The organism is Streptococcus sp. 2022WUSS135 (genome assembly GCF_044427045.1).
GTDB classification, from domain to species: domain Bacteria; phylum Bacillota; class Bacilli; order Lactobacillales; family Streptococcaceae; genus Streptococcus; species Streptococcus hashimotonensis.
The window spans coordinates 1-57,671 of record NZ_JAOTGL010000008.1 but is presented as its reverse complement, the minus strand read 5'-3'; the positions used below and the strand labels follow the sequence as shown (position 1 = coordinate 57,671).

Annotated in this window: 49 protein-coding genes and 1 riboswitch (2 of these 50 only partly in view); of the genes, 41 read left to right on the top strand and 8 right to left on the bottom strand. The window is 43.1% G+C overall.

The window, feature by feature from the left end; genetic code table 11:
* Positions 1–7, top strand: partial view of a competence type IV pilus ATPase ComGA gene (gene comGA / locus ODU45_RS04170; protein WP_398580828.1) — the final stretch only. It extends 944 nt beyond the left edge of the window; 7 of the gene's 951 nt are visible here — the last part of the coding sequence; its start codon lies off the left edge, out of view; the stop codon is at positions 5–7.
* On the top strand, positions 1–956 hold the 3' portion of the coding sequence (gene comGB, locus ODU45_RS04165) for a competence type IV pilus assembly protein ComGB (protein ID WP_398580827.1). Its footprint begins 82 nt before the window's first position; the window shows 956 of its 1,038 coding nt (coding positions 83–1,038); its start codon lies beyond the left edge, outside the window; it ends in the stop codon at positions 954–956. Before comGA ends, comGB begins: the two co-directional genes overlap by 89 nt.
* Before the next feature lies 1 nt (position 957).
* On the top strand, positions 958–1,239 hold the full coding sequence (comGC, locus tag ODU45_RS04160) for a competence type IV pilus major pilin ComGC (protein WP_024385124.1): 282 nt from the start codon (positions 958–960) through the stop codon (positions 1,237–1,239).
* Positions 1,220–1,627 (top strand): competence type IV pilus minor pilin ComGD, encoded by a 408-nt coding sequence (gene comGD / locus ODU45_RS04155; protein ID WP_044759016.1) that lies wholly within the window; start codon positions 1,220–1,222, stop codon positions 1,625–1,627. The genes comGC and comGD overlap by 20 nt, the downstream gene beginning before the upstream one ends.
* Positions 1,599–1,892 carry a competence type IV pilus minor pilin ComGE gene (comGE, locus tag ODU45_RS04150; RefSeq protein ID WP_044759014.1) on the top strand — a complete coding sequence of 98 codons (294 nt, stop codon included), beginning with the start codon at positions 1,599–1,601 and terminating at the stop codon, positions 1,890–1,892. Before comGD ends, comGE begins: the two co-directional genes overlap by 29 nt.
* Positions 1,879–2,313, top strand: coding sequence for a competence type IV pilus minor pilin ComGF (gene comGF / locus ODU45_RS04145; RefSeq protein ID WP_052506926.1), 435 nt, complete (start codon positions 1,879–1,881; stop codon positions 2,311–2,313). Before comGE ends, comGF begins: the two co-directional genes overlap by 14 nt.
* Positions 2,291–2,701 carry a competence type IV pilus minor pilin ComGG gene (gene comGG / locus ODU45_RS04140; RefSeq protein ID WP_398580826.1) on the top strand — a complete coding sequence of 137 codons (411 nt, stop codon included), beginning with the start codon at positions 2,291–2,293 and terminating at the stop codon, positions 2,699–2,701. Before comGF ends, comGG begins: the two co-directional genes overlap by 23 nt.
* Positions 2,702–2,757: 56 nt before the next feature.
* Complete coding sequence (locus ODU45_RS04135) at positions 2,758–3,711, top strand: class I SAM-dependent methyltransferase (RefSeq protein ID WP_398580825.1); 954 nt, start codon at positions 2,758–2,760, stop codon at positions 3,709–3,711.
* Positions 3,712–3,760: 49 nt separating this feature from the next.
* Positions 3,761–4,948, top strand: coding sequence for an acetate kinase (locus tag ODU45_RS04130; RefSeq protein WP_024399995.1), 1,188 nt, complete (start codon positions 3,761–3,763; stop codon positions 4,946–4,948).
* Between the two features lie 123 nt (positions 4,949–5,071).
* Positions 5,072–5,217, top strand: a riboswitch (THF riboswitch).
* A 45-nt stretch (positions 5,218–5,262) separates the two neighbouring features.
* Positions 5,263–5,814 carry a folate family ECF transporter S component gene (locus tag ODU45_RS04125; RefSeq protein ID WP_074391332.1) on the top strand — a complete coding sequence of 184 codons (552 nt, stop codon included), beginning with the start codon at positions 5,263–5,265 and terminating at the stop codon, positions 5,812–5,814.
* 55 nt (positions 5,815–5,869) lie between these two features.
* Positions 5,870–7,126: a bifunctional folylpolyglutamate synthase/dihydrofolate synthase gene (locus ODU45_RS04120; protein WP_398580824.1), complete on the top strand. Its 1,257-nt coding sequence runs from the start codon at positions 5,870–5,872 to the stop codon at positions 7,124–7,126.
* Between the two features lie 43 nt (positions 7,127–7,169).
* Here ODU45_RS04120 and pepA read toward each other — a convergent pair whose 3' ends face one another.
* A complete protein-coding gene (pepA, locus tag ODU45_RS04115) occupies positions 7,170–8,231 on the bottom strand; it encodes a glutamyl aminopeptidase (protein ID WP_398579825.1) in 1,062 nt (353 codons plus the stop codon).
* A gap of 212 nt (positions 8,232–8,443) precedes the next feature.
* On the opposite strand from pepA, the gene ODU45_RS04110 reads away from it, so the two are divergent.
* The 4 genes from ODU45_RS04110 to ytpR are packed head-to-tail and all read left to right on the top strand — an operon-like array spanning position 8,444 to position 10,687.
* A complete protein-coding gene (locus ODU45_RS04110; protein WP_024404085.1) occupies positions 8,444–8,728 on the top strand; it encodes a DUF4651 domain-containing protein in 285 nt (94 codons plus the stop codon).
* Positions 8,725–9,045, top strand: coding sequence for a thioredoxin family protein (locus ODU45_RS04105; protein ID WP_114866121.1), 321 nt, complete (start codon positions 8,725–8,727; stop codon positions 9,043–9,045). Before ODU45_RS04110 ends, ODU45_RS04105 begins: the two co-directional genes overlap by 4 nt.
* Before the next feature lie 43 nt (positions 9,046–9,088).
* Positions 9,089–10,045 carry a DUF1002 domain-containing protein gene (locus ODU45_RS04100; protein ID WP_398580823.1) on the top strand — a complete coding sequence of 319 codons (957 nt, stop codon included), beginning with the start codon at positions 9,089–9,091 and terminating at the stop codon, positions 10,043–10,045.
* 18 nt (positions 10,046–10,063) lie between these two features.
* The gene (gene ytpR, locus ODU45_RS04095) at positions 10,064–10,687 is read left to right on the top strand and encodes a YtpR family tRNA-binding protein (RefSeq protein ID WP_105182168.1); all 624 of its coding nucleotides are present in this window, start codon (positions 10,064–10,066) and stop codon (positions 10,685–10,687) included.
* Between the two features lie 30 nt (positions 10,688–10,717).
* Here the strand turns inward: ytpR and ODU45_RS04090 are convergent, their stop codons facing one another.
* On the bottom strand, positions 10,718–11,494 hold the full coding sequence (locus ODU45_RS04090) for a DUF2785 domain-containing protein (RefSeq protein ID WP_052506925.1): 777 nt from the start codon (positions 11,492–11,494) through the stop codon (positions 10,718–10,720).
* 54 nt (positions 11,495–11,548) lie between these two features.
* Here ODU45_RS04090 and ODU45_RS04085 point away from each other — a divergent pair, with 54 nt between their 5' ends.
* The 12 genes from ODU45_RS04085 (at position 11,549) to glnA (ending at position 27,392) form a co-directional block, all read left to right on the top strand.
* Positions 11,549–11,944, top strand: coding sequence for a single-stranded DNA-binding protein (locus ODU45_RS04085; protein ID WP_398580822.1), 396 nt, complete (start codon positions 11,549–11,551; stop codon positions 11,942–11,944).
* Between the two features lie 761 nt (positions 11,945–12,705).
* Entirely contained in the window at positions 12,706–12,987 is a 282-nt protein-coding gene (gene groES, locus ODU45_RS04080) for a co-chaperone GroES (RefSeq protein ID WP_125175874.1), read from the top strand.
* Between the two features lie 12 nt (positions 12,988–12,999).
* Positions 13,000–14,622 carry a chaperonin GroEL gene (gene groL, locus ODU45_RS04075; protein ID WP_105178931.1) on the top strand — a complete coding sequence of 541 codons (1,623 nt, stop codon included), beginning with the start codon at positions 13,000–13,002 and terminating at the stop codon, positions 14,620–14,622.
* Positions 14,623–14,853: 231 nt separating this feature from the next.
* On the top strand, positions 14,854–15,267 hold the full coding sequence (gene rpsL, locus ODU45_RS04070) for a 30S ribosomal protein S12 (protein WP_002940030.1): 414 nt from the start codon (positions 14,854–14,856) through the stop codon (positions 15,265–15,267).
* Positions 15,268–15,283: 16 nt separating this feature from the next.
* Positions 15,284–15,754, top strand: a complete 471-nt coding sequence (rpsG, locus tag ODU45_RS04065; RefSeq protein WP_002940031.1) for a 30S ribosomal protein S7 — start codon at positions 15,284–15,286, stop codon at positions 15,752–15,754.
* A 430-nt stretch (positions 15,755–16,184) separates the two neighbouring features.
* Positions 16,185–18,266 (top strand): elongation factor G, encoded by a 2,082-nt coding sequence (fusA, locus tag ODU45_RS04060; RefSeq protein WP_002938501.1) that lies wholly within the window; start codon positions 16,185–16,187, stop codon positions 18,264–18,266.
* Positions 18,267–19,247: 981 nt separating this feature from the next.
* Positions 19,248–21,239 (top strand): M13 family metallopeptidase, encoded by a 1,992-nt coding sequence (locus tag ODU45_RS04055; RefSeq protein ID WP_024417078.1) that lies wholly within the window; start codon positions 19,248–19,250, stop codon positions 21,237–21,239.
* 366 nt (positions 21,240–21,605) lie between these two features.
* A complete protein-coding gene (gap, locus tag ODU45_RS04050; protein WP_012775479.1) occupies positions 21,606–22,616 on the top strand; it encodes a type I glyceraldehyde-3-phosphate dehydrogenase in 1,011 nt (336 codons plus the stop codon).
* Between the two features lie 257 nt (positions 22,617–22,873).
* Positions 22,874–24,073, top strand: a complete 1,200-nt coding sequence (locus tag ODU45_RS04045) for a phosphoglycerate kinase (protein WP_014637337.1) — start codon at positions 22,874–22,876, stop codon at positions 24,071–24,073.
* A 981-nt stretch (positions 24,074–25,054) separates the two neighbouring features.
* A complete protein-coding gene (locus tag ODU45_RS04040; RefSeq protein WP_024414154.1) occupies positions 25,055–25,570 on the top strand; it encodes an aromatic acid exporter family protein in 516 nt (171 codons plus the stop codon).
* A 75-nt stretch (positions 25,571–25,645) separates the two neighbouring features.
* Positions 25,646–26,017: a MerR family transcriptional regulator gene (locus ODU45_RS04035; protein ID WP_002940041.1), complete on the top strand. Its 372-nt coding sequence runs from the start codon at positions 25,646–25,648 to the stop codon at positions 26,015–26,017.
* 28 nt (positions 26,018–26,045) lie between these two features.
* Entirely contained in the window at positions 26,046–27,392 is a 1,347-nt protein-coding gene (gene glnA / locus ODU45_RS04030) for a type I glutamate--ammonia ligase (protein ID WP_398580821.1), read from the top strand.
* Between the two features lie 427 nt (positions 27,393–27,819).
* Here glnA and rnjA read toward each other — a convergent pair whose 3' ends face one another.
* Together rnjA and ODU45_RS04020 are read right to left on the bottom strand one after the other, a co-directional pair.
* The gene (gene rnjA / locus ODU45_RS04025) at positions 27,820–29,499 is read right to left on the bottom strand and encodes a ribonuclease J1 (protein WP_002938522.1); all 1,680 of its coding nucleotides are present in this window, start codon (positions 29,497–29,499) and stop codon (positions 27,820–27,822) included.
* Between the two features lie 3 nt (positions 29,500–29,502).
* Positions 29,503–29,733: a DNA-dependent RNA polymerase subunit epsilon gene (locus ODU45_RS04020; protein ID WP_002938523.1), complete on the bottom strand. Its 231-nt coding sequence runs from the start codon at positions 29,731–29,733 to the stop codon at positions 29,503–29,505.
* Between the two features lie 710 nt (positions 29,734–30,443).
* Between ODU45_RS04020 and tsaB the strand changes: the two genes are divergently transcribed.
* From tsaB to tsaD, 3 genes are read left to right on the top strand one after another with little or no spacing between them, the layout of a single operon-like run.
* Positions 30,444–31,127: a tRNA (adenosine(37)-N6)-threonylcarbamoyltransferase complex dimerization subunit type 1 TsaB gene (gene tsaB, locus ODU45_RS04015; protein ID WP_398580820.1), complete on the top strand. Its 684-nt coding sequence runs from the start codon at positions 30,444–30,446 to the stop codon at positions 31,125–31,127.
* Positions 31,124–31,564, top strand: a complete 441-nt coding sequence (gene rimI / locus ODU45_RS04010; protein ID WP_398580819.1) for a ribosomal protein S18-alanine N-acetyltransferase — start codon at positions 31,124–31,126, stop codon at positions 31,562–31,564. Before tsaB ends, rimI begins: the two co-directional genes overlap by 4 nt.
* Positions 31,554–32,561 (top strand): tRNA (adenosine(37)-N6)-threonylcarbamoyltransferase complex transferase subunit TsaD, encoded by a 1,008-nt coding sequence (tsaD, locus tag ODU45_RS04005; protein WP_136671574.1) that lies wholly within the window; start codon positions 31,554–31,556, stop codon positions 32,559–32,561. The genes rimI and tsaD overlap by 11 nt, the downstream gene beginning before the upstream one ends.
* Before the next feature lie 36 nt (positions 32,562–32,597).
* On the opposite strand, the gene ODU45_RS04000 is transcribed toward tsaD, so the two are convergent.
* A complete protein-coding gene (locus ODU45_RS04000; RefSeq protein ID WP_024382108.1) occupies positions 32,598–33,434 on the bottom strand; it encodes an AraC family transcriptional regulator in 837 nt (278 codons plus the stop codon).
* A gap of 214 nt (positions 33,435–33,648) precedes the next feature.
* Here ODU45_RS04000 and ODU45_RS03995 point away from each other — a divergent pair, with 214 nt between their 5' ends.
* The 8 genes from ODU45_RS03995 (at position 33,649) to ODU45_RS03960 (ending at position 49,408) form a co-directional block, all read left to right on the top strand.
* Positions 33,649–34,923 (top strand): sugar ABC transporter substrate-binding protein, encoded by a 1,275-nt coding sequence (locus tag ODU45_RS03995; protein WP_105139166.1) that lies wholly within the window; start codon positions 33,649–33,651, stop codon positions 34,921–34,923.
* Positions 34,924–34,990: 67 nt separating this feature from the next.
* Positions 34,991–35,884 carry a carbohydrate ABC transporter permease gene (locus ODU45_RS03990; protein WP_002939305.1) on the top strand — a complete coding sequence of 298 codons (894 nt, stop codon included), beginning with the start codon at positions 34,991–34,993 and terminating at the stop codon, positions 35,882–35,884.
* A 10-nt stretch (positions 35,885–35,894) separates the two neighbouring features.
* Complete coding sequence (locus ODU45_RS03985) at positions 35,895–36,725, top strand: carbohydrate ABC transporter permease (RefSeq protein ID WP_024403304.1); 831 nt, start codon at positions 35,895–35,897, stop codon at positions 36,723–36,725.
* 9 nt (positions 36,726–36,734) lie between these two features.
* Positions 36,735–38,936: an alpha-galactosidase gene (locus ODU45_RS03980; RefSeq protein ID WP_398580818.1), complete on the top strand. Its 2,202-nt coding sequence runs from the start codon at positions 36,735–36,737 to the stop codon at positions 38,934–38,936.
* 274 nt (positions 38,937–39,210) lie between these two features.
* Positions 39,211–39,912 (top strand): AzlC family ABC transporter permease, encoded by a 702-nt coding sequence (locus tag ODU45_RS03975; protein WP_044759131.1) that lies wholly within the window; start codon positions 39,211–39,213, stop codon positions 39,910–39,912.
* Positions 39,899–40,222: an AzlD domain-containing protein gene (locus tag ODU45_RS03970; RefSeq protein ID WP_053866964.1), complete on the top strand. Its 324-nt coding sequence runs from the start codon at positions 39,899–39,901 to the stop codon at positions 40,220–40,222. The genes ODU45_RS03975 and ODU45_RS03970 overlap by 14 nt, the downstream gene beginning before the upstream one ends.
* Positions 40,223–40,231: 9 nt before the next feature.
* Positions 40,232–41,254, top strand: a complete 1,023-nt coding sequence (locus tag ODU45_RS03965) for a YeiH family protein (RefSeq protein ID WP_398580817.1) — start codon at positions 40,232–40,234, stop codon at positions 41,252–41,254.
* A 462-nt stretch (positions 41,255–41,716) separates the two neighbouring features.
* Positions 41,717–49,408: a DUF1542 domain-containing protein gene (locus ODU45_RS03960; protein WP_398580816.1), complete on the top strand. Its 7,692-nt coding sequence runs from the start codon at positions 41,717–41,719 to the stop codon at positions 49,406–49,408.
* Between the two features lie 218 nt (positions 49,409–49,626).
* Here the strand turns inward: ODU45_RS03960 and ODU45_RS03955 are convergent, their stop codons facing one another.
* The 3 genes from ODU45_RS03955 to ODU45_RS03945 all read right to left on the bottom strand — a co-directional run bounded on the left by ODU45_RS03955 (position 49,627) and on the right by ODU45_RS03945 (position 53,223).
* Positions 49,627–51,249: a hypothetical protein gene (locus ODU45_RS03955; RefSeq protein WP_398580815.1), complete on the bottom strand. Its 1,623-nt coding sequence runs from the start codon at positions 51,247–51,249 to the stop codon at positions 49,627–49,629.
* Between the two features lie 9 nt (positions 51,250–51,258).
* On the bottom strand, positions 51,259–51,957 hold the full coding sequence (locus ODU45_RS03950) for an ATP-binding cassette domain-containing protein (protein ID WP_398580814.1): 699 nt from the start codon (positions 51,955–51,957) through the stop codon (positions 51,259–51,261).
* A 93-nt stretch (positions 51,958–52,050) separates the two neighbouring features.
* Positions 52,051–53,223 (bottom strand): NAD(P)/FAD-dependent oxidoreductase, encoded by a 1,173-nt coding sequence (locus ODU45_RS03945; protein WP_029171643.1) that lies wholly within the window; start codon positions 53,221–53,223, stop codon positions 52,051–52,053.
* Positions 53,224–53,461: 238 nt separating this feature from the next.
* On the opposite strand from ODU45_RS03945, the gene ODU45_RS03940 reads away from it, so the two are divergent.
* From ODU45_RS03940 to ODU45_RS03930, 3 genes are all read left to right on the top strand, one after another.
* Positions 53,462–54,862 carry a glycoside hydrolase family 1 protein gene (locus tag ODU45_RS03940; protein WP_398580813.1) on the top strand — a complete coding sequence of 467 codons (1,401 nt, stop codon included), beginning with the start codon at positions 53,462–53,464 and terminating at the stop codon, positions 54,860–54,862.
* Positions 54,863–55,031: 169 nt separating this feature from the next.
* Positions 55,032–55,526 carry a DUF536 domain-containing protein gene (locus tag ODU45_RS03935; protein WP_012774919.1) on the top strand — a complete coding sequence of 165 codons (495 nt, stop codon included), beginning with the start codon at positions 55,032–55,034 and terminating at the stop codon, positions 55,524–55,526.
* 245 nt (positions 55,527–55,771) lie between these two features.
* Entirely contained in the window at positions 55,772–57,532 is a 1,761-nt protein-coding gene (locus tag ODU45_RS03930; protein ID WP_105153263.1) for a glycerophosphodiester phosphodiesterase, read from the top strand.
* Positions 57,533–57,671 lie beyond the last annotated feature (139 nt).

The following is a 57,671-nucleotide window of genomic DNA, read 5'->3' as shown; positions in this document are numbered from 1 at the left end:
AGCGTAAGGTCATTGAGCTTTTCAATAATCTTTTTGCTAGTGGTTTTCATCTGGGGGAGATTGTTGATTTTCTCAAACGCAGTCAGCTTCTGGCAGATCCCTATACCCAGGTCTTGTCAGACGGGCTGTTAGCAGGAAAACCCTTTTCAAGTTTGCTGGCGGATTTGCGGTTTTCAGATGCGGTGGTCACACAGGTGGCTCTGGCAGAAGTTCATGGCAATACCAGCCTGAGTTTGAGCCATATCCAGTCCTATCTGGAAAATGTCAGCAAGGTTCGTAAAAAATTGATTGAAGTGGCGACCTATCCGATTATATTACTTGGTTTTCTGCTCTTGATTATGCTGGGCTTGAAAAACTATCTTCTGCCCCAGTTGGAGGAAGGCAATGCAGCGACCATGCTAATTAATCATCTGCCGACTATCTTTTTATCCTTCTGTGGACTTGGTTTGGTAGCGGTCTTAGCTGGTATGGCTTGGTTTCGCAAAACTAACAAAATCAAGGTCTTTTCCTGCTTAGCAGCTCTGCCATTTTTCGGAAAACTCATCCAAACCTATCTGACGGCCTATTACGCCAGGGAGTGGGGGAATTTGATTGGGCAAGGCTTGGACCTGCCGCAGATTGTAGGCTTGATGCAGGAGCAGCAATCGCAGCTCTTTCGAGAGATTGGACAGGACCTGGAGCAGTCGCTTTCCAATGGTCAGAGTTTTCACGAACACATTAAGACCTATGCCTTTTTTAAGCGGGAGCTGAGTTTGATTGTCGAGTATGGTCAGGTCAAGTCCAAGTTGGGTGGCGAGTTGACAGTCTATGCAGCCGAGTGCTGGGAGGATTTTTTCTCTCGGGTTAATAGAGCCATGCAGCTGATTCAACCGCTGGTCTTTCTCTTTGTGGCCTTAATGGTCGTGCTTATCTACGCAGCCATGTTGCTGCCGATTTATCAAAATATGGAGTTGTAAAATGAAAAAATTAATTGAAATGAAGGTAAAAGGGTTCACTCTGGTGGAAATGTTAGTCGTTTTGGGGATCATTAGCCTGCTCTTGCTCCTTTTTGTGCCAAATTTGAGCCAGCAGAAGGATGCTATTCAGAAGAAGGGGGATGCGGCAGTTGTCAAAGTAGTGGAAAGCCAGATGGAGCTCTATGAATTGGAATATGATAAGGAAGCAACGGTGGAGGACTTGCAAAAGGCTGGTTATATTACACCAAAACAAGCGGAGCAGTATGCTACGGCGAAAAAATAAGGCTTTTACCCTGTTTGAAAGCCTGCTAACCTTATTTGTCATCAGCTTTCTGGCAATCAGCCTGTCGGGAACGGTGCAAACGGCCTTTCAGTCTGTCCAGGAAGAGATTTTTCTCTGGGAATTTGAGGGCATCTATAAAGACAGTCAGAAACTGGCAGCTAGTTCCCACCAAACAGTGAGTCTAGCTATCGGTGGACAGGAGGTTACAAATGGTCATCAGGCTGTAGAGGTACCCAGAAATGTAGAAGTATTGGAAGGGAAGACCATCACATTTGAAGAAAATGGTGGAAATTCTTCTCTGGCCAAGATTCGTTTTCGGCTTAGTCGAAAGACAGTCACGTATCAATTATATATAGGGAGTGGTCGCTATAAGAAAACAGAAGAATAAGGCTTATATTTTGCTAGAAAGTCTGGTTGCCCTTGCGACCCTAGTGACTATTTGCAGCTTGATTTTGTCAGCGGTGGATGCAGGTCGTAGGCGACAGGCTTGGGAATTGGAACAACAGGAGGTTCTCAATCTAGCACAGATGGCTGTTCAGACCGAGCAAGATAACCTAGCCTTAAACGGTGTTACAGTTCAGGTTCAACGAACAGCAGATAAGATGATTGTTTTCCACGAGGGAAAGGAGGTTTTATCGGTTGTTAAAAAGTAAAATTCCTGCTTTTACTCTCTTGGAATGCTTGGTAGCCTTAGTCATTCTTTCAGGTAGTCTTCTGGTCTTTGAAGGCTTGTCAAAACTGCTGGTCCAAGAAGCGCATTATCAAGGTCAGACCGTTCAAAAGGAATGGTTGGTCTTCTCTAGTCAATTGCGGTCGGAGTGGGACCAGGCTGACTTGGTCAAGGTTGAAAATGGCAAGGTCTATGTTGATAAGGGAGGGCAGGCTTTGGCCTTTGGTAAGTCACGGTCGGATGATTTTCGGAAAACAAATGACAGGGGACAGGGCTACCAGCCCATGCTCTATCAGGTGGATAGCACAGCTATTTCCCAAGAAAACCAGCTGGTGCGCATCGACTTTAGCTTTAAAAACGGAGAGGAGCGGACCTTTATCTATGCTTTTAAAGAAAAAAGTTAAGGCGGGCATCCTGCTCTATGCCCTTTTGATGCTGGCGGTTTTTAGTCTTTTGCTTCAGTTTTATCTCCACCGCCAAGAGGCTGAGAGTCGCTTGGTACAGGTGGCAAGGCAAGAAACGACTGCTTATATCATGGCTCAGATGGTCTTGGACAAAGTCGAGCAGGACCTACAAGTAGAAAAAATAGTTGCGGGAGCGGCGGTGAATGAAAAGGAAGCAAATTTAACCACAGGTTCTAAGCAGAAGGAGGATGGAGGAAGGGTCTCCTTTCAAGAGGGACAGGCTCGTTATCAACTTAAAGGTGACCAACTATTGGTTGCAGTTGAGTTAACAAGTGATGGTCTGTATACCTATCAATTTCCTTTGGGGCTATCCTCAGAAGGAGGGTGAGTTGACTCGCTCTCCTTTTTGGTGCAAAGTCTGTGAATTTTTGATAAGATAAGAGTATGAATTTTGAAAAGATCGAACAGGCTTACGACCTGCTATTAGAAAACGTACAGACTATCCAAAACCAGCTAGGCACCAATATCTATGATGCCATGATTGAGCAAAATGCTGCTTACGTAGCTGGTCAGCATGAGACAGATCTTGTTGTCAATAATAACAAGACCTTGAAACAACTAGATTTAACCAAGGAAGAATGGCGTCGTGCCTTCCAATTCCTGCTCATCAAGGCCAATCAGACTGAACCCATGCAGTATAATCACCAGTTCACACCAGACTCTATCGGATTTATCCTATCTTTTCTAGTGGACCAATTAGTATCTGCTTCCAAGGTGACGGTTCTGGAAATTGGTTCGGGGACAGGCAATCTAGCTCAGACTATTCTCAACGCCAGCCAGAAAGAATTGGATTACTTGGGGATCGAAGTGGACGACCTCTTGATTGATTTGTCGGCAAGTATTGCGGATGTCATGCAGGCAGATATTTCTTTTGCTCAGGGAGATGCGGTACGTCCGCAGATTTTGAAGGAAAGTCAAGTAATTTTGGGAGATTTAGCTATCGGCTACTATCCAGATGACCAGATTGCCAGCCGTTATCAGGTTGCCAGCCCAAATGAACATACCTACGCCCATCATTTACTCATGGAACAGTCCCTCAAATATCTGGAAAAGGATGGATTCGCTATTCTCTTGGCTCCAAATGATTTGTTGACTAGTCCGCAAAGCGATTTACTGAAAGGCTGGTTACAAGAACAAGCCAATATCGTTGCCATGATTGCCCTGCCACCAAATCTCTTTGGGAAGGCTGCTATGGCCAAGTCTATTTTTGTCTTGCAAAAGAAAGCTGCAAGACCGTTGGCGCCGTTTGTTTATCCCTTACAAAGTCTTCAAGAACCAGAAGCTATTCAGAAGTTCATGCTCAATTTCAAAAATTGGAAGCAAGAGAATGCAATTTAAGTGAAAATCTGTTATACTAGTTAGGAAAACGCTTTAAAAGAGGTAAGATATGTCAAAAACAATTGCAATTAATGCAGGTAGTTCAAGTCTAAAATGGCAACTTTATCAAATGCCAGAAGAAACAGTACTAGCAGCGGGTATTATCGAGCGTATCGGCTTAAATGATTCTATTTCCACTGTTAAGTATGATGGAAAAAAAGAAAGTGAAGTATTAGATATTCCTAATCATACAGTTGCAGTTAAGATTCTTCTTGAAGATTTGCTCAAACACAATATTATTGCAACTTATGAAGAAATTACAGGTGTTGGACACCGTGTTGTTGCGGGTGGAGAATACTTCAAGGAGTCAGTGGTTATTGGTCAAAAAGAGATTGAGCAAATTGAAGAGTTGAGTGCCTTGGCGCCACTTCATAACCCAGCACACGTGGCGGCGATGCGTGCATTTGAAGAAGTATTGCCAGAAGTGTTGAATGTAGCTGTTTTTGACACTGCTTTCCATACAACGATGCCAAAACATGCATATCTCTATCCAATTCCACAAAAATATTATACAGACTATAAAGTTCGTAAGTATGGTGCTCATGGAACGAGCCACTACTATGTAGCGCATGAGGCTGCAAAAGTTTTGGGGCGTCCAATCGAAGAGTTAAAATTGATTACGGCACATATCGGAAATGGTGTATCCATCACTGCTAACTATCATGGTGAATCTGTGGATACTTCAATGGGCTTCACACCACTAGCTGGTCCAATGATGGGAACTCGTTCAGGGGATATTGATCCTGCTATCATTCCTTATTTGATTGCGAATGTTGAAGAATTGAAAGATGCTGCAGACGTTGTTAACATGTTGAATAAACAGTCAGGCTTGTTCGGTGTATCTGGCTTCTCAAGTGATATGCGTGATATTGAGGCAGGCATCCAAGCTCACGATCCAGATGCAGTGTTGGCCTACAATATTTTCATTGACCGTATTAAGAAATTTATCGGTCAATATCTTGCAGTTTTAAATGGGGCAGATGCTATTGTCTTCACGGCAGGTATGGGTGAAAATGCACCGCTTATGCGAAATGATGTCATTGCAGGTTTGTCTTGGTTTGGTATTGAGTTGGACCCAGCAAAAAATGTATTTGGCAACTATGGTGACATTTCAACGCCAGAATCAAAAGTTCGTGTCTTGGTTATTCCAACGGATGAAGAATTGGTTATTGCGCGTGAAGTTGAACGCTTGAAATAATAGAAGGAAATTGGCAGTAACCCTGCCAGTTTTTCTTATAGTCAGTAACTGTTAGGAGTAATAGATTTTGGCAATTGGTCAAACTGACCTTGGTATGATAAAATAGACTAGCAAAGAAATTTGCACAGAGTAGATGGTTTGCGTCAAGTGTATGTGGATGGGATGTTGCCACATAACGAAGCTGATCTTTGCTTGTATCTGATGTCTCCTAGAGTAGGAACATTGAGGTCTGGCTGAGAGTAGCGCGGTAAACCATTGCATCCGCTGTCGAATACACACGACAGCTCCATTTTTTTGAAAAAGGAGCATTTTTTATGGAAAAGAAGATTCCAAAACTAACGGTGCAGTTGTTGACTGCTATTGCGATGACCCTTGCCTTGGTTATGGTTGTGGAGAACTATTTCTCCATTCGGATTTCAGAAACCTTGCAGGTCCAGTTTACCTTTATTCCCAATACTATTTTGGGAGCTATTGCTGGTCCGGTTTGGGCGGCTGTCTTTGCGGCTATTTCAGACCCAGTCTTTGTCTTGTTTAGCGGGCAAACTGTTCTCTTCACTTGGATTTTGATTGAGGCGGTATCTGCTTTTATCTACGGCTGGTTCTTTTATCAGAAGCCGCTGAATATTAAAAACAAAGCTGATTGGCTCTATGTGGCTGGTGTAGTTGTCTTGATTCAGGTTGTGATTTCCTTTATCATGACACCGATTGCCCTCCATTTCCATTTTGGAACACCTTGGATTGCCTTGTATAGCAGTCGTTTGATTAAGGCTATTTTTGAAATTCCGTTACGCATTGTCGTGACCATGCTTGTCTTGCCAAGTTTACAAAAAATACCTGAATTGGCCAAGTTAATGGGCATTAAATAAAACAGTATCGAGCAACAGGTCATCCCCCTGTTGCTGCTTTTGTAGAGAGGGAATCATGAATTATCAAGAAACTCGTCAGTGGCTATCGAATCGCCCTGTATCAGATTTAGAAAATGGCGTTGCGCGTGTCAACTGGCTCTTGGAACGTTTGGACAATCCCCAGCTTCAAGTGCCGACTATTCACTTTGTTGGAACAAATGGCAAGGGGTCGACCTTGAATGCCTTACAGTCTATCTTACGGTCTTCGGATTACACAGTCGGCCGTTTTACCTCACCGTCTATCATTGATTTTCGAGAACAGATTGTCTTTGAGCAAGAGATGATTTCGGAGGAAGACTTTGCGAGGATTGTGACAGACTTGCAGCCCTTAATTGAGGACTTGGACCAGACGGCTGGTCTGGATGCCATCTCGGAATTTGAGATTGTAGTAGTGGCTATGTTTGTCTACTTTGCTCACTACCAGCGTCCCGACATTCTTTTGGTAGAGGCTGGCATGGGTGGTTTGCAGGATGCGACCAATGTCCTTAATCCTCTAGCGGTAGTTTGTCCTTCTATCGGCTTGGACCATCAGGCTTTTTTGGGAGAGACCCACGCTGCTATAGCCCGTCACAAGGTTGCTGTCTTGCGTGAGCGGGTTCCCCTCCTCTATGCGACCGATCAGCCAGAAGTGGAGACAGTATTTGAGGAGTACGCCCGTCAGCTTCAGAGTCCGACCTATGCGGTGGGGCGGGAGATTGTTTTGGAAAATAGCAGAGCAGGCTTTGCGGTTTCAAGTCCCTTCGGCCGAGTTGAGGATTTGAGGCTACAGATGCAGGGGCATCACCAAGAGGTCAACGCAGCCTTGGCAGTGACAACAGCTCAGCTTCTCAGCTCTGATTTTCCAAAGATTACCAATGAAACCATCAGCCAGGGCTTGTCCCAAGCCATCTGGCCGGGCCGCTTAGAATTGATACAACCAAGGCTCATGATTGACGGAGCCCACAATAATGAAAGCGTCGCAGTTCTGACCCAGCTCCTAGAGGAAAAATATGCGGACAGAGATATTGAAATCCTCTTTGCGGCCATCAATACCAAGCCTGTGGACCAGATGTTGTCCCAGCTTAGCCAATTTGGACCTGTTAGCGTGACAACTTTTGACGATTTCAGAGCGGTACAGTTAGAAGATTATCCGTCAGGCTATGAACGAGTTCAGACCTATCAGGAGTGGTTGGAGCAGGCGGACTTGGACAATCCCAAAAAACTGTACCTGATTACAGGTTCGCTTTATTTCATTACCCATGTGAGGAAGTACATTTTAGAAGAGCTTATATAGAAAAAGGCTTTGCCGGGCATTCTACCTAGCAAAGTCTTTTGTTTTAATAGTTTTTAATCAAATCAACCGTTGAGCGGTCTAGCTTTTTAACGATGGCTTGCAAGAAGGCTTGGGCCTCTAAGAAGTCATCCATGCTGTAGAGAGTTTGATGTGAATGGATGTAGCGAGCGCAGACACCGATTGTCGTTGATGGAACACCTTGATTTTTCAAGTGAGCTGCACCAGCATCTGTTCCACCTTTACCACAGTAGTATTGGAATTTGACACCTGCTTCTTCGGCAGTTGAGAGGAGGAAGTCTTTCATGTTTTTTAACATGATATGACCTGGGTCGTAGAAACGAAGTAGAGTTCCGTCACCGATTTTTCCTTGGTCGCCATAAATATCGCCTGCAGGCGAGCAATCAACAGCAAGGAAAATATCTGGATTGAACTTGGTTGTAGAAGCGTGAGCTCCACGTAGGCCAACCTCTTCTTGCACATTTGCCCCAGCAATCAACTGATTTGGTAAGGTTTGACCCGATAGGCTTTCTAGCAATTCCGTCACCATAAGGACACCGAAGCGGTTGTCCCAAGCCTTAGAAATAACATTTTTTCCGTTGGCTGTTAGAATGGTTTCGTTTTTGGGAACCAGGACATCCCCCGGACGAACGCCGAACGCCCAAGCTTCGTCATAATTGGCGAAACCAGCATCGAAAATAATATCAGCGATGGCAGGCATGCCAGGAGCGTTAGCCCCACGAGAAAGATGGGGAGGCACTGAACCTGAAATGGCAGGAATGGTCCGACCGTCCTGTAGTTGAAGCGTGAAGGCTTGACTGGATACAACTAGCGGATTCCAGCCTCCCAGCTCGACAACACGGAAAGTACCGTCTGGCTTGATTTGGCTAATCATAAAGCCGACTTCATCCATATGTGCAGCTACTAAGATGCGAGGAGCATTTTCAACAGCTGTATCTCTGATACCGAAAATTCCACCTAGTCCATCTGTTTCGATGCGGTCTACATGTGGTGTGATTTTCTGGCGGATGTGGTTGCGAACCTGTCCTTCAAATCCCGGTAAGCTTTGCAATTCTGTAACTTCTTTAATTTTTTCAAAAAGAGTCATACTTCTTCCTCCATGACATGATTACTACTATTTTATCACGAAGAGCTAGACTTGTCTTGAAAATATGGGAAAATAAACAATAAACAGATGATGAAATCATGCTTTCTGAAAACTGAATCGTTTTCATATGTTTGTGGAGAGTTTGTCTCAGCTGTCACAAGTTCAATGGCATTTTTGGGAAAATTCCGAGGAAATATGATAAAATAGTCAACATGAAAAAGAAAAAGACAGCCTTGCTAGCAGGCTTATTGGGGGCAGGTGTGCTCACCGCTAGTGCTCAATTTTACCGTAAAATCCAAGAAGACCGTAAAAAAGCACAGGCCTTGCAGGAGGTGCGTGACTTTTTCGCTAATGTAGGAGAAATTGCCACGGTCTACGTAGATGAAACAGCCTCAACGCAAGACTCTCTCGTTGGAGGAGTTGTGATGGAGGCAGGACAGGTATTTCTATTTGAAAATGCCCAAGGTTCTATTCAATACAGGGAGGAAGAAAGATGATTTTTCCAACAAATCTTGAAGAAGTAGCTGCCTTGATTGAAGATGGCAAGCCAACTGTTTTTCTATTTGTGACGACTTGGTGTGGAGATTGCCACTATATTAAACCGCATTTGCCAGCTATCGAAGAGGCTTTTCCAGATTTCCGTTTTGTGCAACTAGATCGAGATGACTTTATGTCTTTGGCGCAGGAATGGGCTATTTTAGGCATTCCAAGTCTGGTTGTTTTGGAAAATGGTAAGGAAATCGGTCGTTTTGTCGATAAGAATCGCAAGACCAAGGAAGAAATCATGAACTTCTTATCTGGCTTGGGTAGATAAATCAGCAGAGAAGCTCTGCTATTCCCAAAAGAAAGGAAAGAACATGAAGAAATCACTAGGAAAAATCCTTCTAGCACCTGTGGTGCTGGGATTGAGTTTGAGTCTTGCTCCTTTGGTGCAGGCTGAGATTCAAACAGATGTTATCAATGAAAAATGGGGCAAGCCAACACTGGTCTATGGTGGCGGTTTGTCAGATGCGCAGGCGACAGAGGTTAACAATCTATTTGGTATTTCGGATGTTAATAATGTCAGTCGTCAGGTAGTTGTCGGCACGGATATGGACCAATATTTAGGTACATCTGGAGCGGACACAGCCTCCCTCTATTCATCTGTCTTGGTGCAAAAGCAGGATGCTGGAAAAGGGGTTGTGGTGGATATTAAGACGCCACAGAATATCACCTTGATTACCGAAACGCAGTATGCCAATGCGGCTATTACAGCTGGTGCGTCGGATGACTTGATTGATGTAGCTTCTCCGATTCAGGTAACGGGGGAGTCTGCTTTGACAGGTGTTTACAAGGCTCTCGCGGCCAATGGTGAAACAGTTGATACAGCCCGAACCGAAGTAGCTCAACAAGAGCTAGAGACAGTCAATGAAGTAGCGACGGCTCATACAGGTGACTCCAATTTTGATAGTTCGGCTTTGGATAAGGCGGTAGCGGAAATCAAGACTGCTCTTGCCGACTACAAACAGTCCAACGGTCAGGTAGCTTCCGAGTCAGACATCAATACTATTATTAACGATGTCTTGGCCAATAACGGTTTGGAAAATGTCATCACAGCAGATGAGGTTTCAAAATTGGTTACCTTTGCCAAAGCTTATCAGGAAACCTCTGCTATTGATTCGGCTGAGGTTGCTGCCCAGCTCAACCAGTTTAAGCAACAAGCGGAGCAACAAATTTCAGAAGCCTATAAGAATCTACAAGATTCAGGGATTTTAGAAAAAATCGGTGCCTTCTTTGAAAATCTTTGGAAAGGCTTGACCGGTCTATTTGCATAAAGGAGAAATGAAAAAGAAATGATTTTTACATATAATAAGGAACACGTTGGCGATGTTCTGATGGTGATTGTGGCTGAGGACAAGGGGCAGGCTGTCCAGTTTGAACGTAAGGGTCAAGTGGCGCGTGTTTTCCTAGAAGAAACAGGAAAAACAGTGGCTTGGAATATTTTTGAAGCATCAAGTTTGGTTGAGATTGCTGGAAATGGTCAGGTTTTCCTGACAGACGAACAAGTTGCGACCTTGAATGCAGCATTAGCAAAAGAAGGCTTTACTGAAAGCTTGGTTAACGACAATGCTCCAAAGTTCGTAGTCGGTCAGATTGCGGAATTGGTTCCTCATCCAGACAGCGATCACCTCAATATCTGTCAGGTCAATGTCGGTGACAAAACAGTGCAAATCGTAGCTGGTGCCCCAAATGCTGCCCAAGGTTTGAAAACCATTGTAGCTCTTCCGGGGGCAATGATGCCGAGCGGTAGCCTGATTTTCCCAGGGAAGTTGCGTGGTGAAGATAGCTTTGGTATGATGTGCAGTCCGCGTGAATTGGCTCTGCCAAACGCACCACAAGTCCGTGGTATTATCGAATTGGACGACTCCGCAGTGGTCGGAGAAGCCTTTGATCCAGTAAAACACTGGAAGGGATAGAAAAAAGAATTGGTCAGATGGCCAATTCTTTTATGCTGTTTCAATTTTTCCTTCAATAGTCTGTCGGAGTTCCTCTGTCAAAACCTGATGTGAATTGAGTTGGAAGTAGAGACTAGACAGGAAATGTTGGAGATTGAGCCACCGGAAGTAGTCCAGAGGTTCTTGGTTGGGAAAGTCTAGCTTGTTAATCCATTCTGCCAGCTCCTGGCTTGACACTTTTTCATTCAGCAGGAGGTAGACAGGGATTTGTGCCAGACGGATTTCTTCACCAGCGGAGAAAACTTGCTTTTGTTTCTTTAGACAAGTGACAATAGCCTGCCAGACTTCTGCGGTTTTATCATTGGGAAATTGCTCATGACAGCTTGCAGCCAGAAGAAAATCTGCTCCGTGGGCAGCGGTATGGATCCAGCCGAGTTTTTCATCGTAGCCAGACCAGTCATCTTCAATCGTCAAATAATCCAAGGCCTGTTGGAAAAGCAGTTCGCGGTCGTCAGTGCTTAAAAATGCAGAGTACTCAGAATCTTGGTCATTGTCAACAGACAGCAGAAGACAGTAAAGCAAGCAAGTAAAACTTCGTTTTAGTGTGGAGCTTTCTAGGGAAAGGGGATTGGTTTCTTGAGAGAATTGCAGTAGCGACTGTGCTTGTTCTCTTGTAATCAAACTATTTAGAAAGATGTGGCAAAAACTAGCATAAACTAATTCATCGCGTATAGTAGGGTCTGGGTGGCCGATGTTTTCCAGCAACCAAGCCAGTTCATCATCGGTATATGGTTTAGAGGTTTGCAATTTTTCTATTAATTCTTTCATGATTTTCTTTCTTTTTATGAACTTTCTACGAATAGATAAGTAGGAGGATGTAATATGTATAATAAAACAATTTTAATCGGTCGCTTGACGGCCCAACCTGAACTCACTCAAACCCCTAATGGCAAAAATCTGACCCGTGTAACCGTCGCAGTCAATCGACGATTTAAGACAGAAAATGGTGAACGTGAGGCAGATTTTCTCAATGTTATTTTCTGGGGAAAACTGGCGGAAACACTTGTTTCCTATGGTAGCAAGGGCAGTCTGATTTCTATTGACGGTGAATTGCGGACCCGTAAATACGAAAAAGACGGCAGCAATCACTATGTGACAGAGATTCTAGGCCAATCTTTCCAATTACTAGAAAGCCGCGCCCAACGTGCCATACGTGAAAACAATACTGGCGATGACCTAGCTGATTTGGTCTTGGAAGAGGAAGAATTGCCGTTTTAATATCCGTCCCAAGACCGATGGAGAATGTTGAAAAGTAGGTTATACTATAGTCAATCCTAAATATTTTTCATATCTCCTTAAAAACGCTGACGAAAGTTGGCGTTTTTTGCTGATCATTTTCTATATTTCCACCATTCTATCAGCATGATAATTAGAGAAAGTAGGATAACTCCGTAGAAGAAAAAGATGATGTAGTGAGGGTGGCTAAAGAAAAATATCCAGACTAGCCAGAGTAAATAGGTGACGGGGCAAAAAGTCCAGTCTCACTTCTCAGAGTTCGTGTCAACATCTCAGCACAGTGGTTGATTGGGTTTAACAGTCCAGTGGACTGTTAAAGGTTGGAGATAAGATTTGCGAAGCAAATCTCAGCAATTCGTGTTTCGTACTCCAAATCTGACCTAATCAACTGTGCGGGGGGGGGAGACGAACTCTTTTTGACCAGTCGAGTTCTTTCCCATTCCCCCAAAAGCCTAATTTACGTTTTAAAAACCATTCTGCAAAACTTTCGTAGGCTGAAAATCAGCTTTCAAGGTAATCTGTTTTTAAATCTCTAAAAAATTTCATGAATACCCCCTAACTTTTTAAAAATAGTATAGCATAGTTTACCAATAATGAATAGGTAAATCCTGTCTCATACTTAAGAAGGATTTTCACGAAAAAGGAATAGAATTTTCTTGACTATTTTTGACCAAGTGATACAATAGGAAATGTGAATTAGCACTCATACATATAGAGTGCTAAAAATACCAGGAGGTGGTAGAATGTTAAAACCATTGGGCGATCGTATCGTCGTAAAAATTGAAGAAAAAGAACAAACTGTTGGTGGCTTTGTTCTAGCTGGAGCAAGTCAAGAAAAGACCAAGGAAGCAACTGTCCTAGCGATCGGACAAGGGATTCGTACCTTGAATGGTGACTTGGTTGCCCCAGCGGTGGCAGTTGGAGATACTGTTTTGATTGATGCTCACGCAGGATTGGAAGTTAAAGACGGAGACCAAACCGTTCACATCATCCGTGAAGCAGACATTTTGGCAATTGTAGAATAAAGAGGTAGGAAAATGGCAAAAGAAATTAAATTTGCAGCAGATGCACGTGAAAGTATGGTCCGTGGTGTCGATATTTTGGCTGACACCGTCAAAGTAACCTTGGGCCCTAAAGGTCGCAATGTTGTCTTGGAAAAAGCATACGGTTCACCACTCATTACAAACGACGGTGTGACCATTGCTAAAGAAATCGAGTTGGAAGACCATTTTGAAAATATGGGTGCTAAATTGGTATCCGAAGTGGCTTCAAAAACCAATGACATTGCTGGTGACGGTACAACAACTGCCACTGTTTTGACACAAGCGATTGTTCGCGAAGGCTTGAAAAACGTAACTGCAGGTGCCAACCCAATCGGTATCCGTCGTGGGATTGAAGCAGCAGTTGCAACAGCGGTTGAAGCCTTGAAAGCACAAGCGAGCCCTGTATCAAATAAAGCTGAAATTGCTCAAGTCGCAGCGGTATCTTCCCGTTCTGAAAAAGTTGGTGAGTACATTTCAGAAGCTATGGAGCGCGTGGGAACAGACGGCGTTATCACCATTGAAGAATCTCGTGGTATGGAAACAGAATTGGATGTGGTTGAAGGTATGCAATTCGACCGCGGTTATCTGTCACAATACATGGTAACAGATAATGAAAAGATGGTGGCTGAGCTTGAAAATCCATTCATCTTGATTACCGATAAGAAAATTTCTCATATCCAGGATATTTTGCCACTTTTGGAAAGCATTCTCCAAACCAATCGTCCATTGTTGATTATTGCTGACGATGTGGATGGCGAAGCTCTTCCTACCCTTGTTCTCAACAAGATTCGTGGTACATTCAACGTTGTTGCTGTTAAGGCGCCAGGATTTGGTGACCGTCGTAAAGCTATGTTGGAAGACATCGCGATTTTGACTGGCGGTACAGTGATTACAGAAGACCTTGGTTTGGACTTGAAAGATGCGACCATTGAAGCACTTGGTCAGGCTGCCAAAGTTGTGGTTGACAAAGATGGTACAACCATTGTTGAAGGTGCTGGAAATCCAGAAGCCATTGCCAACCGTGTCGCTGTTATCAAGTCACAAATTGAGGGAACAACTTCAGAATTTGACCGTGAAAAATTGCAAGAGCGTTTGGCCAAATTGTCAGGCGGTGTTGCAGTTATCAAAGTCGGTGCCGCTACTGAGACTGAGCTGAAAGAAATGAAACTCCGTATCGAAGATGCCCTCAACGCAACACGTGCCGCAGTTGAAGAAGGAATTGTTGCAGGTGGTGGTACAGCCCTTGTCAATGTTATCGATAGCGTAGCGAAATTGGAGTTGAGAGGCGACGATGAAACAGGACGCAATATTGTCCTTCGTGCCTTGGAAGAACCAGTTCGTCAGATTGCCTATAACGCAGGTTATGAGGGTTCAGTTATCATTGATAAACTGAAGAATTCAGAACTTGGCACAGGTTTTAATGCTGCGACAGGCGAATGGGTCAACATGATGGATGCAGGTATCATTGACCCTGTTAAAGTAACACGTTCAGCTCTTCAAAATGCGGCTTCCGTAGCCAGCTTGATTTTGACAACTGAAGCAGTCGTTGCCAACAAACCAGAACCAGCCGCTCCAGCTATGCCACAAGGTATGGATGGAATGGGTATGGGCTACTAAGAAATAGCAAAATGACACAGCTGATTGGCTGTGTTTTTTTCTTGAAAATTTCAAACATATCTATTTGACAATGGGTTTGGGATGTGGTACTATATTAGACGGTACTTTTTACTTTTGGTCTCTCAAGAGTGTACAGGGACGTGCTGACAAATGTTGCAAAAGTACACACAGATAGGGGTTGTCACCAATGCCCTATCACCAAAAATAAAAAATATATACAGGAGAATGTAGATGCCTACAATTAACCAGTTGGTACGTAAACCACGTAAGTCTAAAGTAGAAAAATCTAAATCACCAGCTTTGAACGTTGGTTACAACAGCCGTAAAAAAGTTCAAACAAATGTTTCATCACCACAAAAACGCGGTGTTGCAACTCGTGTCGGAACAATGACACCTAAAAAACCTAACTCAGCCCTTCGTAAATTTGCTCGTGTACGTTTGAGCAACCTTATCGAGGTTACTGCTTACATCCCAGGTATCGGTCACAACTTGCAAGAGCACAGCGTTGTTCTTCTTCGTGGTGGACGTGTAAAAGACCTTCCAGGGGTACGTTACCATATCGTTCGTGGTGCACTTGATACTGCAGGTGTTAACGATCGTAAGCAAGGCCGTTCTAAATACGGTACTAAACGTCCAAAAGGCTAAGAAAGGGGAAATATAAATGAGTCGTAAAAATCAAGCGCCTAAGCGCGAAGTATTGCCAGATCCATTGTATAACTCAAAATTGGTAACTCGTTTGATTAACCGTGTTATGTTGGACGGTAAACGTGGTACTGCTGCATCAATCGTTTACGGTGCTTTTGATCAAATCAAAGAAGCAACTGGTAACGATGCACTTGAAGTATTTGAAACAGCAATGGAAAACATCATGCCTGTACTTGAAGTACGTGCACGTCGTGTCGGTGGTTCTAACTACCAAGTCCCAGTTGAAGTTCGTCCAGAGCGTCGTACAACACTTGGTCTTCGTTGGTTGGTAACAATCGCTCGTAACCGTGGTGAGCACACTATGATTGATCGCCTTGCGAAAGAAATCATGGATGCAGCAAACAACACAGGTGCAGCTGTTAAGAAACGTGAAGATACTCACAAAATGGCAGAAGCAAACCGCGCATTCGCACACTTCCGCTGGTAATATAGGATATTTTAGCGTTAAGCAAATGCTAGCCAAAATAGGAAAAGCGACGAAGAAACTTCAGTTTCTAGGAGATTTTATCTTTTTGGCAGACATTTGTAGCTAAAATTCAACTAAGAATAAGATACGAGGACGTATAAAACGCATAGCAAAAATAGGAAATGCGACGAAGAGTCTGTGGACTCTAGGAGGATTTATCTTTTTTGCCAAGCGTTTAGTCCTAGTTCAGTTTCTAAATTGGATATATGGAAGTTAACTGAACTCAATTAGATGAAGGAACTTCGTTCAACCATCAAAAATCGGATTGAGGCTTGCCTCAGCCACTTCACACCATTAGTAAGAACTTAAGCGGGTGGGATTTGCCCACTCGCTTTTCTTAAAATATGGTATAATCAGAATAGAAAACTAAAAATATAGGAGAACAAACCTCATGGCACGCGAATTTTCATTAGAAAAAACTCGTAATATCGGTATCATGGCGCACGTTGACGCGGGTAAAACAACGACAACTGAGCGTATTCTTTACTACACTGGTAAAATCCACAAAATCGGTGAAACTCACGAAGGTGCATCACAAATGGACTGGATGGAGCAAGAGCAAGAGCGTGGTATCACAATCACATCTGCTGCAACAACAGCTCAATGGAACAACCACCGTGTAAACATCATCGACACACCAGGACACGTGGACTTCACAATCGAAGTACAACGTTCACTTCGCGTTCTTGATGGTGCGGTAACCGTTCTTGACTCACAATCAGGTGTTGAGCCACAAACTGAAACAGTATGGCGTCAAGCAACTGAATACGGTGTTCCACGTATCGTATTCGCTAACAAAATGGATAAAATCGGTGCTGACTTCCTTTACTCAGTAAGCACACTTCACGAGCGTCTTCAAGCAAATGCTCATCCAATCCAATTGCCAATCGGTTCTGAAGATGAGTTCCGTGGTATCATCGACTTGATCAAGATGAAAGCTGAAATCTATACTAACGACCTTGGTACAGATATTCTTGAAGAAGATATTCCAGCTGAATACCTTGAGCAAGCTGAAGAATACCGTGAAAAATTGGTTGAAGCAGTTGCTGAAACTGATGAAGAATTGATGATGAAATACCTTGAAGGTGAAGAAATCACAAACGAAGAATTGAAAGCTGCTATCCGTAAAGCAACTATCAACGTTGAATTCTTCCCAGTATTGTGTGGTTCAGCCTTCAAAAACAAAGGTGTTCAGTTGATGCTTGATGCGGTTATCGACTACCTTCCAAGCCCACTTGACATCCCTGCTATTAAAGGTGTGAACCCAGATACAGATGCTGAAGAAGAGCGTCATGCATCAGATGAAGAGCCATTTGCAGCTCTTGCCTTCAAGATCATGACTGACCCATTCGTAGGTCGTTTGACATTCTTCCGTGTATATTCAGGTGTCCTTAACAGCGGTTCATACGTATTGAACACTTCTAAAGGTAAACGTGAGCGTATCGGACGTATCCTTCAAATGCACGCAAACAGCCGTCAAGAAATTGAAACTGTTTATGCAGGTGACATCGCCGCTGCGGTTGGTTTGAAAGATACTACAACTGGTGACTCGTTGACAGATGAAAAAGCAAAAATCATCCTTGAGTCAATCCACGTTCCAGAACCAGTTATCCAATTGATGGTTGAGCCTAAGTCTAAAGCTGACCAAGACAAGATGGGTATTGCCCTTTCTAAATTGGCTGAAGAAGATCCAACATTCCGCGTTGAAACAAACGTTGAAACTGGTGAAACAGTTATCTCTGGTATGGGTGAGTTGCACTTGGATGTCCTTGTTGACCGTATGCGTCGTGAATTCAAGGTTGAAGCAAACGTAGGTGCTCCTCAAGTATCATACCGTGAAACATTCCGCGCTTCTACACAAGCTCGTGGTTTCTTCAAACGCCAGTCTGGTGGTAAAGGTCAATTCGGTGACGTTTGGATCGAATTCACACCAAACGAAGAAGGTAAAGGTTTCGAGTTCGAGAATGCTATCGTCGGTGGTGTGGTTCCACGTGAATTCATTCCAGCGGTTGAAAAAGGTCTCGTAGAATCTATGGCTAACGGTGTTCTTGCTGGTTACCCAATCGTTGACGTTAAAGCTAAGCTTTACGATGGTTCATACCACGATGTCGATTCATCTGAAACAGCCTTCAAAGTGGCAGCATCTCTTGCCCTTAAAGAAGCAGCGAAATCAGCTCAACCAACTATCCTTGAGCCAATGATGCTTGTAACAATCACTGCACCTGAAGATAACCTAGGTGACGTTATGGGTCACGTTACTGCACGTCGCGGTCGCGTTGATGGTATGGAAGCTCGTGGTAACACACAAATCGTTCGTGCTTATGTGCCACTTGCTGAAATGTTCGGTTACGCAACTGTTCTTCGTTCAGCAACACAAGGTCGCGGTACTTTCATGATGGTATTTGACCATTACGAAGATGTACCAAAATCTGTACAAGATGAAATCATTAAGAAAAACGGTGGCAATGCATAATTGCCTATCTACACCTACCTTCGGGTAGGTGTTTTTTGGTACGACGGATATGTCACACATCTGAGCGTGATACTCATACTCTTCGGAAATCAAAATTATCCGTTGTCAACTTGCCTTGATGAACTCCAGTTCTATCTTCGGCTTCGTTTCCTAGGCTACTTTTGATTTTTATTGAGTATCAGTAGTTTATCTTTGATTACTTCGACGAGCGATGAAACTTCGTTTCCCTATTTTCAACTTCGAACACTTCACTGGAGTATTTGAACTCGCTTTGCCGTACTTTACAGAGGTGATTCGCGAGGCAAGTCTTATTTCTAACTTAGAACAGCCTAAAGGCTGTTCTAGCAACCTGCAGCTATTGAGGCGAACTTGCTTCGCCCTATCTCTAGCCTTCAAAGGTTCCCTGAACCTTTGAAGTGAGTGCTAAAAACAAACTAAACGACTAAAAAATAGGTATCCGTCAGATCCTTTTTGGAAATATACAATGAGAAAGCTACAATTTATAAAAAAATACCCTAATTTAGGTGTGGATGGCTAACAAAAGATCAGGGTTTGCTATTTTGGGATTTCATTGGGTATAAGATTCCTGTTGCCGATGAACTCAACAGTGACTTCTAGGTCTGGCTACTGTGAAATAAACGGATTAAAACGGTCTGTGAATAGATTGTTTTAGCTTAATAACTTGAAATTAGGAATTGTTGCTGAACTCTTTTGACCGTTCGAGTTCTTGCCTACTCTCACTCAATTTGCTAAAATAAATGTTTTAAATTATTTAGAATTACTTTGTTTGGGAATGGTTACAAAAAATAAGAGAATTAATAGATAGGCTACAGAAGAAAAGCAGATATAAATGTTAGAATCCTTATAAGGTAGATCGATGAAAGAGTAGTTTAGGACCGCTAATTACTAAAGGAGGATGCTTGTATGGTGATGAAATAGTGGTACTAAGCACATTAACAATAAAAAGAAAGGACAGAAACCATGAGAAAAAAATTAAAATTTTCATTAGTAGCAGTCGCCTGTGCGACATTTTTGACAGCCTGTGGCACAAGTAATTCCTCGGCTCCCAAAGCAGGTGAAGCAACACCACAGACGGATTTTCATTCTTATATCAATGCGCAATGGTTGAAAGATACAAAATTAGGTGCCGGTGAGTCGCAAATAGATAATCTGAGTCAACTCTCTGAGAAAACGCAAGAAGCAATCCAGGAGATGATTGACCAGCTGGATATGGACTATTCCAAGCTGCAAGCTGGTAGTGATGAGAAAAAACTTATTGATTTTTACCGATTGGCAGCCGATTTTGATACTCGCAACAAATTGGGGTTAGAGCCTATCAAGCCTTATTTAGAGGAGATTAAAAAAGCCTCTACCATGGAAGAACTCAACAAGATTCTGGTAGCCCTATACGGCAAAAACATCCGCAATTTGCTTCATATAAACGTTACTCAAGATATAAAAGACAGTAACAAAAACACCATCTACGTTGACCCTCACAAGTTAAGTTTTCCAAAAGAAAATTATGATGGCACAGATGAATTTTCACTGAAAAACCAAAAAGCCTTTAAAGCCTATCTGCAGGAAGTGTTTAGCTTGGCAGGAGAATCCTCAAAAGAAGCCTCTTCTAAGGCAGACCTCCTCTTTAATTTGGAAAAAGAGATGGCTGCAGTGCAACGGCCAAAAGAAGAAGCCAATAACTTTGAAGCCATGTATAACGAGAAGACTTGGGATGAGGTCAAAGCACTGGTTCCCAACCTACCGATTGCTGAGTTGGTTTCTGAGTTAGGACTTCAGAATGCTCCAACGACAGTCGTATCAGAACCAGATGCTCTAAAAAAATTAAATGAACTCTATCAAGAAAAGAATTTAGACGCTCTTAAAGCCCTGCTCCAATATCGTGTGATTGCCCATTACAATGATTATCTGTCAAGCAATTTAATCGAGGCAAAAGCGAAATACGACGGCGTAGCAACTGGTGCGGTAGATACTCCGAGTCAGGAAGAAGTTGCTCAAGCGGCCATTGATGCAAATTTCTCCGATATGATTGGCAAAGTTTACGTTAAACACCATTTTTCAGAAGAATCCAAGGCTAATATCCTATCTATGGTTCAAGAGATTAAAGCGACTTATGCAGAGCGAATCAAAGCAGTGCAGTGGATGTCTGAAGAAACCAAGATGCGGGCCTTGAAAAAACTAGATACATTGGTTGTTAAAATCGGCTATCCAGACCAGTGGAAGGATTACTCACAACTTGCTATCCAATCCAAAGAAGAAGGAGGAAGTCTTCTTTCTAACTTCGATATGGTAAAAACACTTGAATTGCGTGAAGAGATGGGGCAATTTGGCAAGCCTTTTGATAAGTCGCAGTTCGGCATGCCTTCTCACACGGTGAATGCCTATTACAGCCCAACTAACAACGAAATTGTCTTTCCAGCGGGGATTTTACAGGCTCCTCTCTACGATCCAAAAGCTAGTCCCGAAGAAAATCTGGGTGGAATCGGGGCTGTTATCGGTCATGAAATTTCCCATGCCTTTGATAAGGCTGGTTCTCAATTTGATGAAAAAGGGAACCTTGTCAACTGGTGGAAACCAGAAGACCTTGAAAAATTTAATAAAAAGGTTCAACAGGCAGCAGATATCTACTCTAAATTGGAAGTGGCTCCGGGCTACTATGTCAATGGCGAAATTTCAACCGGTGAAATCATGGCGGATCTCGGTGGTTTAACGGTTGCCATTGATATTGCTCAGAAAAAAGGCTACAATACGAAGAAAGTCTTCGAGTCTTATGGTAAAGCATGGCGTGAAGTCACCACCAAAGAATTTGCTATTGCCAGCATCAGCGACGAACATCCACCAGCTAAATATCGGGTTAACAACATTGTCAACCAGATTGATCAATTCTATACAGACTTCAATGTCAAAGAAGGGGATCCAATGTATGTGAAACCAGAAGACCGCTTACGGGTGTGGTAAAAGATTATAGAGGTGTCTGCGGTCCAAAATGGGCGGTAGACACTTTTTTAGGTAAAAAATAGAAGTAGTAGTAAACCAAGAATCGTTAAAAAATGTGTCGAGGTATGGCAATGCTATTAAGTTAAGTATTTAACCAGTCATAACCACCCGAGAGAACGCATGGCTATGATTTTTAGCTTTTATTTTTTGGCCTTCTATTTTTTACATAAGATGAACCGGTAAGCAGTTGCAATTTTCGGTAAATAGTTATATAATAAAAACGTTGAAAAGATGCTTGTAGGCTTACAAGTTAATATTTTCACAAAAGGATTAAAAGGCTTGCCTTTTAAAATAAAGAACTCGATTTTCATAAGGAGGAAATCATTCATGGTAGTTAAAGTTGGTATTAACGGTTTCGGACGTATCGGTCGTCTTGCTTTCCGTCGTATCCAAAACGTAGAAGGTGTTGAAGTTACTCGTATCAACGACCTTACAGATCCAGTAATGCTTGCACACTTGTTGAAATATGACACAACTCAAGGTCGTTTCGACGGTACTGTTGAAGTTAAAGACGGTGGTTTCGAAGTTAACGGTAAATTCGTTAAAGTTTCTGCTGAGCGTGAGCCAGGAAACATCGACTGGGCTACTGATGGCGTAGATATCGTTTTGGAAGCTACAGGTTTCTTTGCTTCTAAAGAAAAAGCTGAGCAACACATCCACGCTAACGGTGCTAAAAAAGTTGTTATCACTGCTCCTGGTGGTAACGATGTTAAGACTGTTGTTTTCAACACTAACCACGACATCCTTGATGGTACTGAAACAGTTATCTCAGGTGCTTCATGTACTACAAACTGTTTGGCACCAATGGCTAAAGCTCTTCACGATGCATTTGGCGTTCAAAAAGGTTTGATGACTACAATCCACGGTTACACTGGTGACCAAATGGTTCTTGACGGACCACACCGTGGTGGTGACCTTCGTCGTGCACGTGCTGCTGCTGCAAACATCGTTCCTAACTCAACTGGTGCTGCTAAAGCTATCGGCTTGGTAATCCCAGAATTGAACGGTAAACTTGACGGTGCTGCACAACGTGTTCCAGTTCCAACAGGTTCTGTAACTGAATTGGTTGCAACTCTTGACAAGAAAGTAACTGCTGAAGAAGTAAACGCTGCTATGAAAGCTGCTGCTACTGAATCATTTGGTTACACTGAAGACCAACTCGTATCTTCAGATATCGTAGGTATCTCATTTGGTTCATTGTTTGATGCAACTCAAACTAAAGTTATCGAAGTTGATGGCGAGCAATTGGTTAAAGTTGTTTCATGGTACGACAACGAAATGTCTTACACTGCACAACTTGTTCGTACTCTTGAGTACTTCGCAAAAATCGCTAAATAATCCTTAGTGAAAATCGAAGAGGCTTCGGCCTCTTTTTTGTTTTGATTGCTGAAATATAGCTGTTTCCTTATGCTAAGAAGCAAGGGTGGTATAAGTAGTTGTTTCTGATTTGGCAACTTTAGAATTTGAAAAATCTGATTACGAGGTGATAGTTTTAGATTTCCTAACATTTGTGAAAAAAATATCTTTATGCAAGAAAAAATACAGAAAATATGATACAATGGTAAAGTAAATATAATTTAAGGAGTTCTTATCTAATGGCAAAATTGACTGTTAAAGATGTAGAATTGAAAGGCAAAAAAGTTCTTGTTCGTGTGGACTTCAACGTGCCTTTGAAAGATGGCGTTATCACTAACGATAACCGTATTACAGCAGCTCTTCCAACTATCAAGTATATTCTTGAGCAAGGTGGACGTGCAATTCTTTTCTCTCACCTTGGTCGTGTGAAAGAAGAAGCTGACAAAGAAGGTAAATCATTGGCTCCTGTAGCAGCTGACTTGGCAGCTAAATTGGGTCAAGACGTTGCTTTCATCGCAGGTGCTACTCGTGGTGCTGAATTGGAAGCAGCTATCAATGCTTTGGAAGATGGACAAGTGCTCCTTGTTGAAAACACTCGTTTCGAAGATGTTGATGGTAAGAAAGAATCTAAAAACGACGAAGAACTTGGTAAATACTGGGCTTCACTTGGTGACGGTATCTTCGTTAACGATGCATTTGGTACTGCACACCGTGCACACGCATCAAACGTTGGTATCTCAGCAAACGTAGAAAAAGCAGTAGCTGGTTTCCTTTTGGAAAACGAAATTGCTTACATCCAAGAAGCTGTTGAAACTCCAGAGCGCCCATTCGTGGCAATCCTTGGTGGTTCAAAAGTATCTGATAAGATCGGTGTTATCGAGAACCTTCTTGAAAAAGCAGACAAAGTTCTTATCGGTGGTGGTATGACTTACACATTCTACAAAGCTCAAGGTATCGAAATTGGTAACTCACTTGTAGAAGAAGATAAATTGGATGTAGCAAAAGCACTTCTTGAAAAAGCTAACGGTAAATTGATCTTACCAGTTGACTCAAAAGAAGCTAACGCATTTGCTGGATACACTGAAGTTCGTGACACTGAAGGCGAAGCAGTTTCAGAAGGCTTCCTTGGTCTTGACATCGGTCCTAAGTCAATCGCTAAGTTTGACGAAGCTTTGACTGGTGCGAAAACAGTTGTTTGGAATGGACCTATGGGTGTATTTGAAAACCCAGACTTCCAAGCTGGTACAATCGGTGTAATGGACGCGATCGTGAAACAACCAGGTGTGAAATCAATCATCGGTGGTGGTGACTCAGCAGCAGCAGCTATCAACCTTGGCCGTGCAGACAAGTTCTCATGGATCTCAACTGGTGGTGGTGCATCAATGGAACTTCTTGAGGGCAAAGTGCTTCCAGGACTTGCAGCTTTGACAGAAAAGTAAGTTCAATGGACTTGAAGGCTAAAATGCAACGGATTTCCGTTGCATTTTGTGCATCGCGTAGAGTTTCTACGAAGCTAAGCGAGTTAGAAAGTCTAGCAAGGTGAAAAGTATTGCCTGGTCTCCGCAGCTCTTACTGAAAAATAGGCGGTAAGTCAGCTCAAAATATCTGGGGGATATTTTGAGGTTGGAAATAGAAGAAGCGAAGCTTCTGTCAAAAATGATTCCGTAGCTTGTCACTTTGTTTTTATTGGGTGACAGCTTCAAATAGTCCACTGGACTATTTGAACCCCACAAGGCTGAATAGGTTGGTCACAAGCGTAGCAAAGTGAACTGCTATTCAGTTACTGCGTATGAACGACGAAAAGAGTTGGGAGACCAGCTCTTTTCTAGTACAAAGGCTAGATTTTCTGTGAACCTAGTGAGTTTAGAAAATCAGCCTAGGTAAAGGCTAAAATGCAACGGATTTCCGTTGCATTTTGTGCATCGTGTAGAGTTTCTATGAAGCTAAGCGAGTTAGACAGTCTAGCAAGGTGTACTTCCAGGGCTTGCGGTGCTTACTGAAATGAAAAATAGGCGGTAAGTTAGCTCAACATATCTGGGAGATATGTTGAGGTTAGAAATAGAAGAAGCGAAGCTTCTGTCAAAAATGATTTCGTAGCTTGTTGCTTTGTTTTTTTCTTGGTGCTAACTTCAAATAGTCCACTGGGCTATTTGAACCCCGCAAGGCTGAATCTTGGTCACAACTGCCATTCAGCTACTGCGCACAAAATATAAAATGCAAAAATAGACGTTGTTTTTTTGCAGCGTCTATTCGTTTATCTTACTTCTGGGTTCCTTCTTGCAGCTGATTTAAAGTGGCAGATTATTGGTTTTTTGAAAAGCTGGCGTGAACAGGTGGCTTTTCCAGTCGAGCTTAGGAGAAAAGAAAAGCTGGGCAGGTATTTGCTATTCTATTTTCCGAAATCATGTTAGAATAGAGGTATGTTAAAAAAATATACATTTGATCCAAAGAAATTTCGGTTGGGGATGCGGACGTTCAAATCGGGTTTGGCAGTCTTCCTAGTTATTCTTTTGTTTGGTTTTATGGGGTGGCAAGGGATTCAGATTGCGGCTTTGACGGCTGTGTTTAGTTTACGAGAAGACTTCGATCAGAGTGTCCATTTTGGAGCTTCTCGTATTCTGGGTAATTCTATTGGTGGTTTTTATGCGCTACTTTTCTTTATTTTGGATAGGTTATTCTTAGATCATTTTTGGGTAACTGCGGTTTTTGTTCCAATATTTGTCATGTTAACGATTATGACAAATGTGGCGATGAATAATAAAGCGGGAATTATTGGTGGAGTGTCAGCTTTATTAATTATTACATTGTCTATTCCTGCTGGTGATACGATTCAATATGTGTTTATTCGTGTGTTTGAAACTTTTATCGGAGTTTTCATTGCGATTCTAGTTAATTATGATGTGAATGTTATAAAAAAACGTTTTCAGGATAAATGATGTCACAAAATATAACATCGCCTATTGACCTCAAAAAAAAATTCTCCTATAATGGTAGGCAGAAAGGAGTTCGTTATGAGAGAAAAAGAGTTTCGTCGTTCCTTAGCCATCTTTCCGATCGGTAGTGTGATGAAGTTGACAGATTTAACTGCTCGTCAAATTCGTTACTATGAAGATCAAGGCTTGATTAAGCCCGATCGCAATGAAGGGAATCGTCGCTTGTATTCTCTAAATGATATGGACTTACTTTTAGAAATCAAGGATTTTTTGGATGAAGGTTTGAATATTGCTGCGATTAAGAAGGAATATGCAAATCGGGAAGCGAAAGCTAAGGTCCAAAAACAGCAGAAAACCTTGACTGATGAAGATGTCCGTCGTATCTTACATGATGAATTCAGTCGTCAGGGACGATTTTCAAGTCCTAGTTCCATTTTCCGTTCGTCGTAATTAGCTTTTAAAATAGAGGAGAAAAATAATGACATTCACAGTGGCAGATATCAAGCGTGATATCAAAGAGAAAAACGTTACCTTCCTACGTCTTATGTTTACAGACATCATGGGAGTGATGAAAAACGTAGAAATTCCAGCAACTGATGAGCAGGTCGAAAAGGTTTTGTCAAATAAGGTCATGTTTGATGGTTCATCTATTGAAGGATTTGTTCGTATCAATGAATCAGATATGTATCTTTACCCAGACTTGGATACATGGACTATCTTCCCTTGGGGTGATGAAAATGGCCGTGTAGCTGGCTTGATTTGTGATATTTATACAACAGATGCTAAGCCTTTTGCTGGTGACCCACGTGGAAATTTGAAGAAATCGCTTCGTCACATGGAAGAGGCAGGTTTCTCTTCATTCAACCTTGGTCCAGAACCAGAATTCTTCCTCTTTAAGATGGACGAACAAGGAAATCCAACGCTTGAAGTAAATGATAAAGGTGGTTACTTTGACCTCGCACCAACGGACTTGGCTGATAATACACGTCGCGAAATCGTCAATGTCTTGACAGAGATGGGCTTTGAAGTTGAAGCGAGCCATCACGAAGTGGCAGTAGGTCAGCATGAAATTGACTTCAAATATGCGGATGTCTTAAAAGCTTGTGACAATATTCAAATCTTCAAGTTAGTTGTTAAAACAATTGCTCGTAAGCATGGTATGTATGCGACATTTATGGCTAAGCCTAAGTTTGGTATTGCTGGTTCAGGTATGCACTGTAACATGTCACTCTTTGATAAGGATGGGAATAATGCTTTCTTTGATCCAGAAGATCCTCGCGGTATGCAGCTGTCTCAAACTGCTTACCATTTCCTTGGTGGTTTGATTAAGCATGCTTATAACTATACTGCTATTACAAACCCGACAGTGAACTCTTACAAGCGTTTGGTTCCAGGCTTCGAAGCTCCTGTGTATATTGCTTGGGCTGGTAAAAACCGCTCACCATTGGTTCGCGTACCTGCATCACGTGGAATGGGAACTCGTTTGGAATTGCGCTCGGTTGATCCAACTGCCAACCCATACTTAGCTATGGCCGTTCTGTTGGAAGTTGGCTTGGAAGGTATTCAAAATAAAATTGAAGCACCAGCCCCAGTAGAATCTAATATCTATGCAATGTCTGATGAGGAGCGTCGTGAAGCAGGTATCACTGATCTTCCTTCAACTCTTCACAATGCATTGAAAGCTCTTCGTGAAGATGAGGCAGTTCGTGCAGCTCTGGGTGATCATATCTATACGAATTTCTTGGAAGCTAAGAAAATCGAATGGGCAAGCTACGCAACCTACGTTTCTCAATGGGAAATCGACAACTATTTGGATATGTATTAAACAAAGGACCCCGACGGGTCCTTTGTTCATGAGCCGAGAAATTGGAAAGCGAGTAATGTTGCTAGGACCATTTTTTCATGAGCTTGAAAACCAGATAGCGAATTAGGTCCCCAACGAGTCCTTTGTTCACGAGCCGAGCAATTGGAAAGCGGGTAATGGTCCAGTGGAGTGAAGTAGTCTGGGAAGAGACTGTTTCAGCCTGAGCTAAGAAATAGTGGGGCGAGGGGATGGACATGAGCTTGAAATCGGTCTTTTTTCAAGCTGGGGTATCTTGTTATACTCAATGAAAATCAAAAGTGGCCTAGGAAACGAAGCCGAAGATAGAACTGGAGTTCATCAAGGCAAGTTGACAACGGATAATTTTGATTTTCGAAGAGTATTAATATAAAATAAATCCCAGAGGTTTTACCTATGGGATTTTAGTGTGTTATCGGTCAGGCGTCAGAATCATTGGGATAATGATTGGTTCACGCTCTGTTTTTTCGTATAGGAATGGTCGTAGGGCGTTAACAATAGCGCCGTTGACTGTTTGGATATTTGCGTCTTTGTTGCGCATGGCGATGCGGATAGCGTTGAAAAGGACACGTTGGCTTTCGCGAATGAGCTCGCCAGATTCTCTCATATAGATAAAACCACGACTGAGGATGTCTGGTCCTGCTAATATCATCTTAGAATTAAAATCGACAGTGGCTACTGCAAGGACAACACCATCTTCTGAAAGATCGCGCCGGTCTTTGAGGACAGCTGCGCCGATTTCACCGATGCGGTTTCCATCGACATAGATGTCTTGGGCGTTGAATTGACCTGCGAGACGTGCAGAATCTTTTGTCAGAGCAAGGACATCTCCGTTTTCCATGATGAAGATATTATCTTTTGGAACGCCTGTATCAACAGCTAGGCTGGCATGGATTTTTTGCATGCGGTATTCACCATGGACAGGCATGAAGTATTTTGGTTTGATCAAGCGGAGCATGAGTTTTTGCTCTTGTTGACCACCGTGCCCAGAGGTATGGATGTTGTTAATTTTACCGTGAATCACATCGACACCGGCTTCAATCAAGATATTGATGAGCTTGTTGACACCTGTGGTATTTCCTGGAATAGGGCTGGACGAGAAGATGACCGTGTCGCCTGGCTGGAGTTGCACTTGACGGTGGGTACCGTGGGCGATGCGAGAGAGTGCTGCCATAGGCTCCCCTTGGCTCCCTGTACAGAGAATCATGATCTCGCTGGCAGGGTATTCTTTGATCTCGTTAGGCTCGATGAAGGTATCCTTAGGCACCTTGATGTAGCCGAGCTCGATACCGTTAACAATGGCCTTTTCCATGGAGCGTCCAAAGACAGCGATCTTGCGTCCGGTCTTAACCGCTGCATCAGCCGCCTGTTGGAGACGGAAGATGTTGGAGGCAAAGGAAGCAAAGATAATGCGTCCGTGGATGCCTTCAATCAATTTCATAATGGACTGACCGACCACTTTTTCCGAGTTGGTAAAGGTTGGGACTTCAGCATTTGTCGAGTCGGAGAGGAGGCAGAGAACACCTTCTTCACCGAGAGCAGCCATGCGGTGAAGGTCTGCTGGCTCGCCAACTGGAGTGAAATCGAACTTGAAGTCACCGGTACAGACGATTTTTCCTTGCGGGGTGTCAACGACGATACCAAGTGGCTCTGGAATGGAGTGGGTGGTACGGAAGAAGCTGACTTTGAGGTGCTTGAAGGTCAACTCTGTATTATGATTGATTTCATGCAAAGTCGCATCACGGAGCAGTCCGTGTTCTTCCAATTTGCCTCGAATGAGGGCGAGGGCTAAAGGTCCAGCATAGATTGGGACATTGGCCTGCTTGAGTAAGAAGGGAATGCCTCCGATGTGGTCTTCGTGCCCGTGGGTAATAACCAGACCTTTAACGCGGTCTAGGTTTTCAACGATGTAGGAGTAGTCTGGGATAACGTAGTCGATACCCAATAGGTCATCTTCTGGGAACTTGATACCGGCATCGACGATGAGAATTTCATCCTTGTATTCGATACCATAGGTATTTTTCCCGATTTCTCCCAAACCACCGATGGCGAAAACGCCAACTTCATGAGGTTTTAGATTGACTGATGACATGGATTAAAACTCCGTAATTTTGAAATCTGCGTGCTCTTTCTCGTATTCAAGATGATTGTCTGATAAGAGGTCGATAAATTCGATATTGTATTCAGGGCGGTTGGTTTCCACCAATTCACGCGCGATAATACGACCTTCCAATTCTGATGCAGCATCGATGTCTAGATAAAGAGCACGTGTTTGCTCGCGACGTGGGCTAATTTTTGATTCTTGATAGAATACTTTATAAATCATGTGTAGTATAGTTCCTTTCTTTTTGACTGGCAACTATGAAAAAAGCCCCAAACAGTTGGGCTGTCTGGTAATATCTATTCAATTTTCTCGAGTTGTCAATTTATTCAGTCTAAATGTACTCTTCATTATACCATAAAATATGCTGATGGTAAAAGGGTTTGGTAGGAAAATGGAAAAGTGTCATGATTTTCAGAAATTCGGTATTTCAGAAGGGGATAAATCAAAGAAATGAGTTAGGATTCCGAATGTATTGGGATAGTTGAGATTGTGTAATGAACAATACAATTCAACTGTCAGATGGAGATATGAAATGCTGGGATGACAAATCGATTCTATCCGATAACCAACTTGAAATCACAACCGATTCTTTTCATTATTTGAAAAAAAGGCCAAGATAGCTTACAATAGAGAGTAGCATTGAAAAGTCTTTCAGTTTGCTTTTAGTAGTCGCTCCAACAGTCTAAGAATAGACTGTTGGTGGTTGGGAATAAGACGAATGTAATTCGTAACAATTGCTGCGGGTTGCTAGCATAGCCTAGTGGCTGTGCTAGGTTGGAAATTTGGCTTGCGAAGCAAGATACTACTGTAAAGTACGGCAAAGCGAGTTCAAATAATGATGAAATTATTTGAAGTGGGAAATACGGAAACGAAGTTTCCTCATGCGTCGCAGTAATAAAAGCAAACCGAATGACGTAAAGAAAGAGAAACGTATGAAAATCCTAGCTTTAGACAGCTCCAACCAGGCCCTATCGGTTGCCTTGGTGGAGGACGGTCGTTTGCAGGCGGAAACCCTGCTGACCGTCAAGAAAAATCATAGTATCAGCCTCATGCCTGTGGTCGATTTTTTGGTAGCGCAGGTGGGCTGGACGCCCAAAGACTTGAATAGGGTTGTGGTCGCTCAGGGACCTGGCTCCTACACGGGGCTTCGTGTGGCGGTGGCGACTGCCAAGACCTTGGCCTACACCCTCAAGATCGACTTGGTGGGGCTATCCAGTCTTCAGTCCCTGGTTCCGTCCAGCCTGACGGGTCTGGTGGTGCCCCTCATCGATGCTCGCCGTAACTGCGTCTATGCAGGTGTTTATGAAAATGGCAGAGCAGTCGAGGCAGACCGCTACTGGTCTTTTGAAGACTTGCTTTCTAGCCTGTCTGGCAAGGAAAACATCACCTTTGTCGGAGAAGTGGAAAACTTTATCAATCAAATCAAGCAAGCTCTGCCGACTGCCCAGTATCAAACTAGTCTGCCGTCTGCCTATCAGCTGGCAGTGCTTGGTCAAGACTTGCCAGCAGTAGATGTCACCAACTTTAAGCCCAACTATCTCAAGCGAGTAGAGGCAGAGGAAAACTGGCTCAAGGACAACCAAGCTGGCTCAGAAAGTTATATCAAGCGTGTATGATAGAGATTAAACACTACGATGGTCAGGAAAATCTGGCAGAGGCTGTTTTGGCAGTCATGCAGTCGGTCTATGACCAATCTCCTTGGAATTTGGAGCAGATTGCTTCCAGTATGGCTGGTCAGGATGAGGACTATTATCTGGCCTATGAGGGTCAGGAATTGGTCGGATTTTTGGCTGTGCAGACGGTGCTGGATGAAATGGAAATCTTACAGATTGCTGTCAAGACTGATTTTCAGAGGTTGGGAATCGCCAGTCAGCTGATGGCTGCTGTGATGGACTGGGATGGGGACATCTTCCTCGAAGTGAGAGAGTCCAATAGTGCAGCTCAGGCCCTCTATACACGCCAGCATTTTACCAAAATAGGAAAACGAAAAGACTACTACCGCCATCCTGTCGAGGATGCGGTGCTAATGAAGAGAGAACGGAATGAAAGATAGATTGATTTTGGCGATTGAGACCTCCTGTGACGAGACCTCGGTGGCTGTTTTGCGAAATGAGGCGGAGCTTTTGTCCAATGTCATTGCCAGCCAGATTGCCAGCCACCAGCGGTTTGGTGGGGTGGTGCCCGAGGTGGCCAGCCGTCACCATGTGGAAGTGATTACGGCCTGTATCGAGGAGGCCTTGTTGGAGGCGGAGGTGACGGTAGAGGACCTGACGGCTGTGGCTGTGACCTATGGGCCTGGCTTGGTCGGAGCTTTGCTGGTCGGGATTTCAGCAGCCAAGGCCTTTGCCTGGGCTAATGGCTTGCCACTCATTCCTGTCAACCACATGGCAGGACACTTGATGGCGGCGCGTGCGGTCAAGGAGTTGGAGTTTCCACTCTTGGCTCTCTTGGTCAGCGGTGGGCATACGGAGTTGGTCTATGTGTCAGAGGCGGGCGACTACAAGATTGTCGGTGAAACGCGAGATGATGCGGTCGGAGAAGCCTACGATAAGGTGGGGCGGGTCATGGGTCTCCCCTATCCAGCTGGTCGTGTCATCGATGAGTTGGCACATGAGGGGAAAGACATTTATGACTTCCCTCGTGCTATGATTAAGGAGGATAATCTGGAGTTTTCTTTCTCAGGTTTGAAATCCGCCTTTATCAACCTCTACCACAATGCCCAGCAGAAAGGGGAAACCTTGTCCAATGCGGACCTGTCAGCCTCTTTCCAAGCCTGTGTTATGGACATTCTCATGGCTAAGACCAAGAAGGCCTTGGAGCAATACCCTGTCAAGACCTTGGTCGTAGCGGGCGGTGTGGCAGCCAATCAGGGCTTGCGAGAGCGGTTGGCGGCTGAAATCACGGATGTGGAGGTCATCATTCCCCCGCTTCGCCTCTGCGGTGACAATGCAGGTATGATTGCCTTGGCAGCCGTTAGTGAATATAATAAGGAAAACTTTGCTGGTTGGGATTTGAATGCCAAACCAAGCTTGGCTTTTGAGAATTTATAGAATAAAAACCTCTTACGTCAAGGATGCGTAAGAGGTTTATTTGTGGATTTTTCGCCAGCGATTTGGAGAAATTTGGTAATGCCTTTTAAAAGCAGTTGAAAAATTGAATTGGTTGGAGTAGCCGATTTCTTCAGCAATTTCCTGTAGTGTCTTAGTGGTGTTTTTTAAGAGTTCGCAGGCTTCGCTGAGTCGGTATTGGATGATAAATTGTTGAGGTGAGATGTTCATTTGCTCCTTGAATAGTCGACTGAAGTAGTGGCGATTGAGGTTGCATACTTGTGCCAAATCATCTACGGATATAGCTTTCTCATAATTTCGTTCTACGAAGTTGATGGCTTCTCGTATATAAAATTCCTTGTTTTCATCGTGTTTGCTACTTGTTTTGGTTAGCGAACAGTCAATGAGGCAGGAGATAAAGAGGTAAAGGTGTCCGAGAACTAGAGCACTTTTTTGGTGATGGAGCGCGAGAATTTGTTTCATTTCATGGTAGACAGGGCTAGAGGTGGGCATTTCTCGTTGCGAAAAAATAGGTTGTTCTTTCGAGAGTCCTGCTTGTCTGAGAAAATGCTCAGTTTTCAGACCGTCAAACTCAAGCCAGATATAGGTCCAGGGGTCCTTTTCGTCTGCTTCGTAGCTACAGATAGCTTCTGGGGAGATAAGGAAGCCCTGTCCTGCGGTCAGGTGGTATTCACGTTGGTCGGAGGTATCGTAAAAAGTACCTGAACCGGAGATGATGTAGTGAAACAGGTAGTGTTGTTTCATAGTCGGGCCGAATGAGTGAAGTGGCTTACAGGCTTCCATGCCAAATTGGATAGGGTAAAAATCTACATAGGATCGGTTATTAAAGACGTAAAATTCAGGTTGTATTTTCATCGTATTCTCCATACCAAAAGTGTAAAGGCTTACAATTAGTATAGCATATTTATATGTAAATGTGACATTTTATTTGAAAAAATTAAAAAATATCCCAAAATCATATGGAATATGTCAAATATTCCTATTTGATTATAAAGCGCTTACATGTTATAGTTGTAGTAGAAATAACAAAGTTCGTCGACGTATTCGACAAAAGAAAAGGAGTATTATCATGAAGAAAATTGGTCGCTATGTTACCTTGCTTGCGGCTGCAGGCCTGCTGGCAGCGTGTTCTACTTCGACTGAGTCTAGCAAAACTACGGAAGGAAGTAGTTCAGGAAAGACAGAAATATCCTATGCTATTTGGGATTCTGGTCAAGAGCCTGGTTTGAGAAAGATTGCGGATGAGTTTGAGAAAAAGAATCCAGATATTAAAATTAATATTCAAGTATCGGACTGGGATTCCTACTGGACCATGTTAGAAGCTGGTGCGACAGGTGGTTCATTGCCTGATACCTTCTGGATGCATTCAAATGAGATTTATCGCTATGGTTCCAATAAAATGCTATTGCCATTGGATGAATATTTAGCCAAGAGTGAGGATGCTAAACTAGCCAATTTCCCAGATGGTTTGAATGAAATCTACAATATAAATGGTAAGCAGTACGCTATTCCAAAAGATTTCGATACAATCGGTCTTTGGTACAATAAAAAATTATTTGACGAAGCAGGTATTCCATACCCAGACGATACTTGGGATTGGAATAAGTTGAAAGAAGTGGCGAAGAAATTGACCAAGCCAGATGGTAGTCAGTATGGTTTCGGTGCTGGTTTGAGTAACCAAGAGGGCTACTACAACTTTATCTATCAAAATGGTGGTAAGGTTATTACTGATGATTTGAAATCAGGCTATGCTGATCCTAAGACCATTGAGGCTTTGGATTACTACTTTAGCTTTGTCAAAGAAAAAATTTCACCGGCTATTACAGTAGATAAAGAGCGGGCCGAAGCATTCCAAAACGGTCAAGTGGCTATGAGCGTCTTCGGTTCTTGGAATTTATCTGGTTTCACTGCTAATGACTACATTCGTGAAAATGCTGATGTGGCTGTCTTGCCAAAAGGTCCAGATGGAACTCGTGCAACCATCTTTAATGGATTGGGTCATGCCATTGCTGCGACGACTAAACATCCAGATGCTGCTTGGAAATGGGTTGAGTACCTCAGCTCAAAAGAGGCACAAGAAATGCAGGCAACACTTGGTGTGGCAATCTCGGCTTATAAAGGCGCGGCAGATACTTGGGTAGATTCAAACAAAAACTTTACTATCAAGAATTATGTTGACATGGTGGATTATGCACAGATTCGTCCATATTCACAAACAACCATCAAGTGGGAAGATAAGGCTTATGAGCTATTGAAACCTGCTTATCTTGGAGAAAAAGCAACTGAAGAAGCTGCCAAAGAAACAGCTGATATGATGAATGCTGAATTAGCAACTGAAAAATAGGTAGGAGGTCTTGGGAAGTTGATTCTTCCCCGGACCTTCTTATTAAATGAAGAAGGATGGGGATAAGATGTTCCGAAAAAAAGGAAGTTTAAATGAGGCAATTTGGGGATGGGGAATGGTAGCGCCGACCATTATCGGATTAATCGTGCTAAATATTATTCCTATTTTCCAAACCATGAAGATGAGTTTCCATAAGAGTGGAGATTTCGGTAAAGGCGATATTTTTGTCGGCTTGGCAAATTACCAACGAATGTTAGGGGATGCGCAAGTGTGGCAGGCGACATGGAATACCTTGAAATATACGATTCTAGTTGTTCCAGCTACCGTTGCCTTGGCCATGTTGCTTGCGGTTTTGCTTAATTCTAAGATTAAAGGCAAGCATATTTATCGAACCATTTTCTTCTTGCCTATGGTGGCAGCACCAGCCGCAGTGACCATGGTTTGGAAATGGCTCTACAATACGGACTTCGGCTTGATTAACTATATCTTGCGTCGTTTGGGGCTGGGTGCCGTGAACTGGATTGAAGATCCAAAGATTGCTCTATACTCAATCGCTTTGATTGGAATTTGGAGTACGGTTGGCTATAGTATGATTTTAATTTTGGCTGGTTTGCAGGAAATTCCAACGGATTTTTATGAGGCAGCTCGCATTGATGGAGCTAGTCCAGCCAAGCAATTTTTCTCCATTACCCTGCCATTGGTTTCACCAACCTTGTTCTTTGTTGTGGTAACCAGTGTCATTCAATCCATGCAAGTCTTTGATGTTATCTATATGATGGAGGATGTTCGTAGTCCTGCCTATGATAAGACAGTATCTCTGGTTTATCTGTTTTACAATAATTCCTTTAAATATTCGGATAAGGGCTATGGCTCCACCATTGTCATGTTGTTGTTATTAATTATTCTTGTCATTACTTTCGTTCAGATGAAGGTACAGAAAAAATGGGTGCATTACCGTTAAGGAGGTTCATGTGAAACAATCAGCTTTTAAATCAACAATCTGGATGCATGCCTTCTTGATTTTAGTGGCATTGGGCATGCTGATTCCATTTGTTTGGATGGTGTTGACGTCCTTTAAAACGGTGACCGAATCCACTCAGATGAATCCTTTCCACTTTTTACCAAGTAACTGGATGGTGAGCAATTATACGGAGGCTATTCGGACTAATAATTTCCCGATACTCTATCTGAACACCATTTTGATGATGTTATGGCGTATCTTTAGCTCGGTAATGTTTTCAGCCATGGCAGCTTATGCCTTTGCTCGCTTGGAATTTCCTGGGCGGAATTTCTTGTTTGGTCTGGTCCTCTTTCAAATGATGGTGCCACCTCAGTTATTCGTCATTCCTCAGTATTTGATGATTGACCAACTTGGTATGCGCAATACGATTTTTGCTCTGGTATTTCCAGGAATTGTCAGTGCCTTTGGTACATTCTTACTCCGTCAATTTTTCATGGGTCTTCCAAAAGAATTGGAGGAATCTGCAAAGTTGGATGGTTGTAATATTGGGCAGACCTTCTTTAAGGTCATGTTGCCTTTGGCCAAGTCTGGCTTGATTGCCTTAGCGATTTTTACGGCTTTGTTTGCTTTCAAGGATTTGTTGTGGCCATTGATTATCAACTCAGAAGCGGACAAGGCTACCCTGTCTAGTGCACTTTCTAAGATTCAGGGAGCTTACGCTGTTAACTATCCTCAGCTCATGGCTGCAAGTGTTTTGGCTATTTGGCCGATGTTGGTACTTTATGTGATATTCCAGAAACAGTTTATCCAAGGGATTGCGACATCTGGTGGAAAATTATAGGAGGCTACAATGGGAATTATCTTTCATGAAAAGACAAAGGAATTCCATCTTTACAATGAGTTTATTAGCTATGTGTTGACGGTCTTGCCTAATGGTCATATTGGTAGTTTGTATTATGGAAAGCGTGTAACAGAAACAGCTTCCTATCAGTATGTGCGTGAAGATGAGTATCGTGCTTTGACTTCCTTTGTAGAAGACGATGACCGTTTCTTCTCACTCCAATATGCCAATCCTGAATTTGCTTGTTATGGTACAACGGACTATTTTTCTCCGACCTTTGAGTTGGTTCAGAAGGACGGCAGTAGCCTATCGCACTTTGTTTATCAAGGTCATGCGATTTATGCTGGGCGATCGGCTTTGAAGGGGCTTCCTCATCTCTATCTGGATGAGGAGGGACAGGCAGATAGTTTGGATATTTATTTGTTGGATGAAGAGTCGCAGACTCGTCTGGTCTTGTCTTATACGATTTTTCGAGATTATCCAGCGGTGACCCGCTCTGCTCGTTTTGAACAACTCGGAGAACAATCTGTCTGTTTGAACCGTGCCTTGAGTATGACACTCTGTCTGCCTGATATGGACTATGACTGGTTGCATTTGGATGGGGCTTGGGGGCGCGAGCGGCATCTGCAATTATCGCCTCTTCATCAAGGTTGTCAGTCTATTTATAGTCTCAAAGGGGCTAGTAGTGCGGAGCACAATCCCTTCATGGCTTTGAAACGACCAAATGCGGATGAGCAACAGGGAGAGGTACTGGGCTTCTCGCTCGTCTATAGCGGAAACTTTTTGGCCCAGGTGGATGTGAGTTCTTTCCAAAAGACGAGAGTGAGTATGGGAATCCATCCTGACCGTTTTTCTTGGACATTAAATAAGGGAGAAGAGTTCCAGACGCCTGAGGTCGTTATGGTTTATAGCGAGCATGGTTTGAATGGCATGAGCCAAACCTATCACCGCCTTTTCCAAAAACACCTGGTGCGTGGCTATTGGCGTGATAGAGAACGGCCTGTTCTCTTGAATAACTGGGAAGCCATGAGTTTTGATTTTGATGAGGAAAAAATTCTTTCCTTGGCCAAAGAGGCTGCAGGTCTTGGTGTTGAACTCTTTGTCATGGATGATGGTTGGTTTGGCAAGCGAAACCATGACCGAGCAGGCTTGGGAGATTGGACGGTCAACCGTGAGAAATTGCCAAGTGGCTTAACAGGGATTATTGACCAAGTTCATGCTATGGGAATGAAATTTGGACTTTGGATTGAACCTGAAATGGTCAATAAGGACAGCGATTTATACCAAGCGCATCCAGACTGGATTTTCCATCATCCTCAGCATAGTCAATCGCACGGACGCCACCAATATACTTTGGATTTGTCGAGGGAGGATGTTTATCAAAATATTCATGACCAACTCCACCGGCTGTTGGCTGAGCATGACATTGATTATATCAAGTGGGATATGAATCGCTATATGACAGAGGTCTTTACATGTACACGGGAGGCAGAGCGGCAAGGTGAGACCTTCCATCGCTATATTCTCAATCTCTACCGTTTATATGATAGCCTGATAGCAGCTTTTCCGACAGTTCTGTTTGAGTCTTGTTCAAGTGGTGGAGCTAGATTTGATCCAGGAATGCTCTACTATGCACCGCAAACCTGGGTCAGCGATGACACGGACGCCATGGAACGCTTGAAAATCCAATATGGGACGAGCATGGTCTATCCTTTAAATAGTATGGGTTGTCATGTGTCAGCTAGTCCAAATCAGCAGTTGGGGCGAGCTACTCCGCTAAACACACGTGCCAATGTTGCATTCTTTGGAAGTTTTGGCTATGAATTGGATTTGTTTGAGTGTAGCCAAGAAGAGTTGGAAGAGATGAAAGAACAGATTGCCTTTTACAAGGCTCACCGTGAGATTTTCCAACACGGTATCTTTACTCGTCTGAAAAGTCCATTCGATGGAGAAATAACGGCTTGGCAGGTCCAATCCTCGGATGGTCAGCAAGTTATCGTGGGTTATTATCGTCGGTTGACAACTGCTAATCTTGCCTATCAACGCTTGTACTTGCAGGGGTTGGAAGAGGAAGCGGTCTATTACCTTGATGGAGAAGTTTATACTGGTAGCCAATTAATGCATACAGGTTTGTCGATTCGACATGGAGACCATGTTGGAGACAATAAGGACTTTACTTCTTGTTTGATGGTCCTCCAGAAACAACAGTAGCATCCCTATCCATAGGCCCAGCTATCGGCTGGGTCTATTTTATGCAGAAAGTACATCAATAAGGGCAAGGCCTCTACTTATACTCTTCGAAAATCAAAATTATCCGTTGTCAACTTGCCTTGATGAACTCCAGTTCTATCTTCGGCTTCGTTTTCTAGGCTACTTTTGATTTTCATTGAGTATTAGCTATAAGAATTCTTGAAAAACGAGTTGCAATGTGAGAAAATGAGAGAATAATTCTTCAATCAATTAGTGAGGGGAAGGGAGATAATGAATGAAGAAATATGCTTTTCGTGAAGGGATGCGCGATGCCATTCCCACTGTATTAGGCTATGCCAGTATTGGTCTAGCCTGCGGAGTCGTATCGGTCAATTCGGGCATTTCTACTGTGGAGATGGGGCTGATGAGCCTATTAATCTATGCCGGGAGTGCTCAATTTGTCATGTGTGCCATGATTTTTGCAGGCGCGCCTTTGTTATCCATTGTAGTAACCGTTTTCTTTGTCAACCTGCGGAATTTTCTGATGTGCTTGCATGCGACAACTATTTTTCAAGGAAATCGTTTAGGGTCGAATATCTTGATAGGATCCTTTGTGACGGATGAATCCTATGCAGTTCTTTTGCGTAAGCAGATTGAGCATCATACCATTACTCCAGAATGGATGTACGGAAATAATTTTGCAAGCTACGCCTCTTGGGTTACATTCACGACTCTCGGCAATCTGATTGGTGGTCTCATTCCAAATCCTGAGCAGTTTGGATTGGACTTTGCCTTGGTTGCCATGTTTGTCGGTATTTTTGCAGGTCAGTTAGAGGCTATGGTTCGGACCATTCCGCTGAAAAAAATTGGCTTGATTCTGCTGGCAGTTGGTCTGGGCTATATCGGTCTGTCTATGATGTTGTCGTCCTATGTGGCGGTGCTCTTGTCGACACTCTTAGGTTGCTTTGTGGGGGTGATGATTGATGATAAAAACTAACATTTTACTGATTATTCTGATGGCGGCGCTGGTGACTTGGGTGCCACGTGTCCTACCTTTTGTACTGACGCAAAATAAATCTCTCCCTCAAAAGTTGGTGAAATTCCTCAGCTTTTTGCCAATCACTATCATTTTTGCATTGACCCTCTCCAGTATTATGGATGAGAAAGTTGGCTCCTTGCCAAGTTTTCTCCCTGTGGAAAGCTTGGCTATTCTTCCGACATTTTTTGTGGTTTTGAAAACAAAAAATATCCTTTTAGCAGTCTTGGTTGGCGTTGTTACAACTGCGGTGTTACGTTTGATATTTTAGGAGGTTTTTATGGTAAAAGAAAATGCCAAAGGTGTCGGACTTTGTTTCTTTTTGGCTTTGGCGGGTCAGTGGTTAGGCCATTTATTTCCACTTGTAGGCGGGCCTGTTTTTGCCCTTCTAATCGGGATGAGCCTGTATCCCTATTTTTCAAGTAAAAATGCATTTCATTCAGGCTTAACCTTTACTTCCAAGAAAATTTTACAGTATGCTGTGATTTGTTTGGGATTTGGATTAAACTTATCAGCGGTCTTGGCAGTTGGTCGTCAGTCTCTTCCAATTATTCTTTCAACCATCAGTTTCGCTTTGTTTTTGGCATTTTTGATGTGGAAATGGTTGCCGATTTCATCTCCTCTGGCGACCTTGATTGGCGTTGGTACCTCTATTTGTGGAGGGTCAGCCATTGCGGCGACAGCTCCCATTATTCAGGCAGATGATGAGGATGTGGCACAAGCTATCTCGGTCATCTTTCTCTTTAATGTCTTGGCAGCTTTGGTCTTTCCGACTTTAGCAACGTGGCTTGGGTTTTCGACAGATTCGGGTCAGGCCTTTGGGATGTTCGCCGGAACGGCGGTCAATGATACCTCCTCTGTGACAGCAGCGGCTTCGACCTGGGATAGCTTATATGGTCTAGGCAGTCAGACCTTAGATACAGCAGTGACGGTTAAGTTAACACGAACTTTAGCCATTATCCCGATTACAACAGTCTTAGCAATTTGGCAAACCCGAGGAAAGGGTCTCAAGGCAGATAAGAAGTCCCTCCTGACAGGTTTTCCGACCTTTATCTTGTATTTTATCTTAGCTAGTCTAATCACAACGATAGCGGGTGGATTTGGTATAGGGGCAGATTGGTTTGCTCCGCTGAAGTCCCTCTCTAAATTTTTCATTTGTATGGCTATGGTGGCGATTGGTTTGCGGACAAATGTGTTTGCCTTGGTGAAAAATGGCAAAGCGGCTCTCATGGTTGGTCTGGTTTGCTGGCTGGGAGTGACTGGGTTGACACTGGTCTGGCAAGCGATTTTGGACATCTGGTAAGAGAAATGTGAGTGGGAAAGACATTATTTCCTATTTCAAACAATTTTTGAGAAGTAAATCGCAGTACCACAGGGTTTTTGTCGCTCGGTTTTTGGTACCGTTGAACAACTCAAAACTAGTCATGGTTTGTTTAAAATGTAATTAAATTATCTTTTTAAGTAGGCTGTTTACACGATATTTGTTTTCCTTTATATAAATATGATAGATTTTCAGTAAATTTTTCAAAAAAAACTCAAAAATAACAGATTTTTTCTTGTATCTTTGAGGCATAAGGAGTATAATGGTGACGGTATTCAAGTAGAAATTTTATATACTCTGGATGAAAATATTCTGTCTACTTTAAAATAAATAATCTACTGGGTATCCTTCTGCTAAGTTTTTAAAGCAGGAGGTGTGTTTTTGTACATGGTGTTACAGGAACCAGAAATGATGGCATTCGCCAGTAAAATATAGGAGGATATCATGTCTTATAAAGATATGTTCAGAAAAGAACAACGTTTTTCTTTTCGCAAATTTAGCTTTGGTCTAGCTTCGGCAGTCATTGCAAACGTTATTTTGGGAGGAGCAATCGCAAACAGCCCAGTTGTTCATGCTAACACAGTGACAGAAGCAGAGGCAGCTGTAGCACCAGCTAACCAAGACCTTGGAAATGAGACTAAAACGGAAGAAGAACCCAAGGAACCAATCGAAGCAGTTCGTGCGGACGTAGAAAACCGTGCAGCTGAAATCTTGCCGGAGGCGCTGAATGCTAGTGTAACAAATGCACCTGCAACCATGCCGACAATTGGGGTGAACTCAGGACTTGCTGCTAAGAAGGGTGATAATCGCCAATATGAAGTTCTCCATGTTTTTGGTAATGTTGAAGGAACGACTGAATTAGAAAAAGGTGATACAGCGGCACCAGATTTTGTACCAGCAAATGCAACTAAATCCTTCCTTGTAACAGATCCAGAGGGTGATGCTGTAGCGCTTACATATGGAGTCCCAGGAAACATCACTGCATATGAAGCAGGGAATTCAGGCTCAATGGTTACTAATGGTAGCGATCCAATTTCTGTGGAAACTGGGAATATAGGAAAGGAACACAGCGGTGAACTTCTTTTTGATGCCCAAGGTCGTCTGACTGGTGAATTCCCGTATGGTCAAGGTGGTCTCTATTCACGTATCGTTAAGATGACAGATGCCAAAGGAAATGTATCATACAGTAACCCATTCTATGTTATTGCTTATACGGATAAACGAGCTGATAATACAGATTTAACAGTTGCAACGGCGTCAGACTTGACAGATGCTAAGATCTTTGGCAAGCTGACAATTGATACAACAAGTAAAGGCAGAGATGTGAACCCATCACTCACTGTTCCTACATCTGAGTACACTCGTGAAATCGTAGGCTACCGCTTAAAAGGAGAAACAGAAGAGAAAATTCTTTCGGCAACAACCCTAAATACCCTACCAGCAGGTGGAAACTACGAAATCAAAGTTAAGACAACTAACCAATACGGTCAGACAATCTATAACTGGGTACCAGTAAATGACACACGTACGAAAGAAGTTGAAAAGGTAGATACATATCTATTTAGAAATTCTCCTATCCAAACAGTTGATGGAAGCAACAAGGTTAAGATGCTAACGGTTGAGGATAAGGATGGTGTAGATAAAATTACATTCTATCAATCTCCAAATAATGTTGAGACCCCAATTAGTGGCATTGAAATTACTAAAGAAAATGGTACTACAGCGAATACAGCAGTTGCCTATGCAACAGGTACTCCAACAGAGGAGAAACTTGGTGTCTATAGACGTTCCTTTGGAGTAACAGATTCTTTAGGCAATATGGAGTTTGTAGCTGTCAATGTTGACGGAGATAAACGTCACGTTACTCGCTTGCTAGATACAAGATTTACCAACAATACAAATGTGTTGGAAAAACAAGCTGGCGAACTTCCGACAAAAGAAGAAATTCTTGCCAAAGTTGAAGTGATTACAGGTTCTGGGAACCAAGAAGTTTTAGCAGACACAACAATGTACAGTAGTGTAGAATTGGCACCAAATCAAAAAGTTCCAACTGAACCAGGCGAATATGATGTAAAAGTTCGTGTTGTAACAGCATCAAATGTATACAAGGATGTGACAGTCAAGGTTATCATTCCTAAATATTCAGATGTCTTGACAGCTAAAGCTGACGAGAATACTAGCTTGGTACCAGGAAGTGGTACAGTAGCGACACAACCAATCACCTTCACAAAAGAGGAAGTGGTTGATGGTCAGAAGACAAACGTAGCGACGACAGCACCTGCAGGTACGGCTTATGCAGTGGAGCCAAAATTCTTATCTGAAAAACAAGCACTTGGTTATGAAATTTCAGTAAGTGAGACAGGTGAAGTTTCGGTTAAAGCACCGGCTAATCAAGAAGTTGATGTTACTGTTCCAGTAACTGTGGCTTATCCAGATAATTCGACGGATACAGTGAATGTGTCGTTCAAGGTTAATCAAAAAGATTTGGCTCAGATAGAAGCTAAAAAGGCGATTGACGATAAGTTGGCTGAGGTAATCAAAGAGCTCGAAGCAAAACGGGATGTAGCAATTGCTGAAATTGATAATAACATTTCTTTGAGAGAAGAACAGAAACAGGCTGCTAAGGCTGCTGTTACTGCCGTTGCTGGGGATGCTTTGAAAGACTTAGACAACAAGGCGATAGAAGCTAAAGAAAAAATTGATAAAGCTACGACTGTTTCAGAAATCAATGACGCTAAGACTAATGGTGAGATTAGTCTGGACAATGCAGAAGCAGTAGGCGAAAAATCTATTGATTGGACGAAGGAACAAGAGCGAGCTAAAGCAGAAGTTGAAAACAAAGCATTCGAAGCGTTGAAAAAAGTTAACAATAATCCAAATTTGTCAGAGGATGATAAACAGGCGCACTTTGACGACATTAACGCAACTAAAGAAACTGCAATTGAGGAGATCAATAATGCTGAAGATACTGAAGAAATTACGGCGGCAATTGACAAAGCGGAAATTGCATACAATGAAGATGTTATTAACGCAGCCCAACTTGATGCTTTGAATAAGCTTGAAAAAGATAGCGAAGAAACTAAGGCAGCTATTGATGCTAATCCAAACTTAACTCCGGAAGAGAAAGCAAAAGCTATTGCTAAGGTAGATGAGCTTGTTAATAACGCCGAATCTGACATTTTGTCGCAACCTACCCCAGAAAAAGTTCAAGCAGTGGAGGATAAGGCTGACAAAGATCTTGCCAAAGTAGAACTTCAAGCAGCAGCAGACGATGCGAAGAAAGGCATTGAAGCCAATCCGAATTTGACTCCAGAAGAGAAAGAATCAGCTAAGAAAGCAGTAGAAGATGCGGTTAAGGTGGCGACAGACGCTATTGATAAGGCGTCAACTCCAACCGAAGTTGACACAGCGACAAGCGATGGAGTGAAGGCTATTGATGCAGAAGAGTTTAAAGCTACTCAGAAAGATGCTAAGAACAAGATTGCCAAAGAAGCAGAATCAGCTAAGAAAGCGATTGACGACAATCAAAACTTGACTCCAGATGAGAAGGAATCAGCTAAGAATGCAGTGAAAGAGGCGGCTAAAGTAGCAACAGACGCAATTGATAAAGCGTCAACTCCAAATGCAGTTCAAGCAGAAGAGCACAAAGGTGTAGCAGCTATCAATTTGATTACTGCCAAGGCAGATGCTAAAGGTGCCGTTGCTGCTAAGTTGGCAGATGAAATCAAAAAGCTCAAAGATAAGCAAGCAGAAGCAGAAAAAGCCATCGATGCGTCAACTATGACTAATGAGGAGAAAGCAATCGCTAAGAAGGCTCTTCAAGATGTTGTAGATAAAGGAAAAGCAGATCTTGAAGATGCAGCTAGGGTAGCAACAAATGAGATTCATGAAGCTACTACTACAGAAAAAGCGAAAGCGGCGGAACTTGCTGGCGAAAAGAGCTTGACAGACACAGGTAAAGAAGCTAGAGATGCAGTTGAATTGGCTAAGGATAAAGAATTAGCTAAGGAAGCAATCCGAACAGAAAAAGAAGAAGCTACTAAAATAGTAGAGAAGCTTGCAGAAGATACGCTCAAAGCTATCAATGAAGATCCAAACTTGTCAGATGAAGTTAAGGAAGCTGAAATTAAAAAGCTAACTGACGCTGTGACAAAAACTTTAGAAACCATTCGTGACAATGCAGATAAGGCTACGCAAGAAGCAGAAAAAGCTCAAGCCCTAGCTGATCTTGAAAAAGCTAAAGAAACACAGAAAATTGCAGATAAGGCTGCGATTGATGAGTTGAATTTACTTGTGAAAGATGGTGAGCTTGAAGTTACTAAACGAGATGCTAAGAACAAGATTGCTAAAGATGCAGCCGCCGCTAAAGAAGCCATTGCAACCAATCCGAACCTGACAGATGCAGAGAAGAAAACCTTCACCGATGCGGTAGATGCAGAAGTAGCCAAAGCTAACGACGCTATTTCAGCTGCAACCAGCCCAGCAGATGTTCAAAAAGAAGAGGATGCAGGTGTTGCAGCCATTGCAGAAGATGTTCTCGACGCAGCGAAACAAGATGCGAAGAACAAGATTGCCAAAGATGCAGCCGCTGCTAAAGAAGCCATTGCAACCAATCCAAACTTGACAGATGAAGCTAAGGAAGCTGCTAAGAAAGCAGTAGATACAGATGCCCAAACTGCAACAGATGCTATTGATAAGGCGCTAAAACCAGACGCAGTTCAAGCCGAGGAAGATAAAGGCGTAGGCGCAATCGCCAAAGATGTTCTTGACGCAGCGAAACAAGATGCGAAGAACAAGATTGCTAAAGAATCCGACGCCGCTAAGTCAGCGATTGACGACAATCAAAACTTGACTCCAGATGAGAAGGAATCAGCTAAGAATGCAGTAGAAGCGGCAGCTAAGGTAGCAACAGACGCAATTGATAAAGCGTCAACTCCAGGGGCGGTTCAAGTAGAAGAGGACAAAGGTGTAGCAGCTATCAATTTGATTACTGCTAAGGCAGATGCTAAAGGTGCTATTGCTGCTAAGTTGGCAGATGAAATCAAAAAACTCAAAGATAAGCAAGCAGAAGCAGAAAAAGCCATTGATGCGTCAACTATGACTGATGCGGAGAAAGCAATTGCTAAGGAGGCTCTTCAAGATGCTGTAGATAAAGGAAAAGCAGCTCTTGAAGAAGCTGCTAGGGTAGCAACAAATGAAATTCATAAAGCTACTACTGTAGAAGATGCGAAAGCGGCTACACTTGCTGGCGAAAAGAGCTTGACAGATACAGGTAAAGAAGCTAGAGATGCAGTTGAATTGGCTAAGGATAAAGAATTAGCTAAGGAAGCAATCCGAACGGAAGAAGAAGAAGCAACTAGAATAGTAGAGAAGCTTGCAGAAGATACGCTCAAAGCTATCAAGGAAGATCCAAACTTGTCAGATGAAGATAAGCAAGCCGAAATTAAAAAGCTAACTGACGTTGTGACAAAAACTTTAGAAACCATTCATGACAATGCAACTAAGGCTACACAAGAAGCAGAAAAAACACAAGCCCTAGCAGATCTTGAAAAAGCTAAAGAAACACAGAAAATTGCAGATAAGGCTGCGATTGATGGGTTGACTTCACTTGTGAAAGATGGTGAGCTTGACGCCGCTAAACAAGATGCTAAGAACAAGATTGCTAAAGAAGTTGACGCCGCTAAGTCAGCAATTGATGCCAATCCGAACTTATCAGATGCAGAGAAGGAATCAGCTAAGAAAGCGGTAGATGCTGATGCTAAAGCTGCGACAGAAGCAATTGATGCTTCAACAAGTCCAGTCGAAGCGCAATCGGCAGAGGACAAAGGCGTAGGTTCAATCGCCCAAGATGTTCTTGACGCAGCGAAACAAGACGCTAAGAACAAGATTGCTAAAGAAGTTGACGCCGCTAAGTCAGCCATTGACTCCAATCCGAACCTGACAGATGCAGAGAAGGAATCAGCTAAGAAAGCGGTAGATGCTGATGCTAAAGTTGCGACAGAAGCAATTGATGCTTCAACAAGTCCAGTCGAAGCGCAATCGGCAGAGGATAAAGGCGTAGGTTCAATCGCCCAAGATGTTCTTGACGCCGCTAAACAAGATGCTAAGAACAAGATTGCTAAAGAATCCGATGCTGCTAAGTCAGCTATCGATACTAATCCAAACTTGACAGATGCAGAGAAGGAATCAGCTAAGAAAGCGGTAGATGCTGATGCTAAAGCTGCGACAGAAGCAATTGATGCTTCAACAAGTCCAGTCGAAGCGCAATCGGCAGAGGATAAAGGCGTAGGTTCAATCGCCCAAGATGTTCTTGACGCAGCGAAACAAGATGCTAAGAACAAGATTGCCAAAGAAGTTGACGTCGCTAAGTCAGCAATTGATGCCAATCCGAACTTATCAGATGCAGAGAAGGAAGCTTCTAAGAAAGCGGTAGATGCTGATGCTAAAGCTGCGACAGAAGCAATTGATGCTTCAACAAGTCCAGTCGAAGCGCAATCGGCAGAGGACAAAGGCGTAGGTTCAATCGCCCAAGATGTTCTTGACGCAGCGAAACAAGACGCTAAGAACAAGATTGCTAAAGAAGTTGACGCCGCTAAGTCAGCAATTGACTCCAATCCAAACTTGACAGATGCAGAGAAGGAATCAGCTAAGAAAGCAGTGGATACAGCTGCCCAAGCTGCGACAGATGCTATTGCTAAGGCATCAACTCCAGATGCAGTTCAAGCCGAGGAAGATAAAGGCGTAGGCGCAATCGCCCAAGATGTTCTTGATGCAGCGAAACAAGACGCTAAGAACAAGATTGCTAAAGAAGTTGACGTCGCTAAGTCAGCAATTGATGCCAATCCGAACCTGACAGCTGCAGAGAAGGAATCAGCTAAGAAAGCAGTAGATGCGGATGCTCAAGCTGCGACAGCCGCAATTGATGCTTCAACAAGTCCATCCGACGCACAATCAGCCGAGGATAAAGGCGTCTCAGCCATCGCTAAGGATGTTCTTGACGCAGCGAAACAAGATGCTAAGAACAAGATTGCTAAAGAGGCAGAATCCGCTAAGTCAGCCATTGACGCGAAACCAAACTTGTCAGATGCAGAGAAAGAATCAGCTAAGAAAGCAGTAGATGCGGATGCTCAAGCTGCGACAGCCGCAATTGCTAAGGCATCAACGTCAGATGCAGTTCAATCAGAGGAAGATAAAGGCGTAGGCGCAATCGCCAAAGACGTTCTTGATGCAGCGAAACAAGATGCTAAGAACAAGATTGGTAAAGAAGCAGAATCCGCTAAGTCAGCCATTGACTCCAATCCGAACTTGACAGATGCAGCTAAGGAAGCGGCTAAATCTGAAATTGATAAAGCTGTTGACGAAGTGATTGCTTTAATCAATGGTGTTAGAACTCATCAAGAGTTGGAAAAAATCAAACTTCCAATGGCAGCTCTAATTAAACCAGCTGCGAAAGTAACACCAGTGGTTGATCCAAATAACTTGACTGAAAAAGAAATTGCTCGTATCAAGGCATTCCTTAAAGAGAACAATAACCTCCCAGAAGGAACAGAGATTAATGTTTCTAAGGATGCTTCAGTGACAATTAAATATCCAGATGGAACTATTGATTTGCTATCACCAGTAGAAGTTGTGAAGCAGGCAGATAAAACTGCTCCTACGGTCGCAAATGATGGCAAAGGTAATATTGTGATTGTGCCGTCTGAAAAAGCTGTTGAGATTGTTGTTTCATACGTAGATAACAATGGTAAGCCGCAAACTGTAGTTGTTACGAAAGGTACGGATGGTTTATGGACAGCAAGTAATACAGTGGTGATTGTGGACCCTGTGACTGGGCAAGTAATCGTTCCAGGTTCTGTTATTAAGCCAGGTACAGTTGTTACAGCATACTCTAAAGACGAGGTTGGAAATAGTTCTGATTCAGCAGAAGCTGAAGTTGTGGCAGTAGACGAAAATAATTCTGCAGCAGGAGTGAAAGTTAAATCAGTTACTACAAATGCTAATAATGTTGAGAAGAAAGCTAAGCAATTACCGAATACTGGTGAGGAAGCAAATTCAGCAACTTCACTCGGATTAGTAGCTCTTGGACTCGGATTAGCACTTCTTGCAGCAAAGAGAAGAAGAGACGAAGAAGCTTAAGATAAGCTCTTCCTCAGAACTCTTTTGGAAGCCGCAATTTTCCTAGAAGATAGTAGTATGATACTCTTTTATAGCAAGGAAATTCCCTCGCTATGATTGGTAGGTATCAGTTATTATCTATCGAAACCCCAAAATCCAAAGTCATTCGACTTTGGATTTTTTTGATACGACATGCTCGTCATACCTAAAAAACAGCCTTCTCTTGCGAGAGGCTGTTTTTATGCTTTCAATCTAAAAGTCTGCGGAGCTTTTTTCAATAAAATCCAGTAACCGATGCTAACATAGGCAATCATAGCCAGGGAAACCAGCAGGATATAGGTGTGGCTGCCTACATTGATTCGGGTGTTGAGATAGGCCACCCAGTAGAGAGCACCACTGAGAAATTTATAGACAGGATTGACCACATCCATGTCATTGGTAAAAGGCTGGAGGATATAGTAGATAAAAAGGTCGTGGAAGGAAAAGAGGGCTGTCAAACTCAGTAGGAGCAGGGCAGTTAGTAGAATGGTTTCCAAACTAAAGGCAAACCGCCCCAGCACCATGATAGCCAAAAAGAGGCTGGTCGCAAAGATGAGATTGAGCTTGCAGGTTTGCAAAAATCGGTAGTTAAAACCAGCGATAATAGTCTTAGCTTCTCGATAGAAGGGATAGTGAAGCATGGAAATATCGCAGTTGACAAAGACCATTTGAGCAACCACCTTGCCCGACGAAGCTACATACATAATCATGAAGGAAAGCGGTAGGAATTGGAGCAAGTAGGCTTCCGTAAAGGAAAACGGCTCTAAAAAGTAACGAATCCCCTCCAGGGCTGCCAGAATCACCCCTACTGCCAAGACCCAGTTCCGCACCTTCTTATAGAGGATTTTTTTGTAGCGGTCAAATAGCAGAGCGTTTAGGTAGGTCATGCCAGACAGGTGGGATAGGTCTTTTCCCTTTTCTGTGCTGAGCTCTGCCTGCATCTGCAAACCCTGGCGAGTATATTCATTGCCCTTGGTCATCTCAAAAATCTTCTTATCCATTTGCAAGGACTGGTCCATGCAGTAGGAAAGATAGTCTAGGTGGTTGGTTTGTTGCTTCAAATACTTATAACTAAACCAAATCAGCAAGACTTGACAGACAAGCACAGGCAGTAAAAAGATTGGTAGTAGATGATTGCGGAAAAGGATAAGGCAGGCAATTGCTACTAAACCAGTTCCAAAGATGACCCAAGATTGCCAAGAGTTTCGACGTGCCAAAATACCTCTCTTGAATAGTGCTCGATTGAGAGCATGACCAGTAAGGCTTCCTGATGGGATAGTCAGCAATCCTAGAGGTAGATAGAGCCAATTTCCAGCAAGACTAGAAAAGATGAGCAAGGCAGGCAGGTAGGCCAGACTGGTGATAATGGGCTCTACAAAGAGTTGACTCTGGAGAAAACTAGACTGGGAAAGACCGAAATTTCGCATGAACTCTCGTTCAGGTTTGGCAATAAAAGGCTCAAAACCTCTGCCAAACCGATAGATGTAGCCAACAAAGATAGCCCACATGGAAAAGCATAGGAGCCAAGCATCTGACGGGATTTGCCAAAAGTTCAGCTGATTGTTAGATAGGAGTTTGATCCAGAAGGCAGCAATGCAAGAATAAAAGGCTAACCAAATTCCCTTGATCAGAAAGCGACTGGGGATGGAGAGGATGTGCAGGACCAAAAAGAAACCAGACTTAAAGCTGTAAGACTTGAAAATACTTTCTGGAATGCTCTTTCCCACAAGTGGCAGTTTTCGCAGGTAGTAGAAAAATCCGTTGACGGAGCGATGGAGGGCATACTTTTCCCGATACCAAAAATAACGTAGAATGGTTTTCATTGGCTCCTCCTAATCTGCTGTCAGCAAGGCAACCACTTCCTGTTCAAAGTCAGGGTCGTGGAGTTTGTTACTCGGAACTGCTTGCAATTCTTGGTGATGGAGCAAAACAATCTCGTCACAGAGGTCCTGAGCCAGCTGCAAAATGTGGGTAGAAAAGATAATGACGGAATCCTTCTTAGCTTCCCGAATTAGTTGTTTGAACTCGTGTGCAGCCACAGGGTCAAAGGAAGTCAGCGGCTCATCTAAGAGAAGGACAGGTGGCTGGACAATCAAAGACAGAAGCAACTGGACCTTGTTCTGCATACCATGGGAAAAATCCTTGAGCAGGCGATGCTGGTCTTCTTCTCCGATACCGACCAAGTTTAGCCATTCTTCTGGACTGCGAGGAGATTTGAGTTTATCCTTGTGAATGTCCATATAGAATCGGACAAACTCGTAGGCAGTCATAAAAGCAGGTAATTGTGGATAGGTCTGGGTAAAACCGATGTCTGTATTATCGTAGTCAAATGTTTCTTCGCCTTTTACAAACTGAATCGAGCCACTATCCAAGGTCAGATTTCGGGCAATGCAGTTAAACAAGGTTGTTTTACCAGCCCCGTTCCGTCCTAGCAAGCCGTAAATCTTGCCTTGTTCAAATTGAAAACTGGCATCCTCCAGAATAATCTTGTGGTCAAATTTTTTAGAAATAGAAGAAAGTTTCAGTTGCATAGCCAATCTCCTTTTGTTATATTGTTATGGATTTATCATACAACAACAAACAAAAAAATTCAAGCAAATTTTTGCTTGAATGTGATGTAAAAACTAGTAATGTAAGCTCCCTGCCACCCAGCCAGTTGCAAGACAGTAGGTAATGTTAAAGCCGCCGGTGTGGGCGTTGATGTCCAGGACCTCGCCTGCAAAGTGGAGGCCTGGGACTTTCTTGCTTTCCAAGGTTTTGGGATTGATTTCCTTGAGGTCAACGCCACCCTTGGTCACAAATGATTTGGCAAGGGACATCTTGCCTGTAATCTTGATAGGTAAGGCTTTGAGGAGGGTAACCAGTTCAGTCAGGTCTTTTTGGGAAACTTGCTTGACCTTGCTATCGTAGTTTTCAGCGAAAAAGTCTGCTAGGCGATCTGGCATGAGTTCTCTGAGGGCATTCTTGACGGATTTTTCCCTGTTGGCTTCTAAATGCTCAAACAAATCTTGTTCAGAATGGGTCGGCAGAGCATCGAGAAATGCGGTTTCGCCGCCTTTGACAAAACTAGACAGACGCAGAGCAGCGGGTCCCGACAGACCAAAGTGGGTGAAGAGCAGGTCGTGGGTGATGACATGCTTGCCGTAGGTCAGAGTGACGTCGTCCAGGGAAATGCCTTGGAGCTTCTTGTGGGGGAAGTCGGTCAGAACGGGGCTTTCAGCGGCCTCAATCTCCGTGACTTCCAGCTTGAAGTGGCGGGCAATGTCGTGACCAAAGCCAGTCGAGCCAGTGGAGGGATAGGTCTTGCCGCCAGTGGTGACAATCAGCTGGGGAGCTGTAAAGGTCTCCTCGCTGGTCTTGACATGGAAGAGGTCGTCAATCTTGCGGACGGAAACCACCTCAGTTCCTGTGCGGATATCCACGCCATTTTCCAGCATCTTCATTTCCAGGCACTTGATAATGGTCTGGGAACGGTCGGTGGTCGGAAAGACACGGCCGTGGTCCTCGACCTTGAGCTTGACCCCATTTTCCTGAAAGAAATTCATAATGTCATGGTTGTCAAACTGAGAAAAGACACTGTATAGAAAGCGGCCATTTCCAGGAATGCCAGCCAGCAGGTCTTCCAAAGTACCGTTGTTGGTCACATTGCAACGGCCGCCACCTGTGCCAGACAGTTTCTTGCCCAAACGCTTGTTTTTTTCGAGGAGTAGGGTCTTCTTGCCGTAAAAACTGGAAGAAATAGCGGCCATCATGCCCGCAGGTCCCGCTCCGATAATAATGGTATCTACTGTATTCATGCCTTTATTGTATCATATTTTCATCAAGAAAGTAGTTTGAGTCTTTGCTATGATTTGTGGAGTTTTTCCTTGAAATTGCGGAAGACCATTGACGGGATAGGGGAGTATACTTAGACTAAGGGAAATTAGTTTTTATCAAGAGCCTGTATGTACAAGCAAAGTATTTTTTTTGGAGGCTGCATTGTGAATCCAGGTTCTAACAATTCCGTCTGTAGTATGAAAGAAAGTAGGTAGAAGAATGGTAACTGAGCAAAGAGAGTATCGTTTTCCAGAAGGTTTTTTGTGGGGCTCCTCCACTTCAGGGCCTCAAAGTGAGGGAAGCGTAGCTGGTGATGGAAAGGGGTGGAATAACTGGGATTACTGGTACAGTCAGGAACCGGAGCTCTTTCAACAGCAAATAGGACCAGAACAAACATCGACTTTCTATGAACATTTCCAGTCAGATTTGGATTTGTTGGTGGAAACAGGTCATAGTATTTTTCGCACCTCTATACAGTGGTCACGTCTGATTCCGGAAGGGATAGGCGAGGTCAATCCGCAAGCTGTGGAGTTTTATAGGGCTGTATTTGCAGGTATTCGAGAGCGTGGGATAAAGCTTTTGGTCAATCTTTATCATTTCGATTTGCCTTATGTCTTACAGGAAAAAGGGGGCTGGGAAAATAAGGAGATCGTCTGGGCCTATGAGGCTTATGCTCGCCAGTGTTTCAGTCTCTTTGGAGATCTGGTGGATCATTGGATCACCTTTAATGAACCCATTGTTCCAGTAGAATGTGGCTATCTAGGAAGCTATCATTATCCTTGCAAGGTGGATGCAAAGGCAGCAGTGATCGTAGCGTATCACACTCAACTGGCTAGTTCTTTGGCTGTTCGGGCCTGTCACCAACTACACCCAGACCACAAAATTTCCATTGTTCTTAATCTTACTCCTGCCTATCCAAGAAGTCAGAGTCCAGAAGATTTACAGGCAGCGTGGATTGCTGAGCTATTTCAAACGAGAAGTTTTTTGGATCCATCTGTTTTGGGACAATACCCAAGGGAACTGGTTGACATTCTTGAAAAACACGGTTTACGTCCAGAAACCACAGAGGAGGAATTGACTATTATCAAAGAAAATAGGGTTGACTTTCTGGGAGTAAATTATTACCAGCCCCTGCGCGTGCAGGCTCCTTCAGAAGATGGATGGAACGGAGAAGCTACTTTCCTATCCCAATATTTCCAGCCTTATGATAAGCCTGACAAGAAAATCAATCCCCATAGAGGCTGGGAAATTTATGAAGAAGGGCTGTACGACATTGCCAAAAATATCCAGGAAAACTATGGGAATATCGAATGGTTGGTAACGGAGAACGGTATGGGAGTTGAAGGGGAGGATGTTTTTGAAGAAAATGGCATGATTCAGGATGACTATCGGATTAAATTCATGGAAGACCATTTGATTCAGCTCCATCGAGGTATTGAAGAAGGAGCGAACTGTAAGGGCTATATGGTCTGGACATTTATTGACTGCTGGTCTTGGTTAAATGCCTATAAAAACCGATACGGTTTGGTCTCGCTTGACCTCCAAACTCAGAAGCGTACCGTTAAAAAATCTGGATATTGGTTCAAGCAAGTGAGTGCTAAAAATGGTTTTATTAGATAGAATGTATATTTCGTTTCTACATAACATTGCATTGAGATAAGATGCTTTTGAGGTTTGTGATTATCCACTAATGCTTGGTAAGAAAATTCCCCTAGATTTGACAGGGATAGGGTTCTGTGGTAATATTTTAATGATACAAACTATGAGAAATGTAAGTACCGAGGATATTATGGGAATCGAAAAAACAGTCAGTGAGTTAGCTGAAATTTTAGGAGTGAGCCGGCAGGCTATGAATAATCGTGTCAAATCACTTCCTGAAGAATTTGTAGATAAAAATGACAAGGGTGTGACCGTTGTAAACCGTGCTGGCTTGATTAAGTTGGAGGAAATCTACAAAACAACCATTTTTGAAGATGAGCCGATTAGCGATGAAGTCAAGCATCGTGAATTGATGGAAATTTTAGTTGACGAGAAAAATGCTGAAATCATCCGCTTATATAGTCAATTAAAAGCCAAAGATAAGCAACTTGCCGAAAAAGATGAACAACTCAAGGTTAAAGATGTGCAGATTGCTGAGAAGGATAAACAGTTAGATCAGCAACAGCAATTGACACTAAAAGCTATGGCCGATAAGGAAGTTCTCAAGTTGGAATTGGACGAAGTTAAAGCACAGGCAGAAGAAGTGCAAGCTAAAGGCTTCTTTGCACGTTTGTTTGGGAAATAAAAAGGTCCGGGGGACCTTTTTATCATGAGCTTGGAAACAAGAGAGCGAATAAAGGTCTGGGGGAGTGAAACAGTCTGGGGATAGACAGTTTCAGCCCGCGCTTGGAAATAGGAAAGCAAATCAAAAGTAAGAAATCAAGCTCCACTTAGGAACTTGATTTTTTCTATACTCCATCCATTACTTTCTCAATCTTTCATCCTTGATGAAGGCTTGCAATTCTTGCTAGAATATGGGACACTAGAATCATGAAAAAGATACAACGTGAATTTCAAAAAATATATTACAACTTAGACAAAATCCTTTTGCTCTTTTTTACCCTGTTTACCTTTATGGAATTTGTTTGGATACCGCTCAATTCATGGATTTCTGAGGGACTCTTAGCTATGACAGGGCATGCCTACCTTTCACCGACGAATTTGTTGTCGGTGTTTGCTGAAAATCTGCTCGTGACAGGCTTGTTTATTCTCCTCTTTTTTGTCAACATTGCCATTGCCTACCTAGAATTAGCTCTATTGTTCACAGGGGTTTGGCAACTGTTGGATGAAAAAGTCAAGCACCTCCCCGACTATTTACGGGATGTACGAGATAGTATGGTGGCGATTATCCGTCACAGTAGCCTACCAAAGGTTCTATTTCTGCTCTTTTACTCAGTTATTCTTCTCCCATTTTTACGCCGAGTATTAAATATCTATTATTTTAATAAAATCGTAGTGCCCCAATTTATCGTAGATTACCTATCCAATACAGTCTGGCTAGGAATATTGATTTTGGTCTTCCTCCTCTTGTTCTTCTGGCTTGCGGCACGCTTCATGTACGCTCTGCCAAACATTTATTTTGAACACAGGGGTGTGAAGGAGTCTATCGCTTATTCTTGGGAGAAGACCAGAGGCAGAAAGCAAATCGGTTCATTGTTCCGTCTAATTTGGTTGATCACTTTTCCAGTTCTCCTATTTACAGGAGTAGGAGGACTATTCTATCTTGTGCAACTATTAGCAGAGCATTTTGTACCAAGTACTTCTTACTGGCTGGCAGTTGTCTGTTACGCACTTCTAAAATTAGCCTACTACGGAGTAGTCGCACTCTTCATGATGGGATTTGTCAGCCTCCTAACAGGAAAACAACTCCCAATCTACCGCCGTAAACGCCTCCGTCATCACCTTCGACTAGCCATTTTGCTCGTATCTGGTCTGGTGTTCGGTACCCAAGGAGCGCTTGCCCTCTACTTTCCCTTTGACACTTTGCCGGTTACCATTTCTCACCGAGGTGTCGATGACGGCAATGCTGTCCAGAACTCTATTGAAGCCCTAGAGAAAACTTCTCAGCTCAAACCAGACTACATTGAGATGGATGTTCAGGAGACAAAGGATGGTCAGTTTATTGTCATGCATGATACGGATTTATTGGCTTTGACGGGCAATCCCGGAGGTACACATGACTATACTCTTGCAGAGTTGACAGGGATGACTGCATCAGAAAACGGCATGACAGCTCCAGTTCCTTCTTTTGATGAATATCTTGAAAAAGCGGATGAGCTAGGACAAAAATTATTGGTAGAAATTAAAGTGACCAAGGCAGACTCACCAAACCTCACCCGTAATTTCTTACAAAAATACGGTCAACGTTTGATTGCCAAAGGGCACCAAATGCAATCATTAGATTACCATACCATTATTGAAATAAAGCAGTATAGCGAGAAATTAGTATCCTTCTTTATTCTTCCGTTCAACTCCATCTATCCGACGACGGTTGCTGACGGCTATACTATGGAGTATACCTCGCTGGATCAAAATTTTATGACCAAGTCTTGGATTCGCGGTAAGTCAGTGTATGCTTGGACACCAAATGATGAGGAGAGTATGACTAAGATGTTGCTGCTACAAGTGGACGGCATCATCACTGACAACATGACCGACCTCCAAAGTCTGATGGAGGAAATGAAAGAGAATCGACGCTATCCAGACCTCTTTTTCCAGCAATTCCAGTCTTTGATTTATAATTTTGAATAAAAAAATCGCGAGAGGAGAGTATGAACTGCTCCCTGTCAAGTGGACAATGAAATAATAAAAGATTAGGCGACGGCCTTGTTCCTCATTTCAAGAGGGGCAAGGCCGTTGTTGCGTTCTTGAAATCGTTGATGATTATAAA

Bases quoted from the DNA above. Each gene is read 5' to 3' on its own strand.
- comGC (WP_024385124.1), top strand. From the start codon at position 958: ATGAAAAAATTAATTGAAATGAAGGTAAAAGGGTTCACTCTGGTGGAA.
- comGD (WP_044759016.1), top strand. From the start codon at position 1,220: ATGCTACGGCGAAAAAATAAGGCTTTTACCCTGTTTGAAAGCCTGCTA.
- comGG (WP_398580826.1), top strand. From the start codon at position 2,291: ATGCTTTTAAAGAAAAAAGTTAAGGCGGGCATCCTGCTCTATGCCCTT.
- ODU45_RS04135 (WP_398580825.1), top strand. From the start codon at position 2,758: ATGAATTTTGAAAAGATCGAACAGGCTTACGACCTGCTATTAGAAAAC.
- ODU45_RS04130 (WP_024399995.1), top strand. From the start codon at position 3,761: ATGTCAAAAACAATTGCAATTAATGCAGGTAGTTCAAGTCTAAAATGG.
- ODU45_RS04125 (WP_074391332.1), top strand. From the start codon at position 5,263: ATGGAAAAGAAGATTCCAAAACTAACGGTGCAGTTGTTGACTGCTATT.
- ODU45_RS04120 (WP_398580824.1), top strand. From the start codon at position 5,870: ATGAATTATCAAGAAACTCGTCAGTGGCTATCGAATCGCCCTGTATCA.
- pepA (WP_398579825.1), bottom strand. From the start codon at position 8,231: ATGACTCTTTTTGAAAAAATTAAAGAAGTTACAGAATTGCAAAGCTTA.
- ODU45_RS04110 (WP_024404085.1), top strand. From the start codon at position 8,444: ATGAAAAAGAAAAAGACAGCCTTGCTAGCAGGCTTATTGGGGGCAGGT.
- ODU45_RS04105 (WP_114866121.1), top strand. From the start codon at position 8,725: ATGATTTTTCCAACAAATCTTGAAGAAGTAGCTGCCTTGATTGAAGAT.
- ODU45_RS04100 (WP_398580823.1), top strand. From the start codon at position 9,089: ATGAAGAAATCACTAGGAAAAATCCTTCTAGCACCTGTGGTGCTGGGA.
- ytpR (WP_105182168.1), top strand. From the start codon at position 10,064: ATGATTTTTACATATAATAAGGAACACGTTGGCGATGTTCTGATGGTG.
- ODU45_RS04090 (WP_052506925.1), bottom strand. From the start codon at position 11,494: ATGAAAGAATTAATAGAAAAATTGCAAACCTCTAAACCATATACCGAT.
- ODU45_RS04085 (WP_398580822.1), top strand. From the start codon at position 11,549: ATGTATAATAAAACAATTTTAATCGGTCGCTTGACGGCCCAACCTGAA.
- groES (WP_125175874.1), top strand. From the start codon at position 12,706: ATGTTAAAACCATTGGGCGATCGTATCGTCGTAAAAATTGAAGAAAAA.
- groL (WP_105178931.1), top strand. From the start codon at position 13,000: ATGGCAAAAGAAATTAAATTTGCAGCAGATGCACGTGAAAGTATGGTC.
- rpsL (WP_002940030.1), top strand. From the start codon at position 14,854: ATGCCTACAATTAACCAGTTGGTACGTAAACCACGTAAGTCTAAAGTA.
- rpsG (WP_002940031.1), top strand. From the start codon at position 15,284: ATGAGTCGTAAAAATCAAGCGCCTAAGCGCGAAGTATTGCCAGATCCA.
- fusA (WP_002938501.1), top strand. From the start codon at position 16,185: ATGGCACGCGAATTTTCATTAGAAAAAACTCGTAATATCGGTATCATG.
- ODU45_RS04055 (WP_024417078.1), top strand. From the start codon at position 19,248: ATGAGAAAAAAATTAAAATTTTCATTAGTAGCAGTCGCCTGTGCGACA.
- gap (WP_012775479.1), top strand. From the start codon at position 21,606: ATGGTAGTTAAAGTTGGTATTAACGGTTTCGGACGTATCGGTCGTCTT.
- ODU45_RS04045 (WP_014637337.1), top strand. From the start codon at position 22,874: ATGGCAAAATTGACTGTTAAAGATGTAGAATTGAAAGGCAAAAAAGTT.
- ODU45_RS04040 (WP_024414154.1), top strand. From the start codon at position 25,055: ATGTTAAAAAAATATACATTTGATCCAAAGAAATTTCGGTTGGGGATG.
- ODU45_RS04035 (WP_002940041.1), top strand. From the start codon at position 25,646: ATGAGAGAAAAAGAGTTTCGTCGTTCCTTAGCCATCTTTCCGATCGGT.
- glnA (WP_398580821.1), top strand. From the start codon at position 26,046: ATGACATTCACAGTGGCAGATATCAAGCGTGATATCAAAGAGAAAAAC.
- rnjA (WP_002938522.1), bottom strand. From the start codon at position 29,499: ATGTCATCAGTCAATCTAAAACCTCATGAAGTTGGCGTTTTCGCCATC.
- ODU45_RS04020 (WP_002938523.1), bottom strand. From the start codon at position 29,733: ATGATTTATAAAGTATTCTATCAAGAATCAAAAATTAGCCCACGTCGC.
- tsaB (WP_398580820.1), top strand. From the start codon at position 30,444: ATGAAAATCCTAGCTTTAGACAGCTCCAACCAGGCCCTATCGGTTGCC.
- rimI (WP_398580819.1), top strand. From the start codon at position 31,124: ATGATAGAGATTAAACACTACGATGGTCAGGAAAATCTGGCAGAGGCT.
- tsaD (WP_136671574.1), top strand. From the start codon at position 31,554: ATGAAAGATAGATTGATTTTGGCGATTGAGACCTCCTGTGACGAGACC.
- ODU45_RS04000 (WP_024382108.1), bottom strand. From the start codon at position 33,434: ATGAAAATACAACCTGAATTTTACGTCTTTAATAACCGATCCTATGTA.
- ODU45_RS03995 (WP_105139166.1), top strand. From the start codon at position 33,649: ATGAAGAAAATTGGTCGCTATGTTACCTTGCTTGCGGCTGCAGGCCTG.
- ODU45_RS03990 (WP_002939305.1), top strand. From the start codon at position 34,991: ATGTTCCGAAAAAAAGGAAGTTTAAATGAGGCAATTTGGGGATGGGGA.
- ODU45_RS03980 (WP_398580818.1), top strand. From the start codon at position 36,735: ATGGGAATTATCTTTCATGAAAAGACAAAGGAATTCCATCTTTACAAT.
- ODU45_RS03975 (WP_044759131.1), top strand. From the start codon at position 39,211: ATGAAGAAATATGCTTTTCGTGAAGGGATGCGCGATGCCATTCCCACT.
- ODU45_RS03970 (WP_053866964.1), top strand. From the start codon at position 39,899: ATGATAAAAACTAACATTTTACTGATTATTCTGATGGCGGCGCTGGTG.
- ODU45_RS03965 (WP_398580817.1), top strand. From the start codon at position 40,232: ATGGTAAAAGAAAATGCCAAAGGTGTCGGACTTTGTTTCTTTTTGGCT.
- ODU45_RS03960 (WP_398580816.1), top strand. From the start codon at position 41,717: ATGTCTTATAAAGATATGTTCAGAAAAGAACAACGTTTTTCTTTTCGC.
- ODU45_RS03955 (WP_398580815.1), bottom strand. From the start codon at position 51,249: ATGAAAACCATTCTACGTTATTTTTGGTATCGGGAAAAGTATGCCCTC.
- ODU45_RS03950 (WP_398580814.1), bottom strand. From the start codon at position 51,957: ATGCAACTGAAACTTTCTTCTATTTCTAAAAAATTTGACCACAAGATT.
- ODU45_RS03945 (WP_029171643.1), bottom strand. From the start codon at position 53,223: ATGAATACAGTAGATACCATTATTATCGGAGCGGGACCTGCGGGCATG.
- ODU45_RS03940 (WP_398580813.1), top strand. From the start codon at position 53,462: ATGGTAACTGAGCAAAGAGAGTATCGTTTTCCAGAAGGTTTTTTGTGG.
- ODU45_RS03935 (WP_012774919.1), top strand. From the start codon at position 55,032: ATGGGAATCGAAAAAACAGTCAGTGAGTTAGCTGAAATTTTAGGAGTG.
- ODU45_RS03930 (WP_105153263.1), top strand. From the start codon at position 55,772: ATGAAAAAGATACAACGTGAATTTCAAAAAATATATTACAACTTAGAC.